Origin of the sequence: Pseudomonas sp. BF-RE-25, from assembly GCF_019956105.1 — a bacterium.
GTDB classification, from domain to species: Bacteria; Pseudomonadota; Gammaproteobacteria; order Pseudomonadales; family Pseudomonadaceae; genus Aquipseudomonas; species Aquipseudomonas migulae.
Genome location: NZ_JAHBDB010000009.1, coordinates 56,515 through 111,950, shown reverse-complemented (window position 1 = coordinate 111,950; position 55,436 = coordinate 56,515). Strand labels below are relative to the sequence as shown.

Sequence of the window (55,436 nt, the reverse complement as noted above, 5' to 3'; positions counted from 1 at the left end):
TCCTTGAGATAGCCATCGCCGGCAAGCCGGCTCCTACAAGGGGGGTGCGCAGGTTCGAAAGCTGCATCCTTCCCTAGCTACGACTCAAATACGCCTTCCCATAATGCCGCTCCATCCGCGCCTGAATCAGCTCCAACCCAATCGACATCACCCAGTAAATCACCGCCGCCGTCGTCAGCATCTCGATATAGCGATAGCTCGAGCGTCCATACGACTGCGCCAGAAACATCACCTCCCAAACACCCATCACCGAGATCAGTGACGAGTCTTTGAGCATAGAGATGAATTGATTGGTGGTCGGCGGGATGATGGTGCGCATGGCTTGCGGCAGGGTGACGCGCCAGAAGATCACGGTTTCGCGCATGCCCAGTGCCAGCGAGGCTTCGCGCTGGCCGTGGGGGACGCCGAGGATGCCGGCGCGGAAGATTTCGCTGAGGTAGGCGCCGTAGTTCAGCGACAGGGCGATGATGCCGGCGACGACGGCGCCCGGCACGATGCCGAGTTGCGGCAGGCCGAGGTAGATCAGCAGGATCTGGATCAGCAGCGGAGTGCCGCGAAAGAACGAAGCGTAGAAACTTGCGATGCCGAAGGCCACGGCGCTTTTCGACAGCCGTGCGAGGGCGGTGATGAAGCCCAGCAGCGACGACGCGACGATTGAGCACAGGCACAAAAACAGGGTCAGCGCCGCGCCTTGCAGAAAGCCGTTCGGCGCCAGGTGCAGGCCGATCAGGTTGGGCAGCTTGTCGAGGATGATCGAGAACTTCAGGTCGAAGCTCAGGAAGAAACTGGCGAACAGACTCAGCATTGCCGCCCAGGTCAGGTACAGCCGCGTGCGGAAACCGAAGATCCTTTGCAGCCGGGACTCAGCCACCGGTTGTGGCGGCTGAGGAGGGTTGGGAAAGGAAGTCATTTGCTGATGTCGGCGCCGATCCATTTTTGCGAGAGCTTGCTCAGGGTGCCGTCCTGTTTCAGTTGCGCGAAGACGTCACGCACCTTGGCGTCCCACTGCGCATCGCCTTTTTCGATGGCCACCGAGTTCGGCTCCGAGTACAGCGGTTCGCCGGCAAGCTTGAAGCGTTTGTCTTCGGTCAGGCGCGGCTGCGCGGTGACCAGGTTGGTGAGGACCGCATCCAGTCGCACGCCAGCGCCCAGTCCCAAGTCCTGGAACGCCACGTTGTCGGTGTCGTACGGGGCGATCTGCACGTTTTCAAATGGGTACTGCAACTGCGTGTCTTCGGCGCCTTCGATCACCAGGTTTTTGTTCAGGTAGCTTTCGTAGCTGGAAGCACTGGTGAGGCCGACTTTCTTGCCGCTCAGGTCCTTGGCGCTGTGGATGCTGTCGTCCTTGGCGTTGACCACGATCACCGCGGGTGAGGCGTAGTACTCGACCGGGAAATCAAAGACTTCGGCGCGGGCCTTGCTCGGGGTCATGGAGCAGATGCAAATGTCGTAGCGTCCGCTCCAGCGGCCGGCAGCGATCACATCCCAGGAAGGTGTTTCGAGGCGCAGTTTGACCCCGAGTTTATTGGCCACGGCTTTGGCCACATCAACGTCGAAACCGTCGAGCTGGTTCTGGTCATTGAGGAACGAGAAGGGCGGATAGCTTTCCATCAGCACGCCGACCAGTTCTTTCTTTTGCTCGATGCGGTCCAGCGTGGCGCCGCCGAAGGCTTGGGTGGAGGCAGCCAGAATCGTCAGGCCCAGGGCCAGTAGTGGTTGAAGTTTCACAGTCGACCCCTGATAAAAAAATGGTTGTTATTAACCGGATGGTGCGTATTAAATAGTTATAAGAACGACTCTGGTAGTGAGTTATTTTCATAAGCATATGAGTAAAAAGCATATGAGCGCAGCAAGCACAGTGATTCTGGATGGCGGCATGGGTCGTGAGTTGCAACGCCGGGGTGCGCCATTCAGACAGCCTGAATGGTCGGCGCTGGCCTTGAGCGAAGCGCCGCAGGCCGTGGAGGCGGTGCATGCGGCTTATATCGAAAGCGGCGCGAACGTGATCACCAGCAACAGCTATGCGGTGGTGCCTTTTCACATTGGCGAAGAACGTTTTGCGGCTGAGGGTCGAGCCCTCGCGGCGTTGGCCGGGGAGTTGGCCAGGCGTGCGGTGGACGCTGCGGGCAAACCGGTGCGTGTGGCGGGTTCATTGCCGCCGTTGTTCGGTTCCTATCGTCCGGATTTGTTCGATGCAGCTCGGGTAACGGAATTGCTCGCGCCGCTGGTCGAGGGGCTGGCCCCGCATGTCGACCTGTGGCTGGCGGAAACCCAAAGCTCGATCGTGGAAGCGCGAGCGATTCACGCCGGTCTGCCGAAGGACGGCAAGCCGTTCTGGCTGTCGTTTACCTTGAAGGATGAGGACACGGACGAAGTCCCGCGTTTGCGTTCCGGCGAACCTGTGGCCGAAGCGGCTGCGGTGGCTGCGCAGCTGGGCGTCGAGACGTTGCTGTTCAACTGCAGCCAGCCGGAAGTGATCGGTGCGGCGATTGATGCGGCGCGGGCAACGTTCGAGCGTCTGGGCGTGAAGATTCACATCGGCGCGTACGCCAATGCCTTCCCGCCGCAACCGAAAGAGGCGACGGCCAATGACGGTCTGGACCCGTTGCGCGACGATCTGGACCCGCCGGGCTACCTGCATTGGGCGGCGGACTGGAAAGAGCGCGGTGCCAGCCATTTGGGTGGGTGCTGCGGGATTGGGCCGGAGCATATTGCGGTGCTTGCCCAGAAATTGGTGTGATGCCATTCGCGGGCAAGCCTCGCTCCTACATTGGATCGGGTTGATCACAAATATTGTGGTCGACCTAAAACCCTGTAGGAGCGGGGCTTGCCCGCGAAGGCGTCCGTCGAGGCGCCGCTGATTTACCCGCGACACTCCGCCAGAGTTTTCACCTGCCCCGACCCCGTCTGATTCTCATCACTCAACCATCGCTCAAACCCCGCCCCAACCACCGGCCATTCCGAATCCAGAATCGAATACCAGGCCGTATCCCGGTTCTGCCCCTTCACCACCATGTGCTGGCGGAACACCCCTTCAAAACTGAACCCCAACCGCTCCGCCGCGTACTTGGAACGCGCGTTGCCGTTATTGCACTTCCACTCCAGACGCCTGTAGCCCAGCGCGAACGACTCTTTAGCCAGCAGATACACCGCCTCGGTACTTTTCGGCGAACGCTGCATCGGCGCGCCGAAGGTAACGTGGCCGATTTCAATACGGCCCTGAGACGGAACGATCGACATCAAACTGAGAATGCCTTGCACATCGCCGCTGGCACGGTCGATCACGCTGAAGAAATACGGGTCGCTGTTGGCCGCGTGATTGTTCAGCCAGTCGTTGAAAACGCTGCGCTCCGGGAAAGGACCGTATGGCAAATAATCCCAGAGTTTCGGGTCGGCGCCCGGACCTTGCAGGGCTTTGAACAAACCGTCGCCATGGCGCGCCGGGTCGAGTTTTTCCAGGCGGATGAAGCGCCCTTCGATGGTTTGCACCGTTGGCGCCGGGACGCCTTTCCAGTCTGCGAGTGAAGTCGTCATGTCGTTCTCCTTGAACCTTAAAGGGCTTTGCGGAACTGGATGAAACCAGGGCGCTCGGCGATGCGCTCGTAGAGCTGGATCGCGGTGGCGTTGGTTTCGTGGGTCAACCAGTGGACCTTGCAGCAACCGTCCGCTTTGGCGGTCGCGTAGACAAATTCGATCAGTTTGCGGCCGACGCCGGTGCCGCGGGTTTCGGGTGTTACCAACAGGTCTTGCAGGTAGCAGGAGTTTTCGATGCTCCAGTTCGACCGATGGTAGATGAAGTTCACCATGCCGACCGCTTTGCCGTCGCGCCACGCCAATGCCGAATGAGTCGGTTCATTCGAGTCGAGCAGGCGTTGCCACGTGCTGTCAGTGACAGCCTCAGGCAGTTCGGTGTTGTAGAAGCGCAGGTAGGCTTGCCACAACGGCAGCCACGCAGCGTGATCAGCAGCGGTGACCTGGCGGATTTCAATCTGACTCATGTTCAATCCTTAGCGCATCAAGTGGGCGAGGGCCTGGTCGTGCACGTCGGGGCTGGCGGCGAGCCCCTCGCGCACACCGGCGATGTCTGCGGTGCTGCGGTTCTGGCTGAGTTTGCGTTTGCCTTCCAGGCGCTGGATCGGCAGGGCAAACCCGACGATGGCCTTGAGCATGCCGTCGATGTAGTCGGCGGGTGCGTCAGCGACTGTCCATGGTTGGGCGCGACCGGCTTCATGGCGATCGGTCAACGCACTGACCAGGTTAAGCAGGCGGTCGGCGTCGGTGAAAACCTCTGCGGTGCCGTAAGCGTGCACGGCGACGTAGTTCCAGGTCGGTACGACTTTGCCGTGCTCGGCTTTGCTCGGATAAAAGCCCGGGCTGATGTACGCGTCGGCACCGGCGAAAATGACCAGCGCTTCGGCACCGTTTTGCAGTGCCTTCCATTGCGGGTTGGCCCGGGCGAAATGACCGTACAGGGTGCCATTCGGACCTTGGTCAGGGCTGAACAACAACGGCAGGTGACTGGCTTGCAAGCCTTGCTCGTCGTGGGTGATCACCACGGCCAGGCGCGTGTCGAGTATCTGCTGCTGCAGTTCATGCAAATCTTTGATGGCAAAGCCGCTGGGGTTGTACATGGAAAAATTCCTTGGCGAATGCGTCCATCCTAGGCAGGCTATTGGTCTGTTGTAAGAGCCATTAACGACCAATTTCATAGGTCCATTGCCATGAGCGAAGCGCCGCTTTCCCTGTCGTTCAACCCCGCCGGTATCGAACTTGACCGCCGTCAGGGGCTTAGTCGTCAGCTCTATCAGGCCTTGCGCCTGCGGGTGCTCGACGGGCGATTGGCCAGTGGCACTCGATTGCCGGCCAGCCGGGACTTGGCGGCGGCGTTGGCGATTTCCCGCAACAGCGTGGTTCGCGCCTACGATCAGCTCTACGCAGAAGGCTTCATCGAGGGACGTGTCGGGGACGGGACTTACGTCGCGCAATTGCCTCAAGCGGCGTTGCCCACGAAAAAACTATCCACAAAAGTATCCACAGGGTTGTCAACAGGGTTACCCACAGCCTTATCCACAAATTGGCTGGATTTACCTGTGGTTTCATCCAGTAAAGTTATCCACAGCGGAGCGCTGGGGCGCGTTGAAAAGAACCATTTGGCCACGCCGCCCAGCGGTCCGCCTCGGGCTTTTCGGGTGGGCGTTCCGGCGTTCGACCTGTTTCCCTTCGAGGTGTGGGCCAAGCTGAATGCGGCTTTCTGGCGTAAACCGGATTTGCAGCAGCTGTGTTATGGCGATCCGGCGGGCGATGCGCGCTTGCGCGGCCTGATCGCCGCTTATTTGCGCAGTTCGCGGGGGATGCAGTGCACGGCTGAGCAAATAGTGATCACCAGCGGCGCACAGCAGGGGATTAGCCTTTGTGCACAGCTGCTGGTGGAGCCGGGCGACGGGGTGGCGATTGAAAATCCGGGGTATCGGGCGGCAGGTCATGCGTTCGCCGTGGCCGGGGCGAAATTGCATGGGGTGGCGGTGGACGGCGAGGGCATCGACTGCACCGAACTGGCCCGGCTCAGCGATTGTCGACTGGCCTATGTCACGCCTTCGCATCAATACCCGACCGGCGTGGTAATGAGCCTGGCGCGGCGTCTTGAATTACTCGCTTGGGCGGAGCGCAATCAAGGCTGGATCGTCGAGGACGACTACGATGGCGAATACCGTTACAGCGGCGCACCCCTGGCGCCGTTGGCGGCACTCGATCGGCAGGGCCGGGTCTTGTACGTCGGGACCTTTGGCAAAGTTGCATTCCCGGCGTTGCGCCTGGGTTATCTGGTGTTGCCGCCGGCTCTGGTGCAGGCGTTTTCTCAACGTCGAGCGGTGGACGTCCGGCATTCCGAAGTCAGCACCCAGGCAGTGATGGCCGAGTTCATGGCCACCGGGCATTTCCAGCGGCACATCCGCCGCATGCGCCGTGCTGCCCTGAGTCGACGCAATACGTTGCTGGCGGGCTGGCCGCAGAACATCCCCGGCATCGGCAGCCTGCCGAGTGTCGCCGCAGGGTTGCATCTGACAGTGGCGGTCAACTCACAGGTGCGCGAGTACGAACTGATAGAAAAAGCCGCCAGCGTCGATGTCGAGATCAATGCGCTGAGCAGCTATTGGTTGCCGGACTCGCAGAAACCGGTGGACCAGCGTGCCGGGCTGGTCCTGGGTTTCGCGGCGGTGCCCGAGGCGGCCATCAGCACCGCACTCGGGCGACTGGAAAAGGTCTGGCGCCGTTAAGCGGCCACGGCTCACCCCGACGCAAGACTTACGATTTTGAGGCCGACGGCAGCACCTTCGCGAAGAACAGTGCAGTCGCCAGTTGTGGGCTGATTTCGCTGCGATAAATCGCAATTGCGTGGAGATCGTCATTCGCACTGCGCGCTTCGGATGCGCCGCCCAGCAGCCGTTGCTGCACGGTTTTCAGATGCGCCGCCGTGAACGTCTGAACAGGCGACGCGGGCTGCGCATAGTGAAAGTGTGCATACCACAGAACATTTTTGCTGGTGTGGTCACGGACCTCATATTCCTCGAGGAAGTCTTTTTTTCGGCTTTTGAGCAAGCGTCGGCCGGGGTTCCTGACGATGTCGACCTGACCTTCGCTTTGCAGCCACTGGACCCGCTCGGCCGTCGGCGGCTGTAGTTTTGTCATGCCGATTCGCGTTGCGCGTCCCTGACTGTAGAGGCGGGTTGCTCCGTCATTCAGCTGCTTGACCAGTGTCACGGCAGACCCCGGACCGTCATCGGTGGCGTTGCTGGAAATCAGCGCTTCGTCGATTGCCTTGGCGGCCTCCTGCAGTCGATGGGCCTGCTGATGGAACATTTCCTCGATTTCCACGGGAATTCGCCGCGCTCCTTTCGAATGGGCGTCCGTTCGGCGGATGAATGCCTCCAGCCCGTCCAGCATTGCCTGACCTTGAACAACGCTTGTACCCAAATCGGGTCGGATGACAACAGGGGAAACCGGCTTCGCGGCCACTCGTTCAACCCAGACACCCGGGGTTTTCTCATGAAAGGTCGAGATGACTTTGCCTGTCAGTGTCGAGGTTACGTCGACCAGCTCTGATCCGTCCGCCACGGCATCGGCGCGTAGTTGGCCGACCACCGTGCCGTTGTAACGGGTCTTGATGATGCGTTTGGCAAGAGCGGTCGGCAGACGGGAAGGCCCAGGTTGCGGTTCGAGCGCCTGGCGCTCGCGCAGCAGGTTCGCCAGGTGCTTCACGGTGCGCTGTTGAAACGCGTCGATGCGTTTGCGCATCAGGTCGAGCGCGGATTGCAGGAACTGACCGGGGAACTCGCCGGGCAGGTCGATGATGCGCTGATCGGTGACCGTGAGTTGCTCCACCAGATCACTGAGCCCCTCTATTCGCCCCGGCAAGCGCAACACGCCTTCGTCAGCGGCCAGATCCAGTGAAGCCTGAATGGCGAGCGCTGCGTTTTCGACAACGCTCTCCAGCGCCGGGCGTGCTTCATGCGTGAGCGCAACCGAGGGTGCGAGGCACAATTCCTGGGCCAGTGTGATCTGGAACAGTTTGAGGTCCTGTAAATCGAACGTCGGCATGTTGGCCTTGACGTCACGGATCACTTCCACGGCTTCTTTGCCGAGCAGGTTCAGTTGCTCGAAGCGCGATTGCGCAAATTCGATTTTGTTGATGTAGCTCTCGGTCAGATCGCTCATGTGTTGAAAGGTCTGTCGGGCGGCCTGCGTGTTTTCCGTTGGTAGTGTGTCGAGAAGATTGAGAGAGAGACGCATTTGATTGTCGAAAACAGGGCGCTGGTGGTCGAACCATTTCTCCAGCAGCGATAGCTGGAAATCCAGACGACTGATCATCGCTTTTCGGAAATTGGGAATGGCTTCGCGAGCATTGAACGCTTTCATCTGTTCAATGTTGGCGCTGATGAATGACATCTGCGCGTCGAGCATTTCAAGGTACAAGCGGCGATGGGTGGTGGTGGCGTTCGGTGCCTTCGCGTTTTTTTCAGCGTCCTTGAGTTCTGTTTCCCGGCTTTTGACCTGGCTTTCGAACGCGATCATTTGCTGTTTCAGTTCCGCCTGGTGCTGCTTGTTTTGCTGCACCAGGCGTTGCTTTTCCTTGCCCCCGCCCCGCAGCCTCAACCGCGTATCGATAAACCATTCGCCGCTGGCGTTCTTGATCAGCAACGGCCCGGTGCGCGGGGGGGACTGGCGTGAGTCAATGATCTGCACGTCGTTATTGTCGTTGAGGGTGACTTCGAACCATCGCTGGCCGACCTTCGCATACCATTTTCCGTTAAGTGAATTGAGGTGTTGGTGAGGGCCGGCCGCGCTGGAGGCGACGGCCATTCCCTTGGGTTCGGCGATGGCCAGCTCATCCAGCAAGGTGCCCAACGCTACAGGCGGCAGCGTGGCGGCAGCGTGGCGGCAGCGTGCAAAGACGTCTCATGGGTGTGAGGCAGTTGATTAAGGTCGGGCAGGCGAGTGACCGTGATTTTCTGCGCAGGCTTGAGGGGCGGTGTGACCGGTGACGGCTCGAGTTTCTCGGCCAACCGCGAGACCGGTTTATGGCGAGCCGCAGCCCGATGAGCCAGTACCATGCCGAGCGTTAACAGCAAATCGGTCACGGCAGACCAGGCGAGCTGACTGTCTTCGCTTTCTGCGGCATCGGTGATTCCCTGCAAGTCGTCCATGATCTGCCAGATCCACGCGGCAACCCCGGCAGTGCGCCCGAGGAAGGGCAAGGCGACGTTGAACAGCATCCATGCACCGTGCTTGAGCGTTTCCCAGCGAGCTTGCGCATTGGACACCGATTGGCGGTCAGCCAAGGTGATCATGGCGTTGGCATTGGCTTTGAACAGCGGCGCCAGTGAATCATCATCAAGGGCTGCTGCACTGAGCGACACCGCGCCCATCTTGCCCAGCGCTGAAGTGGGATCGACCAGCAATTGGGTCAGGGTCCAGACCGAAGGCAACTCACCGGAAAACACGTACTGGGAATAGTTGAAGCGCACGTCGTCGGCCAGCCACGCCAGGACCGATTGGCGAAGGGGTTTTTCATGCTTGATCGCGTACAGCAGATTGGCTTCGTTCGGGTACTGCGTCAGTGAGGGCACGAGCAATGGCCGGTAGAGCAGGCACGGTCCCTGATCAGTGGAGCGCGGGCCGATGACGAACATATTGGCAACTTCGTCGCCCTTGCTGTCGGCGCTTTCACTGCTGATAAAAGCCAGCGGGCGAATGACAATCTCGTGCCCGTTCACTCGGCGGTCGGCCGCGCCTTGCTGCAGGGCTGCGTTGACGAATTGGTAGCCTTGTTCATCAATGCCGGCTTCGCCGCGCATCTTGTGTTGCAGCGCCTGCAAGGGCAACTGGGTGCGCAGATGACGCGTGTAGAGCGTTTGTCGGCGCAACGATTCTCGCGAGTCATCCAGCAACTTGCGCTTGATCAGCGCCGGGTAAACCGCGCCGATATCGACCTGGGTCACGAGTTTTTCCAGGTAAACGGCTGTCATCCAGACGGGCACAGGGTCGCCGTTTTTGTACTGCACCGTTTTGTTGCCCAACGGAACGGCAATCAGGTTTTGCAGTGCCAATTCGATCAGCGACAACGTAACGGTCTGCGTCTTGCCGGGGACCACGACAGCGCCCAGCACGATGACGCTGGTGATGCTGATTTGAATGTCCTTCAGATTCAGGTCCGCTGCCGTTGGATGATCCTTGATCATCTGCTCTCGCAGGGTTTGCAGGGTAAATTCCGGCAGTGAAGCGATGCCTTCGTCGAAGGTTTTTCCCGCGTCCTGCTCCCGCAACTGCGCTAGGTCCATCAGGTGTCGGCTGTAGCGGGTCAGGTCCGCTGACGATGCGTTGCTCAGCCAGCCTGTTAGTAATCCCTGAACCTGGTTGAAGCGCGACGAAGGCAGGGCTTCAAACTCAGTGAAGCTCTTCGCCGCCGCGCTGATTTGCGGTGAAAATCTGGTTGGCATAGCGCTCTGGAATGTATTGAAGGCACCGATGGCTTCGGCTTCGAGTGCGATCAGTGCACACGCCTGTTGATGAAAGAAATTGCCCTCGGGTTCATACAGGCGCCATTGCAGGGTCTGCCCGGTGCTTGACGCCCCAGGGTTTGCAAACAATGTTTCGCCCAGCGCCGCAACAGAGTCGTAACGCCTGAACCCTTCGGTAATCGAGTGGGTCAGCACCAGTGTTCGGGTGCCCAACGTGCCCACAAACACCGCGATATCCAGAACCCGCAGATGTTTGCTCTGCGCGCTTTCAACGTGTTCGGTGTCGATCAGGCAGGCCTTGGTCAGGTACTTGTCCTGCGCGCGCCGTGTGGCCCGGTCCGGATGAGTGAACACGGCAAGGGCCATTGCTTTTTGATCGGCATCCCAATCGGTGGCCTCGTCGAGGTTCCAGATGTCCTGCAGCGCCTGCGAGAGCTGATGCCAGCGCGGGGTCGAAGGGCTTGTCTGTTGATTCCAGTAATCCAGTTGCTGTTGCTGGTAGGCGATGAACAGCTGCGGTGCGAGCGTATTAATCAGTGAACCGATGGCCGTGATGTTCACGGGCAGTTGAGCCGGCGGTGCAACGCCCGGTTGCAGGGTCAGGAAATGCTCGCCATCGATGAACGTCACCGTCGAACCCGACAACCCGAGCCGCACCAACACATCGGTGAGCGATTCATACAGGTCATTGCCCGGCACGACCTCGCTGCCGGTATTGAGCCAGGTCGGAGTGACGACCGTGGCGAGCGTCGGATCAATCTTCAAGTGCGGGTAGAGCGCGTTGAGTGCAGGCGCCAATGCAGTCGCTGCAACCTCTCTGATCGAGGGGCCGGTGACCAGTTGGGTCAGTACATTTTCTGCACTCGGGGAAAGGGTATCGGACATGGTCGTCTCCTGATTGAGGGTGCGCTGTTGTTGATTGCGCAGCGCTGGATCAGGGGACGGTATCGGGCGGGCTCAGGTGTCTGGCGGTACATAAATATCGCAGGCAAAAAAAGACCCGCATCACGGCGGGTCTTCGTTTTTCAGGAAGGGCTTCAGGTCCCCGACTTGATTTTGGTCCAGGCCCGCGTGCGTGCACGTTCGGCATCACGCGGCAGCGGTTGCAGGGTGTAAAGCGTGGCCATGGCCGTTTCGGTCGGGTACAGGTTCGGGTTGTTGCGGATCGCCGGGTCGACCAGTTCCGTGGCGTCCTTGTTCGGGTTCGGGTAACCGACGAAGTCACTGACCGGCGCGATCACCTGCGGTTGCAGCAGGTAGTTGATGAAGGTGTAGGCGTCCTCGGTGTTCTTCGCGCCCTTCGGAATCGCGAGCATGTCGAACCAGATCGGCGCACCTTCTTTCGGCAGGCGCATGTCGACGGTCACCCCGTTCTTCGCTTCCTTGGCGCGGTTGGCCGCCTGGGAGAAGCTGCCGGAATAACCGACCGCGACGCAGATGTCACCGTTGGCGATGTCGGCCATGTATTTGGAGGAGTGGAAGTACGTGACGTAAGGCCGGATTTTCATCAGCAGCGCTTCAGCCTTTTCGTAGTCCGCCGGCTTCTTGCTGTTGGGGTCCAGGCCGAGGTGTTGCAGGGCCAGCGGCAGGATTTCCGACGGCGAATCGAGCAGGGCAACGCCGCACTGCTTGAGCTTGCTGATGTTCTCTTCCTTGAAGATCAGGTCCCAGCTATCAACCGGCGCGTCGGCGCCCAGCGCGGCTTTGACCTTGTCCGGGTTGAAGCCGATCAGGATGGTCCCGTACATGTACGGCACGGCGAATTTGTTGCCGGGGTCGTTGGCTTCGATCAGCTTCATCAGCTTCGGATCGAGGTGGTTCCAGTTCGGCAGTTTGCTGCGGTCCAGCGGTTGGAAAACACCGGCCTCGATCTGCTTGGCGAGGAACACGTTGGACGGCACCACCGCGTCGTAACCGGAGTTGCCGGTCAGCAGCTTGGCTTCCAGCGCTTCGTTGGTGTCGAAAATGTCGTAGATCAGCTTGGTCTGGGTGTTCTGCGCCTTGAAGTCTTCCAGCGCTTTGGGGGTGATGTAGTCGAACCAGTTGTAGACGCGCAACGTGCGCTCTTCGGCGTGAGCGGCCCCGCTGAGCACCGTGGCGCAGAGCGCGGGCACGATGAAACGCTTGAGTGTGTTCATTGTTGTTATTTCCCTTGGGCGCTTTCAAAACCTTCAAGAACGTTCACGGCATTGATGCCGATTTCTTCGACTGCGTAACCGCCTTCCATCACGAACAGGGTTGGCACGCCCAGCTTGGCGATGCGCTCGCCCATCGCCAGGTAATCCGGGCTGTCGAGCTTGAACTGGGAGATCGGATCGTCCTTGAACGTATCGACGCCCAGGGACACGACGACGATCTCGGCGCCGTACTTTTCGATCTCTTTGCAGGCTTGTTCCAGCGCTGCGCTCCAGACATCCCAACCGCTGCCGGCGGGCAACGGGTAGTTGAAGTTGAAGCCTTCGCCCGCGCCTTCGCCCAGCTCGTCTTCATAACCGAGGAAGAACGGAAACTCGGCTTCCGGATGGCCGTGGATCGAGGTGAACAGCACGTCGCTGCGCTCATAGAAAATCGATTGGGTGCCGTTGCCGTGGTGGTAATCGACGTCGAGGATCGCGACTTTCTTGTGGCCCTGATCGAGGAACGCCTGAGCGGCGATGGCGGCGTTGTTGAGGTAGCAATAACCGCCCATCAAGTCGCTGGCCGCATGGTGTCCCGGTGGGCGGCACAACGCGAAGGCACTGCGCGCGCCACGCTGGATTTCGGCCTGGGCGGTGAGCGCCACTTGGGCTGCGCTGTACGCGGCTTGCCAGGTGCCGGCGGTGATCGGGGCGCCGCCGTCGAAGCTGTAATAACCCAGTTCGCCGTGCAGGCTGGTGGGTTTGATGCGGCGCAAGGTACGAGCCGGCCAGGTGTAAGGCAGCAAGTCGCCGTCGGTGTTGAACTCGGTCCAGCGTGCCCAGGCGCCTTTGAAGAAGTCGAGGTAGTCGCGGCTGTGAATGCGTGCGATCGGGTCGAGGCCGAAATCCTTCGGCGCTTCTACCGGGCCGAGCTTCTGGTTTTGCACCCGTGACAGCACATGGTCGGCGCGCGAGGGCATTTCGAAGCAGGGCTTGAGTTGCCCGTCTATCAATTCACAACGGCCGTGGTGCAGGTGGTGATCGTCCGAGTAGATCGTCAGCATTTCTTGTTCTCCGCAGGCTGATTCGGTTGAACACAGTCTTGCGGCGGATGGCGATTCGGAGAACGGCAGGAAAGGCCAAAAGGGGATCGATGTGGCCAAAATAGTTGACCGAAATTCGCCCCTTGTTGGCATGAGGACGGTCCTGTAGGAGCCGGCTTGCTGGCGATCCAGTCGACGCGGTCTGACTGACAGACCGAGTTGTCTGGATCGCCAGCAAGCCGGCTCCTACAAGGTTTGTGTTACGGGCGGAACTGGCTGGGCGCCACGCCGCTCCAGCGCACAAAGGCATGGCGGAAGCTCGCGGTCTCGCTGAAACCCAGCACTTCGGCGATCCGGTAGATCGGCATCTGGTCTTCGCAGAGCAGTTGCTTGGCCTGCTCGAATCGCAGCTCATCCAGCAACTCCTGATAACTGCACCCCAGATCCTTGAGGTGCCGACGCAATGTCCGCGCCGAGCAATTCATCTGCTCGGCCAACCCTTCCAGCCCCGGAGCGGCATTCAATTGCGCGCTGAGCAACTGGCGAATCCGCCCCAGCCACGCCTGACGTCCGGTGAACTCAAGGTTCTGCTTGCGGCAGCGTTCGGCCATGGCCTGATGGGTGATGACATCCGCGAGCGGCAGGGGTTGGTCGAGCCAGCGCTTGTCGAAGGCAAAGGCGTTGTCCCGCGCTTCGAAGTGCAGCGGGCAGTTGAAGTGTGCGGCGTAGGTCGCTTGATAGTCCGGCGCGGCATGTTCGAAGCGCGCGGCGATCAACGGCAGCGGGTGACCGAGCAGGTCGTCGCAGGTGACTTTCAATGACACCAGGCAGAACTCGGCATTGAACACCGCCATCGACGGGCTCTCCCGGTAGTCGGCGGCGACGAACCAGATGCGTTCGCCGTCGTCCTCCAGGCTCAGCTCGAAAAGTGTTCCCAACAGCGCCGGAAAACGTATCGCCAGGCGCAAAGCGTCACCGAAGGTGGCACTGGTGAGCAGCGCATAACCGAGCATCCCGTAGCAGGAAACGTGCATGCGCCGACCCAGCTCCAGGCCGATGTCACGCTTGAGCGCGACCGCGTTGGCGCAGACCTGCATTTCCTGGTTGGTGGTGATGCGCGTGTCGGCACGGTTCAAGTCCGCTGCACTGATACCGCTGCCGGCGAGCAAGGCGTCGTTGGACAGGCCTTCGGCCTTGAAGGCGTTGAGCACCAGGGAGACTGCATTGAGAGTGGTGAGGTGGGAGTGCAGCATGGCGGCTTCCAGCCTTGGGATGGCTGGAACGCAGCAAATTACATGCCGAGCACTTGTAGGAGCCGGCTTGCTGGCGATTCATGCGACGCGGTCTGCCTGACACACCGCGTCGACTGGATCGCCAGCAAGCCGGCTCCTACAAGGTCAGGTGAGTTCGCCGCAGAGGTCGAGTTCGACGAGGCGGCGCACTTCAGTGGTGTCCAGACCAGCCCCCAGCAACCCATGCAACTTGCCGAACGCCGCCTCACGGGTCATGCCGCCACCGGACAATACACCGACACCACGCAAGCGGCTGCCGGCCTCGTAAACGTCCAGCTCAACGCCACCTTCATGGCACTGCGTCACCGCGACTACCACCACGCCGTTGTCCCGTGCCCGCGAAAGCGCGGCGAGAAACTCGGGGTTGTCGCTCGGCCCGGTGCCGCTGCCGTAGCACTCCAGCACCAGGCCCTGAATGCCGCTGTTCAGCACGCCATCCAGTTGCTCGGCGCCAATGCCGGGGAACAGCGGCAATACAGCGACTTTCGCCAGTTGCTTGCTCTGGTTGTAGTTCAACGCTGCTGGCAGTGACGGGGCCTTCGCTCCGCCGCCTTGGCGCTCCAGGCGCTTGAACGGATGCCGACCGAAACTGCGCACCTTGGCGCAGCGGGTTGGCGCCAGCAGCTCGCCGTGGAAGTACAGATGCACACCCGGCGCCAGACCTTGGCCCAAAGCAACCAGGGCACCACCGAGGTTTTCCCAGGCATCGCTGTCGGTCACGCCGGCCGGCAACATCGAGCCGGTGAAGCACACCCGCGCATTCAGGCCGAGCAATTGAAAGCTCATGGCCGCCGCGCTGTAGGCGAGGGTGTCGGTGCCGTGCAGGATCAGCACGCTGTCGCAGCCCTGAGCGTCGACGGCATCGACCACTGCTTCACGCAGTTGCTGCCAATAGGCCGGGGACATGTTGGCGCTGTCGATCAGCGGCGACATCTCGCGAAAGCGCCACTGCGGCACCACCAGCTCAGGCTGACTGTGCAGGTATTCACGCATCCGCGCTTCGAAACCGGAGGCCGGAGCCAGGCCGTGTTCGCTGGCTTGCATGCCGATGGTGCCGCCGGTGTAGAGCACCATGACGTGCTGGGCGGCAGGGTAGGTCGAGGAATTCATGGAGATGCTCCGAGAACGATGAGTTCCTCTGTGGGAGTGAGCCTGCTCGCGATAGCGGTCTATCAGCCAGCATTAATGTCGCCTGACACGCCCTCATCGCGAGCGGGCTCACTCCTACAGGGTTTTTCGCACTTTAACCGATCAGCGTTGCGCTGCGGGTATGCCTTGCGCTTCAGCTTCAGCCTTGGTGGCAGCAGCTGGCGGGTTGGCTGGCCAGGCGTTCAGGTCCAGGTCCAGGTCCGGGAACTTGCTCGAATCGAACACTGGGGTCTTGATGCCGGCAGCGCGCTGGTCATCGTAGTCACGCAGGATACGCATGCCGACCTTGAACAGCAGGAACAGCGCGATCAGGTTCACGAACGCGAGCAGGGTCATGGTGATGTCGGCAAACGCGAACACCGTGCCGAGATTCTCGATCGCCCCCCAGAAAATCAACACCAGTACCAGCGCGCGGTAGCCGATCAGCGCCTTGCGGTTTTCACCGATCAGGAAGCGCAGGTTGCTCTCGCCCAGGTAGTAGTTGTAGAGAATCGAGGTGAACACGAACAGCGCCAGTGCCACGGAGATGAACATCCGGCCCCAGTCACCGACCACGGCGGCCAGAGAGTTCTGGGTCAGGGCAATGCCGTCGCCTTCGAAGCCCGGAGTGTAGAAACCCGAAAGCAGGATCAGCAACGCGGTACAGGTGCAGATTACAAAGGTATCGAGGAACACGCTGAACGCCTGAACCACGCCTTGTGACACCGGGTGTTCAACCGACGCCACGGCCGCTACGTTCGGTGCACTGCCCAGGCCTGCTTCGTTGGCGAACACGCCACGCTTCACGCCCATGACGATGGCGCTGCCGATCAGGCCACCGAAGGCCTGGTCCAGACCGAACGCGCTTTTGACGATAGTCATCAGCATCGCCGGTACGTGGTCGAATTGCAGCACGATCACGTAGATGGTCACGCCGATGTACACCAGGGTTTTCACCGGCACCAACAGGTCAGCGACCTTGGCGATGCGCTTGATCCCGCCGATGAACACCAGGCCCAGCAACACCGCCAGGGCCAGACCGGTCCAGGTGGTGTCGAAGCCGAACGCGTTGTTCAGCGAGTGAGTCACGGCGTGGGATTGCAGGCCGTTGAAGGCAAACCCGAAGGTGATCAGCAGCAGGAACGCCATGATCATGCCCAACCAGCGTTTCTGCAGGCCGTGCTGGATGTAATAGGACGGGCCGCCACGGTAAGTGCCGTCGGCGTCGGCGCGTTTGTAGAGCTGGCCGAGGGAGCATTCGAAGAAGCTGCTGGACATGCCGACCAGTGCGGTCACCCACATCCAGAACACCGCACCTGGCCCGCCGAGGGTCACGGCAATGCCGACACCTGCGATGTTGCCCGCACCGACGCGGCCGGCGAGGCTGAGCATCAGGGCCTGGAAGGAGCTGAGTTGACCGGCGCTGCTTTTGAGGCTGTCGCGGAACACCGCGAACATGTGGAAGAAGTGACGCAATTGAACGAAACGCGAGCGGATCGTGAAGTAGCTACCGAGCCCGACAATGAGCACGATCAGTACTTTCCCTGAGAGGAAGTCGTTAATGACTTCGAGCATGGATTATTCCTCGCTGTTTTTTTTGTGTAGGCAAATGCTGGACGGTCGGAAACATCGCGTTACACCGCTGTGCGCACGGCACAACAGGCGAGGCGAAGGTTCGTCCCGATTTCATATTGCGGGTTTGTTATTAGTTCGGGTTTCGCATGGGTTTGGGCCTCGTTACCGACGACCGCTCACGCGAAGAGGGGCGGCACTATACCGATGACAGTGCCGTCCGTCTGCACGATTGTGGTGCATTCGGTGAAGCGAAGCCTTTGAAACACCCGACGTTACCGGCGTCGGGCTCTTGTAGGAGCGAGCCTGCTCGCGAAAAACGCAAGGACACCACAGGGCATCAGATGAACAGCGTTATCGTTAACGATCTTCGCGAGCAGGCTCGCTCCTACAGATTCTGAGTTGTTGCAAAAGAGTTAAAAAAAAGGGCCTGGGGAGTAAATCCCCAAGCCCTCAAAAGGTGAGAGGTGTCTAGTCCCTCGACCTGGTGAGCGGTGCTACAAGTAACGCGTCGGTTCAGGCTTTAAGCGGAACCAGACGCGGAGCAATCATGTTTTCCGGGCGCAGGATGTCGGCGAGCATTTCTTCGTCGAGCAAGCCTTCTTCGCGCACCAGTTCCAGCACGCCACGGCCGCTTTCAAGGGCGATACGGGCGATGCGGGTGGCGTTTTTGTAGCCGATGTACGGGTTCAGTGCGGTGACCAGACCGATCGAGTGCTCGACCAGTTCACGGCAGCGCGCTTCGTTGGCGGTGATGCCGACGATGCAGTGCTCGCGCAGCATGTCCATGGCGCGTTGCAGCAGGCGGATCGAGTCGAGGATCTTGAAAGCGATCAGCGGCTCCATCACGTTCAGTTGCAGTTGGCCGCCTTCGGCTGCCATGGTCAGCGCCAGATCGTTACCGATGACCTGGAACGCAACCTGGTTCACGGCTTCCGGGATCACCGGGTTGACCTTGCCTGGCATGATCGAGCTGCCTGGCTGACGCGCCGGCAGGTTGATCTCGTTGATGCCGGTGCGTGGGCCGCTGGACAGCAGGCGCAGGTCGTTGCAGATCTTCGACAGTTTGACCGCGGTACGCTTGAGCATGCCGGAGAACAGCACGAAGGCGCCCATGTCGGAGGTGGCTTCGATCAGGTCGGCGGCTGGAACCAGCGGTTGACCGCTGATCAGGGCCAGACGCTGTACGGCCAGGGCCTGATAACGCGGGTCGGCGTTGATGCCGGTGCCGATCGCGGTGCCGCCCAGGTTCACTTCGGTCAGCAGTTCCGGGGCCAGCGTCTTCAGACGGGCCAGGTCTTCGCCCATCGTGGTGGCGAAAGCACGGAACTCTTGACCCAGGGTCATCGGCACGGCGTCTTGCAACTGGGTACGACCCATCTTCAGGACGTGGTTGAACTCTTGACCCTTGGCCGCGAATGCCTGAATCAGGCTGTCGAGGCTGGCCAGCAGAGCGTCGTGACCCAGCAGCAGACCCAGGCGGATCGCGGTCGGGTAGGCGTCGTTGGTCGACTGCGCCATGTTCACGTCGTCGTTCGGGTGCAGGTACTGGTATTCGCCTTTCTGGTGACCCATGGCCTCCAGCGCGATGTTGGCGATGACTTCGTTGGCATTCATGTTGGTCGAAGTGCCAGCGCCGCCTTGAATCATGTCCACCACGAACTCTTCGTGGAAGTCGCCACGGATCAAACGTGCACAGGCTTCGCTGATGGCAGCGTGCTTGGCTTCGCTCAGGTGACCCAACTCACGGTTGGCGTCAGCAGCGGCCTGTTTAACCATGGCCAGGCCGACAACCAGTTTCGGGTAGTGCGAAATCGGAACGCCCGAAAGGCGGAAGTTATTCACCGCTCGCAGGGTCTGGATGCCGTAATACGCTTGAGCCGGTACTTCGAGAGCGCCAAGCAGGTCATTTTCTGTGCGGAATGATGCAGCGGAGGACATGATAGAAATCATCTCAATATGGACCCGGTCTGTGCCGGAACACCGCAAATGCTAGGCTTGTAGAGAATTTTCGGCCAATGCTGTTAAACACTGGCCTATGCATATTCGGCATAATGCCCGTGTGACGCCGTGTCTGCGGCGAACGTGTGACCTAAATTGGTGCGTGTCCGGGAGGACTTGATGAATCTGGAAAGCAAATGGCTTGAGGACTTTAGTGCTCTGGCCGCCACCCGCAGCTTCTCCCAGGCTGCCGAACGCCGCTTCGTGACGCAGCCGGCGTTCAGCCGACGGATCCGCAGCCTTGAGGCCGCGCTGGGGCTGCAACTGGTCAATCGTTCGCGCACGCCGATCGAGCTGACGGCGGCGGGGCAGTTGTTCCTCGTCACCGCGCGGACCGTGGTCGAACAGCTCGGCGAAGTGCTGCGCCACCTTCATCACCTGGAAGGCGGGCAGGGCGAAGTGATGCAGGTCGCTGCCGCACACTCCTTGGCTTTGGGTTTCTTTCCGCGCTGGATCGCGCAATTGCGCAACGAAGGGCTGAACATCGCCACGCGGTTGGTGGCGACCAACGTTGGCGACGCGGTGCATGCCTTGCGCGAAGGCGGTTGCGACTTGATGTTGGCCTTCTACGACCCGGACGCCGCGATGCAGATGGACCCGGAAATTTTCCCGTCGCTGCACCTTGGGCACACGGAAATGTTGCCGGTGTGCGCAGCAGATGCCGACGGCAAGCCGCTGTTCGATCTGGAAGGCGAAGCCAGCGTTCCGTTGCTCGCCTACAGCGCCGGCGCCTTTCTCGGGCGTTCGGTAAACGGCTTGCTGCGCCAGCGTGCACTGCGGTTTACCACGGTGTATGAAACCGCCATGGCCGACAGCCTGAAAAGCATGGCGCTGGAAGGGTTGGGCATCGCCTGGGTACCGCAACTCAGCGTGCGTGCCGAACTGGCCCGCGGTGAACTGGTGGTCTGCGGCGGCCCGCAATGGCATGTGCCGCTGGAAATTCGCCTGTATCGCTGCGCACTGGTGCGCAAGGCCAACGTGCGGTTGCTATGGCGCAAACTCGAAGGCGGCGCCGCCCAGCCCCCCACCGGACTGTAGGAGCCGGCTTGCCGGCGATCCAGGCAACGCGGTGTGTCAGTAAAAACCGCGTCGCATTGATCGCCAGCAAGCTGGCTCCTACAAGGGATTGGGGATTGACCTTCGAGTCAATAAAACCGGGGTTTTGCGCTGTATGACAGATGGTCGCATCGGGGGCTGTTTATCTGCTTCATTGAGGTATACTGCGCGGCCTTCGGCCGGTTACGACCGGCCATTTTTCGTACAATCAAGCCACGCATTTTGCGTGGCTTGTTGTTTTTTGACGCGCCTGCGGGCGCCCAGAGAGAAGAGGCACGACGATGAGTGCACTGGTTGGCGTGATCATGGGCTCCAAGTCCGATTGGTCCACCCTTAGCCACACCGCCGATATGCTGGAAAAGCTCGGCATCCCTTACGAGGTGAAAGTGGTCTCTGCCCACCGCACCCCGGACCTGCTGTTCCAGTACGCCGAAGAGGCCGAGGCGCGTGGCATCGAGGTGATCATCGCCGGTGCCGGTGGCGCGGCCCACTTGCCAGGCATGTGTGCGGCCAAGACCCACCTGCCGGTGCTGGGCGTGCCGGTGCAGTCGGCGATGCTCTCGGGCGTCGATTCGCTGCTGTCTATCGTGCAAATGCCAGCAGGCATTCCGGTTGCCACTTTGGCCATCGGCAAGGCCGGCGCGATCAACGCCGCGCTGCTGTCGGCGAGCATCCTCGGCGCCAAGCACCCGCAGTTCCACGAAGTGCTGAAGACTTTCCGCGCTGAGCAGACAGACAGCGTCCTGGACAATCCAGACCCACGCATCGCCTGAGGTTGTTGACGATGAAGATCGGTGTAATCGGTGGCGGCCAGTTGGGTCGCATGTTGGCGCTGGCGGGCACTCCGCTGGGCATGAACTTCGCTTTCCTGGACCCCGCGCCGGATGCTTGCGCAGCCGCGTTGGGCGAACACCTGCGGGCCGATTACGGCGATCAGGATCACCTGCGCCAACTGGCCGATGAAGTCGATCTGGTGACCTTCGAGTTCGAGAGCGTCCCGGCTGAAACCGTGGCGTTCCTGTCGCAATTCGTTCCGGTCTACCCGAGCGCCGAAGCCCTGCGCATCGCCCGTGACCGCTGGTTCGAGAAGAGCATGTTCAAGGACCTGGGGATTCCGACCCCGGCGTTCGCCGACATCCAGTCGCAAGCCGATCTGGACGCCGCCGTGGCCTCCATCGGTCTGCCGGCCGTGCTGAAAACCCGCACCCTGGGTTACGACGGCAAGGGCCAGAAAGTCCTGCGCACTGCTGAAGACGTGGTGGGCACCTTCGCTGAACTGGGCAGCGTTGCCTGCCTGCTGGAAGGCTTCGTGCCGTTCACCGGCGAAGTGTCGCTGATCGCCGTGCGCGCCCGCGATGGCGAAACGAAGTTCTACCCGCTGGTTCACAACACCCACGACAGCGGCATCCTCAAGCTGTCCGTGGCCAGCACCGACCACCCGCTGCAAGCCTTGGCCGAAGACTACTCCAGTCGTGTGCTCAAGCAGTTGAACTACGTTGGCGTGATGGCGTTCGAGTTCTTTGAAGTCGACGGTGGCCTCAAGGCCAACGAGATCGCCCCGCGCGTGCACAACTCCGGGCACTGGACCACTGAAGGCGCCGAGTGCAGCCAGTTCGAAAACCACCTGCGCGCCGTAGCCGGCCTGCCGTTGGGTTCGACCGCCAAGGTCGGCGAGAGCGCGATGCTCAACTTCATCGGTAAAGTGCCGGACACCGAGAAGGTCCTGGCCATCGCCGATTGCCATCTGCATCACTACGGCAAGGCGTTCAAGGTCGGCCGCAAGGTTGGTCACGCCAACCTGCGTTGCGCGGACCGCGAGACGCTGGCGGCACAGATCCTCAAGGTCGAAGCCCTCATCGCCGAATAAATAGTTTCATGTGGCAGCGGCGGAACCATTCAGGGGCCGCCGTTCTCTCATGGCAGGATGCCAAAGTCTGACTAGGCTTTGGCATAGCCATCCAATCAGAGGGAAATGCCATGGGAATTATCGGAACCATCTTTATCGGCTTGATCGTCGGCCTGCTCGCGCGGTTCCTGAAACCGGGCGATGACAGCATGGGCTGGATCATGACCATCCTGCTCGGTATCGGCGGTTCGCTGGCGGCCACTTACGGCGGTCAGGCCCTGGGCATCTACCAGGCCGGTCAAGGCGCGGGCTTCATCGGTGCGCTGGTCGGCGCCGTGGTGTTGCTGGTGATCTACGGCTTGATCAAAAAGAACTGATTCAGGCGACAAAGTCCTCTCGGCTGCGCAGTCCGAGAGGACTAGAATGCTCGGCGACTTATCGTCCTTCCTTTACCGAGCACCTCCATGCGCCGTCTTCTATTGACTGTCCTTTTACTGGGTTCGGGCCTTGCCCAAGCCGGCGAACTGCCGGAAACCGACTGGCTCGAACTGATGCCCAAGTCGGACCAGAAAGCCCTCGAGGCCATGCCCGAAATCGATCACAACTCCCCCGAAGCCAATGGCACCTTTACCGAAAAGGGTGGCATGAAGCAGAGCAAGGGCTTGCCGGCGGTGATGTACTCGACCAAGACCGTGCCGTCGATGAACGACAAGAACATCCGCATCGGTGGTTATCCGGTGCCGCTGGAGTCCGACGCCAAGGGCCGCAGCACGCTGTTCTTCCTCGTGCCGTATCCGGGCGCCTGCATCCACGTGCCGCCACCGCCGCCTAACCAGTTGGTGCTGGTGCGTTATCCGAAAGGGTTGAAGCTCAATGATATCTACACGCCGCTGTGGGTGACCGGCACGTTGAAGATCGAGAAGGTCAACAACGACCTGGCTGATGCGGCGTATGCGCTGGATGCGGCGCAAGTGCGGGTGGTGAAGGAATCGGATTTGTAAAAACATTGTAGGAGCCGGCTTGCCGGCGATAGCGATCTTGAGAACGCCATCGCCGGCAAGCCGGCTCCTACAGTTTTACAGCGGGGTGCTGGCGATGCTTACGCCGAGGGTATGACTCGCACCCGGCGCCAGCGTCACCACATCATCCATCACATTCGCCGTCTCGATGCACAGCATCCGTTGCCAGCCATCATCGGCCATGTCGCTGAACGCCACCGCGCGATCAATCCACGGGTTCCAGATCACTGCCGAGCGCGAACCACTGCTGGTCAGCTCGATGCGCCGTTCCCAGGCCGGGTCGACAATGCTCAGCTTCGCCGGGGTATTGAGGTAGATGCGATCGGTCTCGCCGGCAAAACGCAGGTCGCCGGTCTGAGTCTTGGTTTTCCAGTCTTCCAGCGTCTCGATGTACTTCAAGCCATCCAGCCCATCAACATGCACATTGCGCACATCGCTGACCGCGAAATAGCTGTGCAGCGCCTGGCTGATCGTGACTTTTTCCGAGCCCTGATTGTGGCTGGTCAGGCTGATGTGCAGTTGCTCATCCAGACGAATGCTCAACTTCAAGTCCACCTGATGCGGCCAGCCGGGGAAGCCGCCATCGGGGTAGGGCAGGACGAACTCAACCTTCAGGCTTTCACCTTCGGTTTCGATGCCGCCCAGTTCCCAGTCCATCGCCCGTACAAAACCGTGGGCACTCGGCGGTTCGTTGCCGACGCGCATCGCCTGAACGCTCTGCGGGTTGCGCGCAAGGTTGCCGAACCACGGCCAGCACACCGGCACGCCGGCGCGGATGTTCTTGCCGGTCTTGAACACAGCCTCGTCGTTGAGCCAGATCAGCGGCGGTTGGCCGGCCAATTGATAACTGAGGATGTGCGCACCTTGCTGGGCGACCAGCAATTCGGCCTGACCGTGGCGGATGCGCCAGCAGTTCAGTTCATCCAGCTTCACGGCTTCAACGTTGGGCGTGCTCATGGGGCAATTCTCGATCAGGAACAATGACTGCAATGGACCGCAAAACGCTCGCCGTGTTTAACGTGCGCGTGGCGGAACCGAACGGGTGCGACCGCTGCCGTCGATGGCCACGAACACAAACACGGCTTCAGTCACTTTACGCCACTCGCTGGACAGTGGATCGTCGCTCCAGACCTCGACCATCATCTGAATCGAGCTGCGGCCGATTTCTAGCGCCTGGGTATAGAAGGAGAGCTGAGCGCCCACCGCCACCGGAACCAGGAACGCCATACGGTCGATCGCCACGGTCGCCACGCGTCCGCCCGCGACTTTGCTGGCCATTGCGGTGCCGGCCAAATCCATCTGCGCCACCAGCCAGCCGCCGAAAATATCGCCGAAACCGTTGGTTTCACGCGGAAGCGCGGTGATTTGCAGGGCCAGGTCGCCTTGCGGGATTGGATCTTCTTGTTCGAGCTCTATCATTCCGGGGGTGCCTCTGACCCGTGACTCTTCATTGGTACTTCAGGTGAATAGCCGTCTCAGAAAAAACGATTCAGCCCCGAACATACTACGTTCGTCACGTTTTTCGTAAGGCGCCTAAAGGGAAACTCTGCGAAATCGACTGGTAGGCCAGCAGCGTCTTCGCACAGCAACCCTTTCAAACTGTTGCAAGATCCCGAGTATATCGGTCGGTAGACTCCGAGACGACCGTCCGGTTCTCATTTTGACCGTCAAATACGCACCTCTATGTGCTTTTTCGAACAATTTGCTATCGTGCCGGACCTGCCCAAGCCTCCGCCAGCGTTGTTGAGGTTGCAGATCCGACTATAAGAGAAGCCTTGCCATGACCACAGCGCCCTCGAGCATCGCGCAGCCGACCCAGCCCGCACGTCCGTTGACCCGCAATGACTACAAGACTTTATCGCTGTCCGCCCTTGGCGGCGCGCTGGAGTTCTACGACTTCATCATCTTCGTGTTTTTCGCCACGGTGGTCGGCAAGCTGTTCTTCCCGGCCGACATGCCCGAGTGGCTGCGCCTGATGCAGACCTTCGGCATCTTCGCCGCCGGTTACCTGGCGCGTCCGCTGGGCGGCATTGTGATGGCGCACTTCGGCGACCTGCTGGGTCGCAAGAAGATGTTCACCCTGAGTATTTTCATGATGGCGGTGCCGACCCTGATCATGGGTTTGCTGCCAACGTACGCGCAAATCGGCATGTGGGCACCGATCCTGTTGCTGCTGATGCGCGTGATTCAGGGCGCAGCGATTGGCGGTGAAGTGCCCGGCGCGTGGGTCTTCGTTTCCGAACACGTGCCACAACGGCATATCGGCTACGCCTGCGGCACCCTGACGAGCGGTCTGACGGCGGGGATCCTTCTGGGGTCGCTGGTCGCCACCGCGATCAACAGCATTTACACCCCGGTGGAAGTGTCGGATTACGCCTGGCGGATTCCGTTCCTGCTCGGTGGCGTGTTTGGCCTGTTCTCGGTTTACCTGCGCCGCTGGCTGCACGAAACCCCTGTTTTCGCTGAGCTGCAACTGCGCAAGGCCCTGGCCGAAGAAGTGCCGCTGCGTGCCGTATTGCGCGACCATCGTGGCGCGATCGCGATTTCCATGCTGCTGACCTGGTTGCTGTCCGCCGGCATCATCGTGGTCATCCTGATGACCCCGACCGTGCTGCAGACGGTTTACCACTTCGCACCGACCACCGCGCTGCAGGCCAACAGCCTGGCGATTGTGTTCCTGAGCCTGGGTTGTGTGGCTTCCGGCGCGTTGGCTGACCGCTTCGGCGCGGGCCGGGTGTTCGTGTTCGGCAGTGCCGCGCTGCTGATCAGTTCGTGGACCTTCTATCACAGCCTGTTCAACCACCCGGACTGGCTGTTCCCGATGTATGCCCTGACCGGTCTGTTGGTCGGCACCATTGGTGCGGTGCCGTACGTGATGGTCAAAGCCTTTCCAGCAGTGGTGCGCTTTAGCGGGTTGTCGTTCTCCTACAACCTGGCCTATGCGATTTTCGGTGGCCTGACGCCGATGGTGGTGACGTTGCTGCTGAAGGAGAGCCCGATGGGGCCTGCGTATTACGTGGCGATCATTTGTGGCGTCGGGATTGTGGTTGGCGGTTATCTCTGGAAGAAGGGTCGCTAGTACAGGCCCCTTCGCCAGCAAGCCGGCTCCTACAGTTGATCGTTGTCGTTACACAACCCTTGTAGGAGCCGGCTTGCCGGCGATGAACGATAACGCGGAATCACTTTGAAACACGGAATACTGGCCTTTCATCCAATTGTCATATTTCAGCCATAGAGTGTTCACACGGCCTGCTGATACTTGGCCCCGACTAACACACTCTATCTGCTAGGAGTAAGGCATGAAACTGAAGCGTTTGATGGCGGCAATGACTTTTGTCGCTGCTGGCGTTGCGACTGCCAACGCGTTCGCCGCTGTTGACCCTGCTATCCCGAGCTACACCAAGACCACTGGTGTGTCGGGCAACCTGTCCAGCGTCGGCTCCGATACCCTGGCCAACCTCATGACCCTGTGGGCTGAGAACTACAAAAAAGAATACCCGAACGTAAACATCCAGATTCAGGCCGCTGGCTCCGCCACTGCGCCACCTGCGCTGACTGAAGGCACCTCCAACCTGGGCCCGATGAGCCGCAAGATGAAGGACACCGAACTGGCTGCCTTCGAGCAGAAGTACGGCTACAAGCCAACCGCTATCCCGGTTGCCGTGGACGCCCTGGCCGTCTTCGTTCACAAAGACAACCCTATCCAGCACCTGACCATGGAACAAGTCGACGCGATCTTCTCGTCCACTCGTCTGTGCGGCGCTAAAACCGACGTGAAAACCTGGGGTGACCTGGGCGTGACCGGCGACCTGGCCAACAAGCCGGTTCAACTGTTCGGTCGTAACTCGGTATCCGGCACCTACGGCTACTTCAAAGAAGAAGCCCTGTGCAAAGGCGACTACAAGCCAAACGTCAACGAACAACCAGGTTCGGCTTCGGTCGTGCAGTCGATCAGCTCCTCGCTGAACGGCATCGGTTACTCGGGCATCGGCTACAAGACCGCTAGCGTGAAGACTGTGGCCCTGGCCAAGAAAGGCAGCCAGGACTTCATCGAAGACACCGAAGAAAACGCCCTGAACGGCAAATACCCGCTGTCGCGTTTCCTCTACGTTTACGTCAACAAAGCCCCGAACAAGCCTCTGGCCCCGCTGGAAGCCGAGTTCGTGAAACTGGTTCTGTCCAAACAGGGCCAGGAAGTTGTAGTGAAAGACGGCTACATCCCACTGCCGGCCAAAGTTGCTGCTAAAGCACTGGCTGACCTGGGTCTTGCGGAAGGCGGCGCTGAAGTCGCAAAAAAGTAAAACCCTAGGTCCGGGTTGATCCCGGACCTGTGTAGGAGCGAGCTTGCTCGCGATGGTTTTCCAGGCACAGAAGTTGTGTTGGATAAACGATTTTCGCGAGCAAGCTCGCTCCTGCACACCCCCCAAATTTTTGATCCACTGCCAGTTCCCGCTGGCGGCGGATTTGTTGCGTCACTGCATTGTCATCTTTCTGTCATACAGGATCGCTAGGGTGTGCGCATGAATGATCTGGCCAATTCCACCATGACTACAAATCCCCCCAAGCGAATTGATTTCAATACGCCTGAGTTGCAACGCAAGCGCCGCATCCGCGCGCTCAAAGATCGCCTGACCCGCTGGTACGTCCTCGTTGGCGGCCTTGCCGTTCTCGGCGCGATCACGCTGATCTTCTTCTTCCTTGCCTACGTCGTCCTGCCCCTGTTCCAGGGTGCCGACCTGACCGCCAAGGAATCCATCACGCCCGCCTGGATGCAGGACGCCGGCAAGCCGCTGATGATCTCCCTGGAAGAACAGAACCAGGTCGCCATGCGGGTTTCCGACAAAGGGCAGGCACTGTTTTTCGACATCGACAGTGGCGCCGAACTCAAGCGCGTCGATCTGCCGGTTCCGGCCGGCGCTACCGTGACCTCCATCGGCGAAGACCAACCGGGCCATCCATTGGTGGCGGTGGGCTTCTCCAATGGCCAGGCGCTGGTGTTCCGTCACACCTATAAAGTCAGCTACCCGGACGGCAAGAAGACCATCTCGCCGGCCGTCGAATATCCATACGGCGAAACCCCGATTGCGCTGAACGAGGCGGGCGGTGCGCTGGAGCATGTCAGCCTCAATGCCACCGATTCGACCCTGATGCTGGTCGGTTCCACCGGTTCGCAACTCAATGTTCTGTCGCTGACCAGCGAAGAGAACATGATGACCGGCGAAATCACCAACGAGCAGAAACGCATCGACCTGCCGCAGATGACCGAGCCGGTGAAGAACATCTTCGTCGACCCGCGCCAGCAGTGGCTGTATGTGATTAACGGTCGTGCGCAAGCCGACGTGTTCAGCCTGCGCGACAAGAGCCTCAACGGTCGCTACAAGCTGCTCGAAAACGGCGAAGCCGAGATCACCGCCAGCACCCAACTGGTGGGCGGTATCTCACTGATCCTCGGCGACTCCAAAGGTGGCCTGGCCCAGTGGTTCATGGCTCGCGACCCGGATGGCGAACTGCGCCTGAAGCAGATCCGCACCTTCCAGATGGGCACCACGCCAATCGTTGAAATCACTGCCGAAGAGCGTCGCAAAGGCTTCATCGCCCTGGACGCTTCCGGCAAGCTCGGCGTATTCCACAGCACCGCGCACCGCACCTTGCTGGTGGACCAGGTCGTGGAAGGCCAGGGCCTGTTCGGTCTGTCACCACGGGCCAACCGCGTGATCGTGGAAGCCGGCGGCAAGATTCAACCGCTGCTGCTCGACAACCCGCACCCGGAAGTGTCGTGGAGCGCGCTGTGGAGCAAGGTCTGGTACGAGAACTACGACGAGCCTAAATACGTCTGGCAATCGACCGCCGCCAACACCGATTTCGAACCGAAGCTGAGTTTGTCTCCGCTGACCTTCGGCACCCTGAAAGCCGCGTTCTACGCCATGCTGCTGGCCGCGCCACTGGCCGTCGCTGCGGCGATCTACACCGCGTACTTCATGGCCCCGGGCATGCGCCGCAAGGTCAAGCCGGTGATCGAGCTGATGGAAGCGATGCCGACGGTGATCCTCGGTTTCTTCGCCGGTCTGTTCCTCGCACCTTATGTAGAAGGGCATTTGCCGGGCATCTTCAGCCTGCTGATGCTCTTGCCGATTGGCATTCTGGTGGCCGGCTTCGTCTTCAGCCGCCTGCCTGAGTCCATCCGCCTGAAAGTGCCGGACGGTTGGGAAAGCGCGATTCTGATTCCAGTGATCCTGTTCGTGGGCTGGCTCTCGCTGTACATGAGCCCGTTCATGGAGAACTGGTTCTTCGGCGGCGACATGCGCATGTGGATCTCCCACGACCTGGGCATCACCTACGACCAGCGCAACGCACTGGTGGTCGGTCTGGCCATGGGCTTCGCGGTGATCCCGAACATTTACTCCATCGCCGAAGACGCCGTGTTCAGCGTGCCGCGTGGCCTGACCCTCGGTTCCCTGGCCCTCGGTGCCACGCCGTGGCAGACCATGACTCGCGTGGTGATCCTCACCGCCAGCCCGGGCATCTTCTCGGCGCTGATGATCGGCATGGGGCGCGCGGTCGGTGAAACCATGATCGTGCTGATGGCCACCGGTAACACCCCGGTCATGGAAATGAACCTGTTCGAAGGTCTGCGAACGCTGGCCGCAAACGTCGCGGTGGAAATGCCCGAATCGGAAGTCGGCGGCAGCCACTACCGCGTGCTGTTCCTCTCGGCGCTGGTGCTGCTGTTGTTCACCTTCGTCATGAACACCCTCGCAGAACTGATTCGTCAGCGTCTGCGCAAGAAATACTCGTCGCTTTAAGAAAGGTAGAAGTCTGTGAAACAGAACTCCCTGAATGGATGGTTCAAGAGCGGCGCCCCAGGCGTCTGGATCAGCGGTGGCGCGGTGTCCATCGCGGTCATCATGACCATTGGCCTGCTGGCGGTGATTGCCGTGCGCGGTCTGGGTCACTTCTGGCCGGCTGATTTGATTCACGCCAGCTACGACGTGCCGGGCCAGGCCAATCACCTGGTCATCGGCGAAGTGGTACAGAAAGAAGAAGTGCCGCGCGCGCGCCTGAAAAGCGCCGGGCTGCCGGTGCCTGACGAAGGCCCGGAGTTCATGACCCGCGAGCTGATCAAGGTCGGCAACCGTGACTTGAACGGCAACGACTTCACCTGGATCGTCGGCGAGTGGCTGACCAACCAGAAAACCCCGCCTGAGCTGATGGCCATCGAGCGTCGCGAGTGGGGCAATTTCTACGGCTACCTGGTCAACGTCAAACAGGACGGCAAGGTCATCGCTGAAGGCGAAGCTGCGTGGCCTGAGTTGCAGGCCCGTGTTGCCCGCGTCAACCAGCTCGCCTCTCAGCTCAAGACCCTGGAAAAAGTCGACATCGGCGCGATCAACTCAGGCCTCGAACGCATCCGTCTGCACGGTCGCAAACTGGAACTGGCCGGCAAGCTCGATGCCACCGCGCAAGCGGACATGGAATCCGAGCGCGCCGAGCTGAACGCACGTTATCAGGACATCGAAGCACGCCTGAACGACCTGCACGCCCAGTTCAATCGCGACAGCCTGACGGCCCGCGACGCCAACGGCAAAGAGATTGAAATCGGCATCGGCAAAGTGGTTCACGCCTATCAGCCGAACGCCATGGGTACGATGACCAAGATCGGTTTCTACTTCAGCAAGGTCTGGGAGTTCCTCAGCGACGACCCGCGTGAAGCGAACACCGAAGGCGGGATTTTCCCGGCCATCTTCGGCACCGTGATGATGACCCTGATCATGGCAATGATCGTGACCCCGTTCGGCGTACTGGCGGCGGTTTACCTGCGTGAATACGCCAAGCAGAACACGCTGACGCGGATTATCCGCATTGCCGTGAACAACCTGGCGGGCGTTCCGGCGATCGTTTACGGCGTGTTCGGTCTGGGCTTCTTCGTTTATGTGCTGGGCGGCTCGGTCGACCGCTTGTTCTTCCCAGAAGCGCTGCCGGCACCGACCTTCGGTACGCCGGGTCTGCTCTGGGCTTCGTTGACCCTGGCGCTGCTGGCGGTGCCGGTGGTGATCGTGGCCACCGAAGAAGGCCTGGCGCGGATTCCTCGCACCGTGCGTGAAGGCTCGTTGGCCCTCGGCGCGACCAAGGCGGAAACCTTGTGGAAGATCGTGCTGCCGATGGCCAGCCCGGCAATGATGACTGGCATGATCCTCGCCGTGGCTCGCGCCGCCGGTGAAGTGGCGCCGCTGATGCTGGTGGGTGTGGTGAAACTGGCGCCGTCGCTGCCGCTGGATGGCAACTACCCGTACCTGCACCTTGACCAGAAGATCATGCACCTGGGCTTCCATATTTATGACGTCGGCTTCCAGAGCCCGAACGTCGAAGCCGCACGACCGCTGGTGTACGCCACCGCGTTGCTGCTGGTGCTGGTGATCGCGACATTGAACCTGTCGGCCGTTTATATCCGTAACCACCTGCGCGAGAAATACAAAGCGCTGGATAGCTAATCAACTGTAGGAGCCGGCTTGCTGGCGATGGCATCACCGCGGTGAGACTGCGGGACCGAGTTGCCTGCATCGCCAGCAAGCCGGCTCCTACAAAAGAATTGTGTAACCGCAGGCCCGGCCTGCGGCCCCGAACCGAATTTGTCAGCACAGGGAGCTTCCCATGCAGCACGAAACACATACCCACGGCATCAACATGTCTGCCCTGGGCCGCGACAAACAGAGCCTGAGCCTTGCGCAGGAAACCGTGGCCATTGAAGTGCCGGGCCTGAGCCTGTTCTACGGCGACAAACAAGCGCTGTACGACGTCAGCATGAACATTCCGAAACAGCGCGTGACCGCCTTCATCGGCCCGTCCGGCTGCGGCAAGTCCACGCTGCTGCGCACCTTCAACCGCATGAACGACCTGGTTGACGGCTGCCGCGTAGAAGGTGAAATCAACCTCTACGGCAACAACATCTACCGCAAGGGCGAAGACGTGGCCGAGCTGCGTCGTCGTGTCGGCATGGTGTTCCAGAAGCCGAACCCGTTCCCGAAAACCATTTACGAAAACGTGGTTTACGGCCTGCGCATCCAGGGCATCAACAAAAAGCGCGTCCTCGACGAAGCTGTCGAGTGGGCGTTGAAAGGCGCGGCGCTGTGGGACGAAGTCAAAGACCGTCTGCATGAGTCGGCACTCGGCCTGTCCGGTGGTCAACAGCAACGTCTGGTGATCGCGCGCACCATCGCCGTGGAACCGGAAGTGCTGCTGCTCGACGAACCGTGCTCGGCACTCGACCCGATCTCGACGCTGAAAGTCGAAGAGCTGATCTACGAACTGAAATCGAAATTCACCATCGTCATCGTGACCCACAACATGCAACAGGCCGCTCGGGTTTCCGACTACACGGCGTTCATGTACATGGGCAAACTGGTGGAATTCGGCGACACCGACACCTTGTTCACCAATCCGGCGAAGAAGCAGACCGAAGACTACATCACTGGTCGCTACGGCTAGGAAGCTGTTGTTGCTCACTGAACTGACGCTGCGGTCCACCGCACCTTACCGGACGCTCCAAGGACGCCAACATGATTAGCAAAGAAGGCCTTACCCATCACATCTCCCAGCAGTTCAACGCTGAGCTCGAGGAAGTGCGCAGCCACCTCCTGGCCATGGGCGGGCTGGTCGAGAAACAGGTCAACGACGCGGTCACCGCGCTGATCGAGGCCGACTCCGGCCTGGCCCAGCAAGTGCGCGAGATCGACGACCAGATCAACCAGATGGAACGCAACATCGACGAAGAATGCCTGCGCATTCTGGCCCGTCGTCAGCCGGCCGCGTCCGACTTGCGTCTGATCATCAGCATCTCCAAGTCGGTGATCGACCTTGAGCGCATCGGTGACGAAGCAACCAAGATCGCCCGTCGCGCCATCCAGTTGTGTGAAGAAGGCGAAGCCCCGCGCGGCTACGTCGAGGTGCGCCACATCGGCGACCAGGTGCGCAACATGGTTCGCGATGCACTGGACGCGTTTGCCCGTTTCGACGCCGACCTGGCGTTGTCGGTGGCGCAGTACGACAAGATCATCGACCGCGAATACAAGACCGCCCTGCGTGAGCTCGCCACCTACATGATGGAAGACCCACGCTCTATCTCGCGGGTCTTGAGCATCATCTGGGTGCTGCGTTCGCTGGAGCGCATCGGCGACCACGCGCGCAATATTTCCGAGCTGGTGATTTATCTGGTGCGCGGCACCGACGTGCGTCACTTGGGCCTCAAGCGCATGAAAGAAGAAGTTGAAGGCACAAGTGGTGAAACCGCTAATGTTCCGGGCAAAGTTGACGATAAGTAAGATTGCCCAAGTAAAGCGCCCGGCCTTTTGGCCGGGCGTTTTTGTTTACGGGTTTGTGAATTTGAATGCAGCACCCGCGAACGAAAAGTCCCGGCGTGACTGAAGGTTTATGGCGATGCGCCATCAGTAAAGCGGTATGCTTGCCGGGATTTTTTAAAGGGGTGATGGATGAGTAAGGTCAGTGTATTGGTCGTGGATGATGCGTCATTCATTCGTGACCTGGTGAAGAAGTGCCTGCGCAACTACTTCCCGGGGATCCGGATCGAAGACGCGGTCAACGGCAAGAAGGCTCAGGCCTTGCTGGCGCGGGAAGCGTTCGACCTGGTCCTGTGCGACTGGGAAATGCCGGAAATGTCCGGCCTGGAACTGCTGACCTGGTGCCGCGAGCAGGACAACCTCAAGACTATGCCCTTTGTCATGGTGACCAGCCGTGGCGACAAAGAGAACGTCGTCCAGGCGATTCAGGCCGGTGTATCCGGCTACGTCAGCAAGCCGTTCACCAACGAACAACTGCTGACCAAGGTCAAGCAGGCGCTGAACAAGGTCGGCAAGCTCGACACCTTGATGAACAGCGCGCCGACCAAAATGAACTCGGCGTTCGGCAATGATTCCTTGAGCGCGTTGACCGGCGGCAAGCCTGCCATGGCCAGCGTTGCACCTGCTGCTGCACCGATTGCCCGACCTGCCGCCGCTGCACCCGCGGCGGCGGCCCCGTCCCGTGGCCTGCTCAACAGCCCGCCGGTAAAAGCACCGGCGGCGTCTGCAGCACCTACCGGTGGTCGCGGCCAAGGCCAATTGCGCCTGCCCAATGGCATTCAGCAATGCGTGATCAAGGCGTTGAGCCTCAAGGAAGCGCTGCTGGTGGTCAAACGCAGCGAAGCCCTGCCGCAAGTGCTCGACAGCGCCGTGCTCGATCTGGAGCAGGGCGACAACGCTGAAGTCGCCCGCCTGAACGGTTACCTGCACGCCATCGTCGCCCACGAGCAGAAACCCGACAGCGAATGGCTGCAACTGACGTTCCGCTTTGTCGACCAGGATGCGCAGAAGCTGGATTACATCTCCCGTTTGATAGCTCGTGGTACGGCGCAGAAGCATTTCGTTCCAGGCGCATAACCTTCGTCGCCTGACAGTCCGCTATCGCTAGCAGGCTAGCTCCCACATTGGAATGCATTCCCCTGTGGGAGCTAGCCTGCTAGCGATGGGGCCATCACATACACCGCACATCTGCGCAACAGTCCTTTTTGAAACATCTGCCGACTACCCGGGTCCATTGCAGCTGCTAGGCTCATCCCCAGGCCTTACTCGACAGAATCCTGCCCATGCTCGCGCGCCTGCTGTTTTGCTGTGGTCTGTTCATGGCGTCCTCTACGGCCATGGCCATGACCATTTACAAATCCACCGATGCCAATGGCGTGGTCTCCTACAGCGACCGCCCCACGAAAGGCTCCAAGGTGTTCACTTTTCGTGATCGCATGGTCGAGCACCTTGAGCGTCAGGTGTACCTCGTCATCACCAAGAAAAAAGGCGTGGACAGTGTGTACGTGCGCAACGACCTGTACGCGCCGGTACAGATCGAGTTGAGTTTCGCCGGGCTGCAGAACGTCAGCGGTGCGCCGAGCCGACCGATTCGGCGGGTCATGCCGGCGCGCAGCAGCATTCGTCTGGCGCTGCTCACGGCGACGCGGGCTGAAAGGCCGCTCGCGTACACCCCCAGATTTGAATACTTCCTGGGTGATCCCTCAGGCGCCGCCATGGCCTATCGATACCCGTTCCCCTGGCGCGGTGGACCGTTTCGGCTGAGCCAGGGCGCCAACGGTCAATACAGTCACTTCGGGCCGAAGAACCGCTACGCCATGGATATCGCGATGCCTGAGGGCACGCCGATCATTGCCGCGCGGGGCGGGGTAGTGGTGAAAACCGAGAATGCCCAGACCGGGCGCGGCAACGATCCGTCAGGCAATTTCGTGCGGGTGCTGCACGATGACGGGACGATGGGCGTGTACTTGCACCTCAAGCGGGGTTCGGTGAGTGTTCGCGAGGGGCAGCGGGTGTCGGTGGGCAGTCCGCTGGCGCTGTCGGGCAACACCGGCAACAGCAGCGGGCCGCACCTGCATTTCGTGGTACAGCGCAATACCGGGATGGGGCTGGTGTCGATTCCGTACCAGTTCAATCAACCGGTGGGGGCATTGCCCAACTTTGCGTTGGGCAAACAATGATGTGTGCCTGACCTGACGCCTTCGTTGTAGGAGCCGGCTTGCTGGCGATGAACGATAACGCGGTTTCACATAACACCGCGGCGCTGCCATCGCTAGCAAGCCGGCTCCTACAGGGGCAGGGCTCAATCCAGCATCAACACCTTGGCCAAAATAATCTTCGGCCCTTTCATCTTCTTGATGATGATCCGCAGGCCTTCAACTTCCAGCACCTCTTCCTCTTCCGGCACCCGTTTCAGGGATTCATACACCAGCCCGGCGAGGGTTTCGGCTTCGACGTGGTCCAGGTCAATGCCCAGCAGGCGCTCGACCTTGAACAACGGCGTATCACCGCGAACCAGCAACTTGCCCGGCTGGTACGCGAGAATCCCGCGCTCAGCCTTGCGGTGTTCGTCCTGAATGTCGCCGACCAGCACTTCCAGCACGTCTTCCATGGTCAGGTAACCGATGACGTTGCCATCGGCCTCTTCGACCAGTGCGAAGTGCGAGCCGCCTTTGCGGAACTGTTCCAGCAACTGCGACAGCGGCATATGGCGCGACACGCGTTCCAGCGGTCGGGTCAGCTCAGCCAGGTTGAACGACTCGGGAATGTGGTCCAGCGCGGCCAGTTCCAGCAGCAGGTCCTTGATGTGCAGCAGGCCGACGAACTCCTGGCGATCGCTGTCGTACACCGGATAACGGCTGAACTTGTGGCGACGGAACATCGCCAGGATTTCCTTGAGCGGCGCGTTGAACTCCAGCGTCACCAGGTCTTCGCGGGAGTTGGCCCAGTCGACCACTTCCAGTTCGCCCATTTCCACGGCCGAGGCCAATACGCGCATGCCTTGGTCGCTCGGGTCCTGGCCACGGCTGGAGTGCAGGATCAGTTTCAGTTCTTCGCGGCTGTAATGGTGCTCGTGATGGGGGCCGGGTTCACCCTGGCCAGCGATGCGCAGGATGGTGTTGGCGCTGGCGTTAAGCAGGTAAATCGCCGGGTACATCGCCCAATAGAACAGGTACAGCGGCACGGCGGTCCACAGCGACAGCAATTCGGGTTTGCGGATGGCCCAGGATTTCGGCGCCAGTTCACCCACCACGATGTGCAGGTACGAGATGACAAAGAACGCGGCGAAGAACGACACGGCCTTGATCACTTCGGCCGACTGCACGCCGACGGCTTCCAGCAGCGGTTCGAGGATGTGCGCGAACGCAGGTTCACCAACCCAGCCAAGGCCCAGGGAGGCGAGGGTGATACCCAATTGGCAAGCCGACAGGTAGGCATCGAGCTGACTGTGAACGGTGCGCAGGATGTGCCCGCGCCAGCCGTTTTTATCAGCGATGGCCTCGACCCGGGTCGAGCGCAGTTTGACCATGGCAAATTCCGCCGCAACGAAAAATCCGTTGAGCAACACCAGGATCAGAGCAAAAAGAATCATGCCGAAGTCGGCAAAGAGTGTTGCGAGGGTCAAGCCAGGGGAAGGGTCCATGATGGAGTTTTGCGGGTTCCGTGTATTCGAAAAGGGGGTCAATGCGGTGCCTGAAGGGCAGGCACAAGTCAGCCAATGTAGCGGCTGACCGGGTGCTTGCCTAGTGGCGAATGCTGGCCGGAATCAGTCGGCCGTGCTGATGACCCGGGATTTGGTGACCTGGGCTGGCGCGAAATGGCAGGTAAACGTACTGCCGTGGCCCGGCACGCTGCTGATTTCCATCCGTGCGCGGTGGCGCAGCAGCACATGTTTGACGATTGCCAGCCCAAGCCCGGTGCCGCCGGTGTTGGAGTTGCGGCTGGAATCGACGCGGTAGAACCGTTCGGTCAGGCGCGGCAGGTGTTTGCTGTCGATACCGATGCCGGAGTCCTGCACGCTCAGGTGCGCGCCTTGCTCGTCAGCCCACCAGCGAATGCGGATATTGCCTTCGGCCGGGGTGTATTTCACCGCGTTGAACACCAGGTTGGAAAACGCACTGCGCAATTCGGCTTCGCTGCCCTTGAGCAGAATCGTCGGATCGGCTTCCAGGGTGATGCGCTGGTTTTTCTGCCCGGACAGTTGCTGAGCGTCGCCCTTGATCGATTGCAGCAAGCCATCGATGGCCACGGGCTGGTTGTCCGACGGGTAATCGGTGGCTTCCAGCTTGGCCAGCAGCAGCAAGTCGTTGAGCAACGTCTGCATGCGCCCGCCTTGCTGCTGCATTTGCTGCAGGGCACGGGTCCAGCGCGGGTTCACGTCATCGACGTTGTCCAGCAGGGTTTCCAGATACCCGCAGATCACCGTCAGCGGCGTGCGCAGTTCGTGGGAAACGTTGGCGATAAAGTCTTTGCGCATCTGTTCCAGCTGATGGATGCGCGTCACGTCGCGCACCAGCATCAAGTGTTCGTTGTTGCCGTAGCGGGTGATGTACAGCTGAATGCGCAGTCGATCGTTGATCGGCGAGGGGATTTCCAGCGGCTCGGCGTAGCTGTCCTGCTCGAAGTATTCCTTGAAGCGCGGATGGCGCACCAGGTTGGTCACCGGCTGGCCACTGTCCTGCGGCGTCTTGAGACCGAGCAGGGTTTCCGCGGCGCGGTTCCACCATTCGAGGTTGCCGTCGGTGTCGAGCATGATCACCGCGTCTTTCAACGCGGCGGTGGATTCCTGGACCCGGTCGATCACCGCTTGCAGGCGTCCGCGCACGCGTTGGTCGCGGCGTTGCAGGTGATAGATGCTGTCGAACACTTCGCCCCACAGGCCATAGCCATCGGGCGGCGCTTCATCGGGTTTGTGCAGGCGCAGCCACTCGTGCAGACGCAGCAATTGCTTGAGGGTCCAGGCCAGGTAAAGGCCCAGGCCCGCAGCGAGGCTCCAGCCGTAGTAGCCGGTAATCAGGCCGATCACCAGGCAGGCGGTGACCAGTAGCAGCATGTGGCGAATCAGGGTGCCATGCCAGTTTTGGTTCACTTGAACGCGCGTCCTTGTCAGCTTGTCGGGCGGGAAAGGGCTGAATCAGGCTTTGGTGGAAAACCGGTAGCCGGTACCGCGCACGGTTTGTACCAGATTTTCGTAGGCATCACCGAGGGCTTTGCGCAGGCGACGGATGTGCACGTCGACGGTGCGTTCCTCTACATACACATTGCCGCCCCAGACCTGATCCAGCAACTGACCACGGGTGTAGGCGCGTTCCTGGTGGGTCATGAAGAATTGCAGCAAGCGGTATTCGGTCGGGCCCATCTCGGCGGGTTTGCCGTCGATGGTCACGCGGTGGCTGATCGGGTCCAGCAGCAGGCCGCCGACTTCAATCGGCGCTTCGCCATCGGTAGGGCCGGCGCGGCGCAGCACGGCTTTGAGGCGCGCAACCAGCTCGCGCGGGGAAAACGGTTTGGTGATGTAGTCGTCGGCGCCGACTTCCAGGCCCTGGATCTTGTTGTCCTCTTCGCCCTTGGCGGTGAGCATGATGATCGGGATGTCCCCGGTCAGCTCATCGCGCTTGAGGCGGCGGGCCAACTCGATGCCGGAGGTGCCGGGCAGCATCCAGTCGAGCAGGATCAGGTCCGGTTTGCGGTCGACGATGATCGCGTGGGCCTGTTGCGAGTTTTCGGCCTCCAGGCAGTCATAGCCGGCCATTTCCAACGCAACGGCGATCATTTCGCGAATGGGCGCTTCGTCGTCGACGATCAGAATGCTCCTGCCAACCATGCCTTTAATCCTCTTGTCATTTAACTGTCTTGCGCCGCATTAGATAACGGAATTATTGCAGTCGTGTGACAGTATTTTAGTCGCCCGGCGATTGTCATGATCCTGATCTATTCTCTAAGTCCGAACCCTGACAACCACCAAAGAAGGTTTCCATGACTCAATACACGCAATCCCTTAAAGCCCTGATGCTGGCAGCTGCCCTGTCTTTGCCGGCAATGGCCTTCGCGGCTGAGCCTGTGATGATGAAAGACGGTGTGATGGCGGACCACAAGGGCATGACGTTGTACACGTTCGACAAGGACACCACCGCCGGCAAGTCTGTGTGCACTGGTGAGTGTGCGGAATACTGGCCAGCGTTCAAGGCGCCAGCGGATGCCAAGGCCGAAGGTGACTGGACAATCGTCAAGCGTGACGACGGCACGATGCAGTGGGCCTACAAGGGCAAACCGCTGTACTACTTCAAGAAGGACGCGAAACCGGGTGACAAGGCCGGTGACAAAATGAAGGACGTCTGGCACGTCATCACCAACTCCGGACCGAAGATGTAACCCCCTCTGTAGGAGCTGGCTTGCCAGCGATGGACGTAAACGTTGATGCGAGTTGTCTGGATAAACGCGTCGCCTTCACGTTCATCGCGAGCAGGCTCGCTCCCACAGTTTCATGTGTGGTTCACCGCACCGCGTAATCCAAAACAATCCCCACAAAAATCGCCAACCCCGCCCAATGGTTGTGCAAGAACGCCTTGAAGCAGCGCATCCTGTCCTTGCCACGGGTGTACCAGAATTCCCACGCAAAACAGCCCGCCGCCGCCAGCAATCCCAGGTGGAACCAGCCGCCGAGTTCGAACTTCGACCCGGCCAGCAACAGGCAACCCAACGCCAACCCTTGCAAGGTCAGGATGATCACCCGGTCCGCCTCGCCAAACAGAATCGCCGTGGATTTCACACCGATCTTCAAGTCGTCGTCGCGATCAGTCATCGCGTAATAGGTGTCATAACCCACCGTCCACAGCAGGTTGGCGATCCACAGCAACCACGCCGCCGCCGGCAGTTCGCCGGTTTCGGCGGTGAACGCCATCGGCATCCCCCAGGAAAACGCCGCGCCCAGCACCACTTGCGGGTAATAGGTGTAGCGCTTCATGAACGGGTAAGTGAAGGCCAGCGCCAAACCACCAAACGATAACCACACCGTCGCCGCATTGGTGCACAGTACCAGCAGGAAACTCACGCCCATCAGCAATGCAAAGAACACCAGCGCTTCTTTGGAGCTGATCTTTCCGCTCGGCAGCGGGCGCTGTTCGGTGCGTTTCACATGGCCATCGACCTTGCGGTCCGCCCAGTCGTTGATCACGCAACCGCCGGCGCGGGTCAGTACCACGCCGAGCACGAAAATCACCACGTTGGCCAGCGACGGCGAACCTTTACCGGCAATCCACAGCGCCCACAGCGTCGGCCACAGCAGCAGATAAATGCCGATCGGCTTGTCCATACGCGTCAACTGAATGAAATCCCAGGCCCGAGGGTTCAAGCGGTTCAGGGACTTGAGCAGGCTCTGGTACATCAGCAGTTCTCCGGATGGGCGCGGGTGGCGTGCCACAAGGTCGGCAGGAAAATCTCGGCCACCAGCACGCTCAAGGCGCCACGGTCGAAGCGCGAGCGACGGCCCCACAATTCAGGTGCCCGGCACTCCACCGGCAGCCACTCCTGAGGATAGTGACAAACCTCGATGGCGCGACGCTGAAACGCCTGGTCGCAAAACAGCAACTCGCCCAGCGAGCGGCTGCCCAACTCGTCCATGTGCAACCCGTCGCCCTGCAACGCGCTGCGTGCCGCCACGCTGCGGGCGAACACCCAGGCTTCACCGTGGCCGCGCAGATACACCTCGCGCACCCAGCCTTCACTGTCTTCGGCCAGGTCCAGTGCCGCGCATTCGTCCGCGCGCAGCGGTTGCCAGCCTTCGAAAAGCGGCGTGACGCTGAAGCTGTCATTCGACAGACGGGTCAGCCGTCGGGTCAGCGAACCTTCGTCGAACAACCAGTCGAGGGTAGACGTGTCGGGGAGCGGCGAAAGTCGGCTTTGGGGAAGCCAGAAAGGAGGTTTTGAGTGCGGCACAGTGAGTCATTATTGGCAGCAAATGAGGCGGCGAGCTTACCATGTCGGTCGGTGATTTTGATTGATCCGGCGCCCCATTGCGTCGAACAGGCTTGCATCTGCCGGGCCCGATCAGTACAAAACGCCCTGAGCCGGACGGCAGCGCTGCAACCATCGACCGTTCGCGCCGGCAATAAGCCTGAATCCTGAGGATGTACCTGAATGAAAAAGTGGCAATGTGTGGTCTGCGGCCTGATCTACAACGAAGCCGACGGCTGGCCGGATGACGGCATTGCGCCGGGCACCCTGTGGCAAGACGTGCCGGAAGACTGGCTGTGCCCGGACTGCGGCGTCGGCAAGATGGATTTCGAAATGATCGAAATCAACTAAGACATTTAGAGGAGTAAGGAATGAACGCACCTGTCGTGATCGTCGGCACCGGGCTGGCTGGCTACAACCTCGCCCGGGAGTTTCGCAAACTCGATAGCGAAACCCCGCTGCTGCTGATTACCGCCGATGACGGGCGCTCCTACTCCAAGCCGATGCTCTCCACGGGCTTCGGCAAGAACAAAGACGCCGACGGCCTGAGCATGGCCGAACCCGGCGCCATGGCCGAACAGCTGAAGGCCGAAGTGCGCACCCACACGCGCATCAGCGGTATCGATCCTGGCCACAAGCGCCTGTGGATCGGCGAAGAATCGGTGATCTACCGCGACCTGATCCTGGCCTGGGGCGCCGAAACCGTGCGCGTGCCAATCGAAGGTGATGCGGCGGACGCCGTGTTCCCGATCAACGACCTCGAAGACTACGCGCGCTTTCGTGCGGCAGCGGCCGGCAAACGCCGGGTGCTGTTGCTCGGTGCCGGCCTGATCGGCTGTGAATTCGCCAACGACCTGATCCTTGGCGGTTACGAGGTGCAACTGGTTGCACCGTGCGAACAGGTCATGCCGACCCTGTTGCACCCGGCGGCAGCCGCTGCGGTCCAGGCCGGACTGGAAAGCCTCGGCGCACGTTTCCACCTCGGGCCGGTGCTCAACCGCTTGCAGCGTGTTGAAGAGGGTTTGGAAGCGCATCTGTCGGACGGTCAGGTGATCCCGTGCGACGTGGTGGTCTCCGCCATCGGCCTGCGTCCGCGCATCGACCTGGCGGCCGCCGCCGGTGTGCAGGTCAATCGCGGCGTGGTGGTCGATCGCCACCTGAAAACTTCTCACGCCAACATCTACGCCCTGGGCGACTGCGCTGAAGTCGACGGGCTGAATCTGCTGTACGTGATGCCCCTCATGAGCTGTGCGAGAGCGCTGGCACAAACCCTCGCCGGCAACCCGACAGCCGTGAGCTACGGCGCGATGCCGATCACCGTCAAAACGCCGGTTTGCCCGTTGGTGGTTTCGCCGCCGCCACGGGGTTTGGAGGGCGTCTGGACCGTCGAAGGGCAGGGCGCTGACATCAAGGTTTTATGCCGCGATGCCGCCGGAAAACTGCTCGGTTATGCCCTGACAGGTGCGGCGGTGATGGAAAAACTCGCACTGAACAAAGAACTTCCACCGCTGCTGGCGTAAATACCGGTCGTTCTGTCGGAATCACCCCGCTTTTGCCCCCACAAACGTCGCGCCGAGACTGGCGCGGCTCTTCCGTGCGTGCCATTCTCACTCCCGTCTGCCGCAGAGTAGAGCACCTGCGGCGCTTTGGGCGCTGTTCCAACGAGAACAGCACGGACATAACAACAAAAAACCGTCAAAGGGGCTTCACTAATGCGTAAACCAGAACTCGCCGCCGCCATCGCGGAAAAAGCAGATCTCACCAAAGAACAGGCCAACCGCGTTCTCAACGCCGTTCTCGAAGAAATCACCGGCGCCCTGCACCGCAAGGACAGCGTGACGCTGGTCGGCTTCGGCACTTTCCTGCAACGCCACCGCGGCGCCCGCACCGGCAAAAACCCGCAAACCGGTGAGCCAGTGAAAATCAAGGCCAGCAACACCGTTGCGTTCAAACCGGGCAAATCGTTGAAAGACAGTGTTAATCCGTAACACGCACCGACGCCCGCCTAGCGGGTGAGCGGAACAAAAAATGGGCACGCCAACCAGGTTGGGTGCCCATTTTTTATGGCTGACGGGGTGCCCTTTGTAGGAGCCGGCTTGCTGGCGATAGCGCCCGATCAACCAACATCAACGTCGCCTGACACACCGCCATCGCCAGCAAGCTGGCTCCTACAGTCCTATGTACCAGCGAATTCCCCACTCCCCCCGCAGCAATTCAGTGACAAGGGCCTCCCCATCTTTTCAGCTGACAACAATCACTGTAGGAGCCGGCTTGCCGGCGATAGCGCCCGATCAATCAACATCAATGTCGCCTGACACACCACCATCGCCAGCAAGCCGGCTCCTACAGATATACGTGCCTGACGGATCAAACGGTCCGACTTTGTTGCTTGGCAAAAATCGCCGCCATCTCCGGTTCATCCAAATGATCCAGCGCACGCTCCACCAACAAATGCACCCCGTCGGCCATGCGGCTGAGCGCCAGGGCTACGGAGCGGCGTGAGCCGTCCACATCGTCGGCAAGGTCGGCGGCGATGGCGCTGATGGACAGCAGGTCTTCCGAGGCGTTGGCGAGGAGGGCTTCGGTGTTGATGCCGGGGCAGACGCTAAAGAGTTGGCCGTTACGCTTTGGTGGTTTGGGTTCGGTTGGCGGGAAGTGATGGTCGAGGGCGCGTTCGGCGGCTTCGTTGAGTTTGTTTGAGTCGGGGCTTTCGTATGGGGAAACCGGATCGGTTTCCGGTGGGTTTGGTGTGACCTTGAACATGGTTACTTTCCTTTAGTAGGGCCGTGACCATTTCGCGACTAAACGAAAAGGAGGCGGCTGTGCGCAAGTTAGTCGACCGGTAAAGTCACCAAAACCCGGCGCGCCCAATGGCGCCATGCGCACAGCCACCATCAAGTGCAGGCAAACACCTGACTGGATGACACTTGTGCAACCGTAGATGACTAGCCGGGCGACTAAACCCGATCACTGATGAGCAGTGACACGAATCAAGTTACCGACCGCCCCCAAGGCGCACAAGCCGGCGGATTCTGGCGTAGCCGTAGGCAACGACGCAAGGTGTTGTAGCTTGCAGGACGTAACCTTGAGGCGTTTTAAACAAGCGCTCTCTGGCGATGTTTAATCATTGCGATCTTGATGTTCCTTACCAACTTCCATAGGGGATTCCGAACTTTTCGATATAGGCTTTTGACTCTTCTGAAAGCGGCCGATGTTTTCCATTGGACGTTCCCCCGTAGGGGCCTTTGGGACTGATCGTGCCTTGGACTCGAGTGACTTCGGTCGATTTAAGACAAGGCCCACCTAACCACACCTTGGCGATTCCTCCCGGCGCCAGGCCGATAGTCAAAAACTTTCGGTAATCGGTTTTCCATTTGCCTACCGCGCCGCAATAAGCTCTTTCACCCTTGAGCATGGTGTTCCGCGCAGATTCGGGGATTTCGATGTAGGCCCCGTAGGTCTGCGGTTCTGCCATGGACTGCCAGCGCACATAGACCAAACGAGGCAGGTCAGCCCCGGTAACATACCGGCCTTTTCCTCCAGGATCTTCTCGCCATCCCGCTGGCTTACCTCTGAACTCGGACGGTACGCCTTTGCTCATGGCCCGTGGATACCCCATAGCCGGTATACCGCTGCCCGCGCGAAGGAACACGCGCTCATTGATATCAACGACACCGGCCGTTTCGATCCAGACTTCCATATAGTCAGGCGAAAAAAAATCTAGGCTCCATGCGTCATAAGGTAATGATCTGCTCTCGACAGAGGCACATCCTCCCAACAACACAAATAGCAACGCAAAGCCGGACTTAAGCAAGGGTGAGCACCTATGCATTGGGATGCACCACGCGTTTATAGTTTTCGGCGGGGCGATCGATAAACACGATGTTCAGGTCACTATTGTTCCAGCCTTTGGCTGCGTTCCATTTCGCAGACAGATGGATATAGCGGCGGTACAGCAGCTCCTCTTCGTCGAGGCTCAGGCTCGTGCGGCGAGTTTCGCCTAACGCATAAGCCATCAATTTTTCGGCAATCGGTTTCAGCTCTGTTGGTAATGCGTACGTCTGATCCTCTTCGTCAATGACCTTGAACGGGACGTCGTGCCTGGCCCCCAACTCGCGCATGATTCGCAGGTAAACCAACGCCAAATCGTTGCGCACAATCCGCTCGCTGTGGACCGCCGCATAGACATTCTTCGAATTGGATCTGTCGCCTTTTGCGTTGCTGATCATCTCCACCGCCCAAGTTTTCACCTCCAATGTCAGCCCATACAGATTGAGTTGATCCTGAAGGCGACCTAGCTCTTGCTGAGCCCAACGATAGGCGGTTGACGCTGTGGAAGGCACGTAAAGTTCCATGTCGCGGCTGCAGCGCGGCTTACTAAGCAAAACTCGCTCAATGACGTTGGGTATATACCCTCCACCCAAGTCGGAGTGGACGCCGGGCAGCTCGATATCAGCAGCGCCGGCGCTGTTGAGTGAAAAGTTATGGCGGCGCTCGTCCCGCGACACTAAATGCACGACCTTTTTTGCCACATCGGGTGCCAAGTACAAATTGACCCCGGGGTTATTGGCGTCGTGGACGCTAAAGTCGCCGTCAGCCACGCTGCCTACTGCAGCAGCGGTGTCGAAAATGCCGATAAAGTTGATGGAGGCATCGGTGTTGGCGCGCCAGGAAAACTCCTCGGTAAACAACGTAGCATTGGCGGGTAGCTGCGCCGCCAATGGACTCTTCTCTCCTTTCTGTACTTCATTGGCAAAATGCCGCGCAGCTGCGGCACCGCGACTGAAACCGAAGATATCGAACTCGACACGTTCAACCTTTCGATCAGGATTGGATCGCTTGAACTGTTCAACCCTTTCGAGAATAAGCGTTGGACTCTGCGCAACCCGCGCTGATACACCGTGTTCACCCACGCCGGTTGCTAGTGAAAAAAGTGAATCCTGTTCGCCACTGCTAGTACCGATGCCATCCAGATAAACGGGGATGTACCCGATGGTTTCTTCAACAGCCAATAACCGCTTACTGTCATCGGTGTACAGCTCATGCAACTTCGCCACATTACTCGTGTCATTCCCATAGCTGTTATCCGGTGTATTCCCCTTGCCGTCATAACCCCTCGCCTGACAAAACTGCAGAATATCCTCAGCCTCCTCCAGCAGATTCACATCCCGCGCATAACACCCGGCAACCATTTCACTGTTGGACCGATTATTCCCAGTCCCATCAAAAAACACCCCAATACGTAAAGTAATTCCTTCTTCTTCAACCTCTTCTTCCTCCTCCTCCAGCTCATCCGACTCATTCTCTTCCGACGACGGGGGCTCAGGCACAACCGCCGCCAACAACCCCGCCACCGTCCCAGGCAACAACGCATGCGCCGCCATCCCCGTTCCCGGCGAACCACCGACCTCAATCTCGCTACTGCTGAACACCCCACCCGCATCGATCACGACATGGTGACCGCCCGCCTTCAACGTAATGCTGGCGCCCGCGTCCAGCACCAGATGAGCGCCAGCCTTGATATGAACGTGCTCACCGGCCTCAACCACCCACGCTTCGCCAATCTGGTTGTGGCTACTTCCGGCAATTTGCAGATAGTCATTGGCCTTGAGCTGAACCTTTCTATCCGCCGTAACCGTGCGATGTTCTTCCGCGCCAAGCACCGCGATGCTGTTGCCCTTGATCGCTTCCCGACGCTCATTCCCCACGTCCAGTCGGCTGTCGCTCCCGACCTTCTGCTCCATGTCCCGCTGCGCTCGCAGGTAGATCAACTCCAGCCCGGCGCGGTCTTCGATCGACAGTTCGTTATAGCCACCGGTATGCGGCGAGCTGTGGCTGCGCAGCACGGTTCTGGTTTTGTTCTCGGGCAAGGGGTAGGGTGCCGGTGTGACCTTGTTGATCAGGCAACCGGTTATGAGTGGGTTATCTGGATTGCCTTCGAGGTAGGTGACGAGGACTTCCATGCCGATGCGCGGAATGGTCACCGCACCGAAATGATCCCCCGCCCAACTGGACGTCACCCGCAGCCAGCAACTGCTTTGTTCGCTGTTGCGCTCCGCGCGGTCCCAATGGAATTCGACTTTGACGCGACCGTCTTCATCGCAGTAGATCTCTTCTCCGACAGGCCCGGTGACGCGGGCGGTCTGGCAGACGAGCACGGGGCGTTGTGCGGGCATCGGCGGCCGATAAAACACGTCCCAGGGAATCGCGCTGAAGCTGTTTTGGTAGCCCTGGGTAAAACTGCCCTCGGCGTCGGTGATTGACTCTTCCAGCACCTGCGGCTGTTTGCCGATATGAGTAACGCTGAGCAGCAGCCACAGATCGTTGTACGTGGCGCGTGGGTGATCCGTCAGGCTGAAAAAGTGGCCGCTGCGCAGGCACGGCTGATCACTTTTGCCCTCGGCCAATTGATAGTCGGTGCGGTGCCGCTCCAGTGCTTGTCGGGCGAGCTGTTTGCCGTGCTTTTCGGTCTCGAAAAACAGCGGATAACGATAGTCTTCAAGCTCGGGGCTGAACTCGGCGATGAAGCGACTTTCCAGCAGCAGGCTCGGGTGTTTCGGGTCGTAGTTTCGGCGGGTGACTTTGCTGGGGCGAGTGCTGTAACCCATGGAAAACTGGCTGACGACCGGATGCTCCGCCACCATGCCGGCGCCTTGCAGATAGGGCGTTTCGCCCAATTTCGCAAAGGCGGTCTGGTCATCGCTGAACACCAGCACATGGCCTTCCCGGGAGTGCTGGTGATGCCACGCAATGCCGTCCTCGGCGCACAGTCGCCGGACGAACTCAAAACAACTTTCCCCATATTGGGTGCAGTATTCGCGCTCGGGACTCGTTCTGACATGGAAGGTAAATGCGTCGGCTTGAATGCCGTGCCCCTTGAGTACCTGAGCGATGATTTGCGGTGCCGTCAGGCCCTGGAAAATCCGCTGATCGTGACTGAACTGCAAGTCATGCAGCGCCGGCACCAGGTGCATGCGATAGCGGGTCAGGCGCTTGCCGACTTCGCCCACGGACACCCTGGTGACATGGCCATGAATGCCTTCGCCGTTGAGGCCGAACTGTAGAAAGGCGGGTTGGTTGAGCAAGCTTTCCAGATCGAAATCTGGATGCTCGCTGACCAGGTCAACCTGAATCGAATACAAGGCGCTGATGGTTTCCGTGCCTTCGAAGGCCAGCACTTTGAAGTCGTTGCGAATCGTCGGGATAAGGAGGGTGAAGTGGGCAACGTTGGCCGATGCAAGCATGCGCTTATCCTTTTGCTACGTAGTCGCTCGTCCTTAAGCTGAAAGAAAAAATCGGCGAAACCGAGCCATACGTGCCCGGATTAAGTCGCCAAAATGCCGGGCACGCTAACAAGGCATGCAAAGTATTGATGTAGGAAGGATCTTGAAGAATGGTGTGATATTTCCCAGATACCCGAAGTTCCATTTTGGAACTTTGTTTTAAATTCAAAGTGGCCATCATAGTGATGGCACTTTTCTTATCGGCAGTTGTCACTCGTCGCTTTATTCATCGATGTCGTAACATTTCGGAATGCTCCTACATTTATATTTTTTAGTTTTTGGCATGCTGCGCGCCTGCCAAAGGGAGCAATCGGCAATGAATATGCGATTTATTCAGGTGAAAGAGGCGGAGGCCTCTAGCTCAACGGTTTCAGGGCGTTGGGTCGAGCGCTGAATTATTAAACTTACATCAGGGATCCCCTTGCTACATATAGGGAGATCTCCTACGAGAGATAAACGCGCTTCGTCTTATTGTTTAATCGGGTGCTTGCTAGTGGCCATCATCGTGAGTACGATGCGCCCACTTTGAAAGAGCACGATCTCAATTGGATGAGACATTTCGCAGCTCTTTGATTCTGTCTCACGCCGTTGGAACTCCAATGAGCGTATGACCGTAATCCAAACTAAAGGCCATGGATGTCCTACTCAAGCAAACTTTCTGCTCATTACCTCGATCTCGCAAAAGCCTCTGTTTCCAAAGAGAATTTCGCGGGCGAGGATGTTCGCTTTTCGAGCGAATATGAGTCATTGGAAAGCGAGCTGGCCAAAGCCTCGTCCATGCACGAAAGCGGTCAGATCGACTGGCTGAAAATCCGTGAAAACAGCGAAAACCTGCTGCGCACCCAGTCCAAGGATTTGCGCGTCGGCGCCTGGCTGACCTGGGCCCTGTACCAGCGCGAATCCTTCCAAGGCCTGCTCGCCGGCCTCGGTTTGCTGCACTACTTGTGCGAAAGCCACTGGGCCGAAGTCCACCCGAACAAGGCACGTACGCGCTCCGCTGCGATCAGTTGGCTGGTGCCGCGTCTTGAGCAGGTGCTGACCGAAAACGTCGCGATCAAAGAGCAGTTGCCGATGTTCCGCCGTCTGGTGGAACACCTGGAAGGCCTCGACGCCGCGTGCACCGAGCACCTGGGCGATGACGCGCCGCTGTTGTTGCCGATTTCCCGCCGCCTGAAAAACATGGTGCAACGGGCCGCCGACAACCAGCCTGAACCAGGCGTGGTCGGTGCGGCCGTGGCTCAGGTCAAACAAGTCGCTACGCAACTGTTGACGCCCGGCGCGCCGATCGACAACGAAAAAGAAGCCCACAAAGCCCTGCGCGCCCAGCAAGAAAGCGCCCGGCCATTGTGCGCCTGGTGGCTCAAGCAGAAAGCCACCGACCTGCGTGCCCTGCGTCTCAATCGCACGCTGTTGTGGTTGCCCATCGACGCTGTCCCCGAACGTAACGCCGAGCAGATCACCGTGCTGCGCGGTTTGCCGGCGGACAAGCTCAAGGCCTATCAGGACCGTTACGACCAGGGCAAATACGCCGACCTGTTGGTGGAACTGGAGGCGAGCCTGGCGAAGGCGCCGTTCTGGTTCGATGGCCAGCGAATGGTCTGGGAATGCCTCCAGGCCCTCAACGCAGAAATGGCGATGCGCGAAGTGGAAATCCACTTCGCGCTTTTGGTTCAGCGCCTGCCCGGCATCGTCGAATTGCGCTTCCATGACGGCGCGCCGTTCGCCGATCCGTCCACTCGCGCCTGGATCAGCGCCAACGTCATGCCGCACCTGCAAAGCGCCAGTGCGCCGCGCAAAGTCGAAGTCGCCGACACCCAGCCCGCCTGGGAACTGGCCCTCGAAGAGGTCCTGCCGATTCTGCGCAAGGACGGCCTCAAGGCTGCCGTGCAAATCCTCAAGCAGGGCCTGCAAAGCGCCAACGGCGGGCGCGTGCGGTTCTTCTGGCAGTTCGCCCTCGCGCGACTGTGCTTCATGGCCAAAAAGTACGAACTGGCCAAGACCCAACTCGAAACCCTCGACCAAACATTACAGGACTCAGGCCTGCACGCCTGGGAGCCCGATCTTGCGCTGGAAGTGCTGCATTTACTGCATAGCTGCTGCGAGTTGTTGCCGCAGAACCATGCCGTACGTGAACGCAAGGAAGAGATTTATCGCAGGCTGTGCCACCTCGATCTCGAAGTGGTACTCGAATAGGCCCCAGGGCCACAACCGCAAGGAGAAAAGCCATGGCCAAAGAAGGCTCGGTAGCCCCCAAGGAACGCATCAACGTCACGTTCAAACCTGCCACCGGTGGTGCCCAGGAAGAGATCGAACTGCCGTTGAAACTACTGGCAATCGGTGACTACACCCACCGCAAGGACGAACGCAAAGTCGAAGATCGCAAGCCGATCAGCATCGACAAGATGACCTTCGACGAGGTGCTGGCCAAGCAAGAGCTGCAGCTGACACTGAGCGTACCGAACCGTCTTCAGGAAGAAAGCGACACTGAAGAACTGGCCGTGAAACTGCGCGTCAACTCGATGAAGGACTTCAACCCGGCCAGCCTGGTCGAGCAAGTGCCTGAGCTGAAAAAACTGATGGAACTGCGCGACGCGCTGGTGGCCCTCAAAGGCCCGCTGGGTAACGCGCCTGCGTTCCGCAAAGCCATCGAAGGCGTTCTCGCCGACGACGAATCCCGCGGTCGCGTACTGGGTGAGCTGGGCCTGAACGCCGCAGCCCAGGACGCCTGAGTCTCCATCAGCCAAGGAAGCCAACATGAGCACGAGTGCAGCGCAGCAAAAGAGTAACGAGAACGGCGAATACAGCATTCTCGACAGCATCATCGCCGAAACCCGCCTGACCCCGGACGACGAAGCCTACGACATCGCCAAGCGCGGTGTGTCGGCCTTCATCGAAGAGCTGCTCAAGCCGCAGAACAACGGTGAGCCGGTCAAGAAAGCCATGGTTGACCGCATGATCGCCGAGATCGATGCCAAGCTCAGCCGTCAGATGGACGAGATCCTCCACCACCCGGACTTCCAGTCCCTGGAATCGTCGTGGCGTGGCCTGCAGTTGCTGGTCGACCGCACCAACTTCCGCGAAAACATCAAGATCGAAATCCTCAACGTCTCCAAAGAAGACCTGCTGGACGATTTCGAAGATTCGCCGGAAGTGATGCAGGCTGGCCTGTACAAGCACATCTACACCGCTGAATACGGCCAGTTCGGTGGTCAGCCGGTAGGCGCGATCATCGCTAACTACTTCATGTCCCCAAGCTCGCCGGACGTGAAACTGATGCAGTACGTGTCCAGCGTTGCGTGCATGTCCCACGCGCCGTTCATTGCCGCCGCCGGCCCGAAATTCTTCGGCCTGGAAAGCTTCACCGGCCTGCCGGACCTGAAGGATCTGAAAGATCACTTCGAAGGCCCGCAATTCGCCAAATGGCAGAGCTTCCGCCAGTCGGAAGACTCCCGTTACATTGGCCTGACCGTGCCGCGTTTCCTGCTGCGCAACCCGTACGATCCGGAAGAAAACCCGGTCAAATCGTTCGTATACAAAGAAACCGTCGCCAACAGCCACGAGCACTACCTGTGGGGCAACACCGCCTACGCGTTCGGCACCAAGCTGACCGACAGCTTCGCCAAATTCCGCTGGTGCCCGAACATCATCGGCCCGCAGAGCGGTGGCGCGGTTGAAGACCTGCCGTTGCACCACTTCGAAAGCATGGGCGAAATCGAAACCAAGATCCCTACCGAGGTATTGGTCAGCGACCGTCGTGAATACGAACTGGCCGAGGAAGGCTTCATCTCCCTGACCATGCGCAAAGGCTCCGACAACGCGGCGTTCTTCTCCGCAAGCTCGGTGCAGAAGCCGAAGTTCTTCGGCATCAGCGCAGAAGGCAAGGCAGCAGAGCTGAACTACAAGCTCGGCACCCAACTGCCGTACATGATGATCGTCAACCGCCTGGCTCACTACTTGAAAGTGCTGCAGCGCGAGCAACTCGGTTCGTGGAAAGAGCGCACCGACCTCGAGCTGGAACTGAACAAGTGGATCCGCCAGTACGTGGCCGACCAGGAAAACCCGAGCGCCGAAGTTCGTGGCCGTCGTCCACTGCGCGCTGCCCAGATCATCGTCAGCGATGTCGAAGGCGAGCCTGGTTGGTACCGCGTCAGCCTGAACGTGCGCCCGCACTTCAAGTACATGGGTGCCGATTTCACCCTGTCGCTGGTTGGCAAGCTGGACAAAGAGTAAGCGGAGCTAACTCATGACTGGATACGGCAGCCTTTTCGAACGCCTGGGTGGCGACGCGGACAAACGCGTCGGCTGGAGCCGCGAGGTCTCCGCCATGGCGTCCGTGGCTGCCCATCTGGCCAAGATGCTCAGCACCCGTGCGGGCAGCGTGCAAACGCTGTCCGATTACGGGCTACCCGATCTCAATGACATGCGCCTGAGCCTGCACGACTCCCTGAGTCAGGCCCGCCTGGCCATCGAAAGCTTCATCGAAGCCTACGAACCGCGCCTGAGCAACGTGCGTGTCATCTCCCTGCCGCGTGACAACGATCAGCTTCGCCTGTCCTTCAGCATCGAAGGCCTGCTGGAAGTTGATGGTTTCAAGCGCCAGGTCAGTTTCGCCGCGCGCCTGGATGGCAGCGGTCAAGTCAAGGTCACTTAAGGAGATTCGTATGTCCGGCAAACCAGCAGCACGCGTATCCGACCCCACCGCTTGTCCGCTCCCCGGCCACGGCACCAACCCGATCGCCGCCGGTTCCGGCGACGTCTTCTTCGACGGCCTCGCGGCCGCCCGCCAAGGCGATGCCTCGGCGTGTGGTGGTGCGATGTCGGGCGGGTTGGCGACGACGGTTTTGATTAACGGGAAACCGGCTGCGACGGTGGATTCCGTTGGGACGCATGGCAACAAGGTTACGGCCGGTTCCGGGACGGTGATTATCGGGAATTCGCATTCGGCGGTGCCGTTTGTTCCTCCTGTTCCAATGCCAGGTTACTTCAACGATTTTTTTGTCTTGCGGGACGATGAAGGTAACCCGATTGCAAATTATGGTTATCGAATAGAGACAGCAGATGGCGAAGTTCACGAAGGCGTGACTGACGCAACGGGCCATACCAAGTGCGTTACGACAGGGAAGTCATCTCAAATGCTCAAGATTTCGTTAGTTACGCCTGGAGGTGTGGCTCATGCCTAATCAAGCGTTATTGGCCCAAGCTCCATCTACACCCTCTCATAGTAATGAAGGGCAAGTTGTAACTGTAAAGTTGGCGAAACTGGCCACTTATGAAATCAATATTCGGTCTTTTCACCCGGGTAAAAATTTCGGGTTGTGGGGCATGTTTTTTGAAGGTGATGCGAGAAGCTACTCTTTAAAGCCAAGTGGTCTGTCGGGTGTGGCAGGTACTGAAGTTACCTCGCGTATCTGGCATAAATTTTTTATAAACTCGGCTATAAACGAAGTTCTTTTTACCCAAACTGAATCTAATGATTCCGGTATGGCGAATGGTGAACATGTACGTTATGACGGAGAACTAAAACCTAGAGGAGGCGGTCCGCCCTCCGCTAAAACGGAGAAAGGCGCTGTCACTACGATAGTTATTGAAGGTAAGTATGCAGGGGAGAACCATGCTTTTTTTGGGTCAAAAACTGCAAAAGCTCTGACTGGTAAGACTTTTGTTCCGAGTCTCGATGTCAGCTATAAGATCACGCTGACGATCGACCGCGTTTCTAAATACATTGATATTGCTACTCACATTAAAGGTGATGGTTTCCCAAACTGCGAAGCGTTCATTTCTGACGCCTCTGGCAAAGCAGTGTTTCTCGGTGTTCATGTTCGAAAAGGGGGGGCTGCTTGGTCCTTGCCCGGTGAGGGCACGTACCCGATGATTGAATCGGCGATTCGCTTGGAGATCGACGATAGCGGTAATTTCAGCGGTAACTTAGGCAATGAATTGCGTAGAAAAAAGTTGAACAAAGACCGTTTAGACATGCGACCAATAACGGAATGGAACGACTTTTTCTTGAAGTTGAATCCGAACGACGAACGATGGAAATACATCTACTTCGAGTCATTGCCAGATGCCCAAAACGAGCCTGCTGTAAAATGACCTATTCAAGCTATTTCAAGTGGGCAGTATGGATGCCTGCAATTTTGTTGCCGCTGTTATTTGTTGTGGACACTCTATTGCCTCCTGTAACACCCTTCGGAGGGTGGAAGCAGTTTTTCCATATATTCATATTGGCTTTTGGCGTGGGTGCCTATTTCATATTTGCATTTTGGGCATCGCGAGTCATTGATCGAAAAACCGAACGTGAAGTGGTCCGGCTCGTGTGTTGGGCTCCGGTTGTTTTTATACCCTTCTATGCCGCGCCGTGGTTTTTGTATGGCGTGATTTATTTAGTCACTGGCCACTTGGCTGGCCTTAGGCTAATGGTTGAATGGGTGGCATATATACCTTATTTGTTGGTTGCGGGGTATTTCTGTTCGATTGTCACCCTAGTTATTTATCAAGTTGTCAAAAGATTCTTCCGCAAAAAACTGTAGTCAGAGATCAGCAGTAGCCGTCGGCTCACGAATTTAGCGAATTCACACGAATCCAAAATCAGGCAGTTAGAAATGTCCTTTAACCACTACTACCAAAGCGAACTCACCGCACTTCGCCAGTTAGGTCGTCGATTCGCCGAGCGTAGCCCGGCGTTGGCGCCTTTCCTTGGCCAGGCCGGCCGAGATCCAGACGTGGAGCGGTTGCTGGAGGGCTTCGCGTTCCTGACCGGT

General features: G+C 59.5%; 48 protein-coding genes and 1 pseudogene (1 of these 49 running past the window's edge). 27 read left to right on the top strand and 22 right to left on the bottom strand.

The window, feature by feature from the left end:
- Positions 1 to 73: 73 nt before the first annotated feature.
- Both KGB24_RS05195 and KGB24_RS05190 read right to left on the bottom strand, forming a co-directional pair.
- The gene (locus tag KGB24_RS05195) at positions 74 to 910 is read right to left on the bottom strand and encodes an amino acid ABC transporter permease (RefSeq protein WP_223416510.1); all 837 of its coding nucleotides are present in this window, start codon (positions 908 to 910) and stop codon (positions 74 to 76) included.
- A complete protein-coding gene (locus KGB24_RS05190) occupies positions 907 to 1,728 on the bottom strand; it encodes an ABC transporter substrate-binding protein (protein WP_008038142.1) in 822 nt (273 codons plus the stop codon). Before KGB24_RS05190 ends, KGB24_RS05195 begins: the two co-directional genes overlap by 4 nt.
- A gap of 112 nt (positions 1,729 to 1,840) precedes the next feature.
- Here KGB24_RS05190 and KGB24_RS05185 point away from each other — a divergent pair, with 112 nt between their 5' ends.
- Entirely contained in the window at positions 1,841 to 2,740 is a 900-nt protein-coding gene (locus KGB24_RS05185) for a homocysteine S-methyltransferase family protein (RefSeq protein ID WP_223416509.1), read from the top strand.
- A 122-nt stretch (positions 2,741 to 2,862) separates the two neighbouring features.
- Here the strand turns inward: KGB24_RS05185 and KGB24_RS05180 are convergent, their stop codons facing one another.
- Genes KGB24_RS05180 through KGB24_RS05170 form a run of 3 tightly spaced genes read right to left on the bottom strand, consistent with a single transcriptional unit; the run spans position 2,863 to position 4,631 of the window.
- Positions 2,863 to 3,534 (bottom strand): GNAT family N-acetyltransferase, encoded by a 672-nt coding sequence (locus KGB24_RS05180; protein ID WP_008030727.1) that lies wholly within the window; start codon positions 3,532 to 3,534, stop codon positions 2,863 to 2,865.
- 17 nt (positions 3,535 to 3,551) lie between these two features.
- Positions 3,552 to 3,998 carry a GNAT family N-acetyltransferase gene (locus KGB24_RS05175; protein WP_223416508.1) on the bottom strand — a complete coding sequence of 149 codons (447 nt, stop codon included), beginning with the start codon at positions 3,996 to 3,998 and terminating at the stop codon, positions 3,552 to 3,554.
- 9 nt (positions 3,999 to 4,007) lie between these two features.
- Positions 4,008 to 4,631: an FMN-binding negative transcriptional regulator gene (locus tag KGB24_RS05170; RefSeq protein WP_223416507.1), complete on the bottom strand. Its 624-nt coding sequence runs from the start codon at positions 4,629 to 4,631 to the stop codon at positions 4,008 to 4,010.
- 90 nt (positions 4,632 to 4,721) lie between these two features.
- Between KGB24_RS05170 and KGB24_RS05165 the strand changes: the two genes are divergently transcribed.
- Positions 4,722 to 6,272, top strand: coding sequence for a PLP-dependent aminotransferase family protein (locus tag KGB24_RS05165; RefSeq protein ID WP_223416506.1), 1,551 nt, complete (start codon positions 4,722 to 4,724; stop codon positions 6,270 to 6,272).
- Between the two features lie 28 nt (positions 6,273 to 6,300).
- Here the strand turns inward: KGB24_RS05165 and KGB24_RS05160 are convergent.
- From KGB24_RS05160 to aspA, 7 genes and pseudogenes are all read right to left on the bottom strand, one after another.
- A pseudogene (locus tag KGB24_RS05160) lies at positions 6,301 to 10,898 on the bottom strand (dermonecrotic toxin domain-containing protein).
- A gap of 152 nt (positions 10,899 to 11,050) precedes the next feature.
- Positions 11,051 to 12,151, bottom strand: coding sequence for a polyamine ABC transporter substrate-binding protein (locus KGB24_RS05155; protein WP_008038136.1), 1,101 nt, complete (start codon positions 12,149 to 12,151; stop codon positions 11,051 to 11,053).
- Between the two features lie 5 nt (positions 12,152 to 12,156).
- On the bottom strand, positions 12,157 to 13,194 hold the full coding sequence (locus KGB24_RS05150; RefSeq protein WP_223416505.1) for a histone deacetylase family protein: 1,038 nt from the start codon (positions 13,192 to 13,194) through the stop codon (positions 12,157 to 12,159).
- A gap of 239 nt (positions 13,195 to 13,433) precedes the next feature.
- On the bottom strand, positions 13,434 to 14,426 hold the full coding sequence (locus KGB24_RS05145; RefSeq protein WP_223416504.1) for an AraC family transcriptional regulator: 993 nt from the start codon (positions 14,424 to 14,426) through the stop codon (positions 13,434 to 13,436).
- Between the two features lie 144 nt (positions 14,427 to 14,570).
- Positions 14,571 to 15,575 carry an asparaginase gene (locus KGB24_RS05140; protein ID WP_223416503.1) on the bottom strand — a complete coding sequence of 335 codons (1,005 nt, stop codon included), beginning with the start codon at positions 15,573 to 15,575 and terminating at the stop codon, positions 14,571 to 14,573.
- Between the two features lie 141 nt (positions 15,576 to 15,716).
- Positions 15,717 to 17,168, bottom strand: a complete 1,452-nt coding sequence (locus KGB24_RS05135; RefSeq protein WP_008030716.1) for an alanine/glycine:cation symporter family protein — start codon at positions 17,166 to 17,168, stop codon at positions 15,717 to 15,719.
- A gap of 513 nt (positions 17,169 to 17,681) precedes the next feature.
- Complete coding sequence (aspA, locus tag KGB24_RS05130; protein WP_008030715.1) at positions 17,682 to 19,106, bottom strand: aspartate ammonia-lyase; 1,425 nt, start codon at positions 19,104 to 19,106, stop codon at positions 17,682 to 17,684.
- 180 nt (positions 19,107 to 19,286) lie between these two features.
- On the opposite strand from aspA, the gene KGB24_RS05125 reads away from it, so the two are divergent.
- The 5 genes from KGB24_RS05125 (at position 19,287) to KGB24_RS05105 (ending at position 23,069) form a co-directional block, all read left to right on the top strand.
- Positions 19,287 to 20,204 (top strand): LysR substrate-binding domain-containing protein, encoded by a 918-nt coding sequence (locus KGB24_RS05125; protein WP_223416502.1) that lies wholly within the window; start codon positions 19,287 to 19,289, stop codon positions 20,202 to 20,204.
- A gap of 299 nt (positions 20,205 to 20,503) precedes the next feature.
- Positions 20,504 to 20,995: a 5-(carboxyamino)imidazole ribonucleotide mutase gene (purE, locus tag KGB24_RS05120; RefSeq protein ID WP_008030713.1), complete on the top strand. Its 492-nt coding sequence runs from the start codon at positions 20,504 to 20,506 to the stop codon at positions 20,993 to 20,995.
- A gap of 11 nt (positions 20,996 to 21,006) precedes the next feature.
- Entirely contained in the window at positions 21,007 to 22,089 is a 1,083-nt protein-coding gene (locus tag KGB24_RS05115; RefSeq protein ID WP_008030711.1) for a 5-(carboxyamino)imidazole ribonucleotide synthase, read from the top strand.
- A gap of 110 nt (positions 22,090 to 22,199) precedes the next feature.
- Positions 22,200 to 22,445, top strand: a complete 246-nt coding sequence (locus KGB24_RS05110; RefSeq protein ID WP_008030708.1) for a GlsB/YeaQ/YmgE family stress response membrane protein — start codon at positions 22,200 to 22,202, stop codon at positions 22,443 to 22,445.
- Between the two features lie 87 nt (positions 22,446 to 22,532).
- The gene (locus tag KGB24_RS05105; protein WP_223416501.1) at positions 22,533 to 23,069 is read left to right on the top strand and encodes a DUF3299 domain-containing protein; all 537 of its coding nucleotides are present in this window, start codon (positions 22,533 to 22,535) and stop codon (positions 23,067 to 23,069) included.
- 75 nt (positions 23,070 to 23,144) lie between these two features.
- Here KGB24_RS05105 and KGB24_RS05100 read toward each other — a convergent pair whose 3' ends face one another.
- Together KGB24_RS05100 and KGB24_RS05095 are read right to left on the bottom strand one after the other, a co-directional pair.
- Positions 23,145 to 24,044 (bottom strand): D-hexose-6-phosphate mutarotase, encoded by a 900-nt coding sequence (locus tag KGB24_RS05100; protein WP_223416438.1) that lies wholly within the window; start codon positions 24,042 to 24,044, stop codon positions 23,145 to 23,147.
- Positions 24,045 to 24,101: 57 nt separating this feature from the next.
- Complete coding sequence (locus KGB24_RS05095; RefSeq protein WP_007896491.1) at positions 24,102 to 24,506, bottom strand: acyl-CoA thioesterase; 405 nt, start codon at positions 24,504 to 24,506, stop codon at positions 24,102 to 24,104.
- Between the two features lie 361 nt (positions 24,507 to 24,867).
- On the opposite strand from KGB24_RS05095, the gene KGB24_RS05090 reads away from it, so the two are divergent.
- The 8 genes from KGB24_RS05090 (at position 24,868) to KGB24_RS05055 (ending at position 35,619) form a co-directional block, all read left to right on the top strand.
- Positions 24,868 to 26,166, top strand: a complete 1,299-nt coding sequence (locus KGB24_RS05090; protein WP_223416439.1) for an MFS transporter — start codon at positions 24,868 to 24,870, stop codon at positions 26,164 to 26,166.
- Between the two features lie 220 nt (positions 26,167 to 26,386).
- The gene (locus KGB24_RS05085; protein WP_008030701.1) at positions 26,387 to 27,388 is read left to right on the top strand and encodes a phosphate ABC transporter substrate-binding protein PstS; all 1,002 of its coding nucleotides are present in this window, start codon (positions 26,387 to 26,389) and stop codon (positions 27,386 to 27,388) included.
- Positions 27,389 to 27,607: 219 nt separating this feature from the next.
- Positions 27,608 to 29,890: an ABC transporter permease subunit gene (locus KGB24_RS05080; protein WP_008030700.1), complete on the top strand. Its 2,283-nt coding sequence runs from the start codon at positions 27,608 to 27,610 to the stop codon at positions 29,888 to 29,890.
- 15 nt (positions 29,891 to 29,905) lie between these two features.
- Positions 29,906 to 31,576 carry a phosphate ABC transporter permease PstA gene (pstA, locus tag KGB24_RS05075; protein WP_008030699.1) on the top strand — a complete coding sequence of 557 codons (1,671 nt, stop codon included), beginning with the start codon at positions 29,906 to 29,908 and terminating at the stop codon, positions 31,574 to 31,576.
- A gap of 160 nt (positions 31,577 to 31,736) precedes the next feature.
- Complete coding sequence (gene pstB, locus KGB24_RS05070; protein ID WP_008030698.1) at positions 31,737 to 32,570, top strand: phosphate ABC transporter ATP-binding protein PstB; 834 nt, start codon at positions 31,737 to 31,739, stop codon at positions 32,568 to 32,570.
- Positions 32,571 to 32,641: 71 nt separating this feature from the next.
- Complete coding sequence (gene phoU, locus KGB24_RS05065) at positions 32,642 to 33,403, top strand: phosphate signaling complex protein PhoU (RefSeq protein WP_008030696.1); 762 nt, start codon at positions 32,642 to 32,644, stop codon at positions 33,401 to 33,403.
- 168 nt (positions 33,404 to 33,571) lie between these two features.
- A complete protein-coding gene (locus KGB24_RS05060) occupies positions 33,572 to 34,516 on the top strand; it encodes a response regulator (protein ID WP_223416440.1) in 945 nt (314 codons plus the stop codon).
- A gap of 206 nt (positions 34,517 to 34,722) precedes the next feature.
- Positions 34,723 to 35,619 (top strand): peptidoglycan DD-metalloendopeptidase family protein, encoded by an 897-nt coding sequence (locus KGB24_RS05055; RefSeq protein WP_192417719.1) that lies wholly within the window; start codon positions 34,723 to 34,725, stop codon positions 35,617 to 35,619.
- Positions 35,620 to 35,741: 122 nt separating this feature from the next.
- On the opposite strand, the gene KGB24_RS05050 is transcribed toward KGB24_RS05055, so the two are convergent.
- The 3 genes from KGB24_RS05050 to phoB form a co-directional block, all read right to left on the bottom strand.
- Positions 35,742 to 37,082: a hemolysin family protein gene (locus tag KGB24_RS05050; protein WP_008030693.1), complete on the bottom strand. Its 1,341-nt coding sequence runs from the start codon at positions 37,080 to 37,082 to the stop codon at positions 35,742 to 35,744.
- 123 nt (positions 37,083 to 37,205) lie between these two features.
- A complete protein-coding gene (gene phoR, locus KGB24_RS05045; protein WP_230427582.1) occupies positions 37,206 to 38,492 on the bottom strand; it encodes a phosphate regulon sensor histidine kinase PhoR in 1,287 nt (428 codons plus the stop codon).
- 81 nt (positions 38,493 to 38,573) lie between these two features.
- Positions 38,574 to 39,263, bottom strand: coding sequence for a phosphate regulon transcriptional regulator PhoB (gene phoB / locus KGB24_RS05040; RefSeq protein WP_007896474.1), 690 nt, complete (start codon positions 39,261 to 39,263; stop codon positions 38,574 to 38,576).
- Between the two features lie 152 nt (positions 39,264 to 39,415).
- On the opposite strand from phoB, the gene KGB24_RS05035 reads away from it, so the two are divergent.
- Positions 39,416 to 39,811 (top strand): hypothetical protein, encoded by a 396-nt coding sequence (locus KGB24_RS05035; protein WP_223416441.1) that lies wholly within the window; start codon positions 39,416 to 39,418, stop codon positions 39,809 to 39,811.
- A 121-nt stretch (positions 39,812 to 39,932) separates the two neighbouring features.
- Here the strand turns inward: KGB24_RS05035 and ubiA are convergent, their stop codons facing one another.
- Together ubiA and KGB24_RS05025 are read right to left on the bottom strand one after the other, a co-directional pair.
- Positions 39,933 to 40,823, bottom strand: coding sequence for a 4-hydroxybenzoate octaprenyltransferase (gene ubiA, locus KGB24_RS05030; RefSeq protein ID WP_192417713.1), 891 nt, complete (start codon positions 40,821 to 40,823; stop codon positions 39,933 to 39,935).
- Positions 40,823 to 41,374, bottom strand: a complete 552-nt coding sequence (locus KGB24_RS05025; protein WP_008038114.1) for a chorismate--pyruvate lyase family protein — start codon at positions 41,372 to 41,374, stop codon at positions 40,823 to 40,825. The genes ubiA and KGB24_RS05025 overlap by 1 nt, the downstream gene beginning before the upstream one ends.
- A gap of 201 nt (positions 41,375 to 41,575) precedes the next feature.
- Between KGB24_RS05025 and KGB24_RS05020 the strand changes: the two genes are divergently transcribed.
- The 3 genes from KGB24_RS05020 (at position 41,576) to KGB24_RS05010 (ending at position 43,380) form a co-directional block, all read left to right on the top strand.
- Positions 41,576 to 41,743: a rubredoxin gene (locus tag KGB24_RS05020; protein WP_007954349.1), complete on the top strand. Its 168-nt coding sequence runs from the start codon at positions 41,576 to 41,578 to the stop codon at positions 41,741 to 41,743.
- A 20-nt stretch (positions 41,744 to 41,763) separates the two neighbouring features.
- The gene (locus KGB24_RS05015) at positions 41,764 to 42,912 is read left to right on the top strand and encodes an NAD(P)/FAD-dependent oxidoreductase (RefSeq protein WP_207284973.1); all 1,149 of its coding nucleotides are present in this window, start codon (positions 41,764 to 41,766) and stop codon (positions 42,910 to 42,912) included.
- Between the two features lie 192 nt (positions 42,913 to 43,104).
- Entirely contained in the window at positions 43,105 to 43,380 is a 276-nt protein-coding gene (locus tag KGB24_RS05010) for an HU family DNA-binding protein (protein WP_003213368.1), read from the top strand.
- A 379-nt stretch (positions 43,381 to 43,759) separates the two neighbouring features.
- Here the strand turns inward: KGB24_RS05010 and KGB24_RS05005 are convergent, their stop codons facing one another.
- The 3 genes from KGB24_RS05005 to tssI form a co-directional block, all read right to left on the bottom strand.
- A complete protein-coding gene (locus KGB24_RS05005; RefSeq protein WP_223416442.1) occupies positions 43,760 to 44,155 on the bottom strand; it encodes a DUF6124 family protein in 396 nt (131 codons plus the stop codon).
- 382 nt (positions 44,156 to 44,537) lie between these two features.
- Complete coding sequence (locus tag KGB24_RS05000; RefSeq protein WP_008030682.1) at positions 44,538 to 45,224, bottom strand: DUF2931 family protein; 687 nt, start codon at positions 45,222 to 45,224, stop codon at positions 44,538 to 44,540.
- The gene (gene tssI, locus KGB24_RS04995) at positions 45,217 to 48,636 is read right to left on the bottom strand and encodes a type VI secretion system tip protein TssI/VgrG (protein WP_223474743.1); all 3,420 of its coding nucleotides are present in this window, start codon (positions 48,634 to 48,636) and stop codon (positions 45,217 to 45,219) included. Before tssI ends, KGB24_RS05000 begins: the two co-directional genes overlap by 8 nt.
- A 675-nt stretch (positions 48,637 to 49,311) precedes the next feature.
- Here tssI and tssA point away from each other — a divergent pair.
- The 8 genes from tssA to tssF form a co-directional block, all read left to right on the top strand.
- Entirely contained in the window at positions 49,312 to 50,868 is a 1,557-nt protein-coding gene (gene tssA, locus KGB24_RS04990) for a type VI secretion system protein TssA (protein WP_008030680.1), read from the top strand.
- Positions 50,869 to 50,900: 32 nt separating this feature from the next.
- Entirely contained in the window at positions 50,901 to 51,404 is a 504-nt protein-coding gene (tssB, locus tag KGB24_RS04985) for a type VI secretion system contractile sheath small subunit (protein WP_223415127.1), read from the top strand.
- A 25-nt stretch (positions 51,405 to 51,429) separates the two neighbouring features.
- Positions 51,430 to 52,905: a type VI secretion system contractile sheath large subunit gene (gene tssC / locus KGB24_RS04980; RefSeq protein WP_008030678.1), complete on the top strand. Its 1,476-nt coding sequence runs from the start codon at positions 51,430 to 51,432 to the stop codon at positions 52,903 to 52,905.
- Between the two features lie 13 nt (positions 52,906 to 52,918).
- The gene (tssE, locus tag KGB24_RS04975; RefSeq protein WP_008038101.1) at positions 52,919 to 53,326 is read left to right on the top strand and encodes a type VI secretion system baseplate subunit TssE; all 408 of its coding nucleotides are present in this window, start codon (positions 52,919 to 52,921) and stop codon (positions 53,324 to 53,326) included.
- 10 nt (positions 53,327 to 53,336) lie between these two features.
- A complete protein-coding gene (locus tag KGB24_RS04970; RefSeq protein WP_223415126.1) occupies positions 53,337 to 53,855 on the top strand; it encodes a PAAR domain-containing protein in 519 nt (172 codons plus the stop codon).
- On the top strand, positions 53,848 to 54,768 hold the full coding sequence (locus KGB24_RS04965; protein WP_223415125.1) for a hypothetical protein: 921 nt from the start codon (positions 53,848 to 53,850) through the stop codon (positions 54,766 to 54,768). The genes KGB24_RS04970 and KGB24_RS04965 overlap by 8 nt, the downstream gene beginning before the upstream one ends.
- Complete coding sequence (locus KGB24_RS04960) at positions 54,765 to 55,205, top strand: hypothetical protein (protein WP_223415124.1); 441 nt, start codon at positions 54,765 to 54,767, stop codon at positions 55,203 to 55,205. The genes KGB24_RS04965 and KGB24_RS04960 overlap by 4 nt, the downstream gene beginning before the upstream one ends.
- Positions 55,206 to 55,277: 72 nt before the next feature.
- Positions 55,278 to 55,436: the beginning of a type VI secretion system baseplate subunit TssF gene (gene tssF, locus KGB24_RS04955; RefSeq protein WP_223415123.1), read on the top strand. Its footprint extends 1,629 nt past the window's final position; the window shows 159 of its 1,788 coding nt (coding positions 1-159); the start codon lies at positions 55,278 to 55,280; its stop codon lies off the right edge, out of view.

Bases quoted from the DNA above. Each gene is read 5' to 3' on its own strand.
- KGB24_RS05195 (WP_223416510.1), bottom strand. From the start codon at position 910: ATGACTTCCTTTCCCAACCCTCCTCAGCCGCCACAACCGGTGGCTGAG.
- KGB24_RS05185 (WP_223416509.1), top strand. From the start codon at position 1,841: ATGAGCGCAGCAAGCACAGTGATTCTGGATGGCGGCATGGGTCGTGAG.
- KGB24_RS05180 (WP_008030727.1), bottom strand. From the start codon at position 3,534: ATGACGACTTCACTCGCAGACTGGAAAGGCGTCCCGGCGCCAACGGTG.
- KGB24_RS05175 (WP_223416508.1), bottom strand. From the start codon at position 3,998: ATGAGTCAGATTGAAATCCGCCAGGTCACCGCTGCTGATCACGCTGCG.
- KGB24_RS05170 (WP_223416507.1), bottom strand. From the start codon at position 4,631: ATGTACAACCCCAGCGGCTTTGCCATCAAAGATTTGCATGAACTGCAG.
- KGB24_RS05165 (WP_223416506.1), top strand. From the start codon at position 4,722: ATGAGCGAAGCGCCGCTTTCCCTGTCGTTCAACCCCGCCGGTATCGAA.
- KGB24_RS05155 (WP_008038136.1), bottom strand. From the start codon at position 12,151: ATGAACACACTCAAGCGTTTCATCGTGCCCGCGCTCTGCGCCACGGTG.
- KGB24_RS05150 (WP_223416505.1), bottom strand. From the start codon at position 13,194: ATGCTGACGATCTACTCGGACGATCACCACCTGCACCACGGCCGTTGT.
- KGB24_RS05145 (WP_223416504.1), bottom strand. From the start codon at position 14,426: ATGCTGCACTCCCACCTCACCACTCTCAATGCAGTCTCCCTGGTGCTC.
- KGB24_RS05140 (WP_223416503.1), bottom strand. From the start codon at position 15,575: ATGAATTCCTCGACCTACCCTGCCGCCCAGCACGTCATGGTGCTCTAC.
- KGB24_RS05135 (WP_008030716.1), bottom strand. From the start codon at position 17,168: ATGCTCGAAGTCATTAACGACTTCCTCTCAGGGAAAGTACTGATCGTG.
- aspA (WP_008030715.1), bottom strand. From the start codon at position 19,106: ATGTCCTCCGCTGCATCATTCCGCACAGAAAATGACCTGCTTGGCGCT.
- KGB24_RS05125 (WP_223416502.1), top strand. From the start codon at position 19,287: ATGAATCTGGAAAGCAAATGGCTTGAGGACTTTAGTGCTCTGGCCGCC.
- purE (WP_008030713.1), top strand. From the start codon at position 20,504: ATGAGTGCACTGGTTGGCGTGATCATGGGCTCCAAGTCCGATTGGTCC.
- KGB24_RS05115 (WP_008030711.1), top strand. From the start codon at position 21,007: ATGAAGATCGGTGTAATCGGTGGCGGCCAGTTGGGTCGCATGTTGGCG.
- KGB24_RS05110 (WP_008030708.1), top strand. From the start codon at position 22,200: ATGGGAATTATCGGAACCATCTTTATCGGCTTGATCGTCGGCCTGCTC.
- KGB24_RS05105 (WP_223416501.1), top strand. From the start codon at position 22,533: ATGCGCCGTCTTCTATTGACTGTCCTTTTACTGGGTTCGGGCCTTGCC.
- KGB24_RS05100 (WP_223416438.1), bottom strand. From the start codon at position 24,044: ATGAGCACGCCCAACGTTGAAGCCGTGAAGCTGGATGAACTGAACTGC.
- KGB24_RS05095 (WP_007896491.1), bottom strand. From the start codon at position 24,506: ATGATAGAGCTCGAACAAGAAGATCCAATCCCGCAAGGCGACCTGGCC.
- KGB24_RS05090 (WP_223416439.1), top strand. From the start codon at position 24,868: ATGACCACAGCGCCCTCGAGCATCGCGCAGCCGACCCAGCCCGCACGT.
- KGB24_RS05085 (WP_008030701.1), top strand. From the start codon at position 26,387: ATGAAACTGAAGCGTTTGATGGCGGCAATGACTTTTGTCGCTGCTGGC.
- KGB24_RS05080 (WP_008030700.1), top strand. From the start codon at position 27,608: ATGAATGATCTGGCCAATTCCACCATGACTACAAATCCCCCCAAGCGA.
- pstB (WP_008030698.1), top strand. From the start codon at position 31,737: ATGCAGCACGAAACACATACCCACGGCATCAACATGTCTGCCCTGGGC.
- phoU (WP_008030696.1), top strand. From the start codon at position 32,642: ATGATTAGCAAAGAAGGCCTTACCCATCACATCTCCCAGCAGTTCAAC.
- KGB24_RS05060 (WP_223416440.1), top strand. From the start codon at position 33,572: ATGAGTAAGGTCAGTGTATTGGTCGTGGATGATGCGTCATTCATTCGT.
- KGB24_RS05055 (WP_192417719.1), top strand. From the start codon at position 34,723: ATGCTCGCGCGCCTGCTGTTTTGCTGTGGTCTGTTCATGGCGTCCTCT.
- KGB24_RS05050 (WP_008030693.1), bottom strand. From the start codon at position 37,082: ATGGACCCTTCCCCTGGCTTGACCCTCGCAACACTCTTTGCCGACTTC.
- phoR (WP_230427582.1), bottom strand. From the start codon at position 38,492: ATGCTGCTACTGGTCACCGCCTGCCTGGTGATCGGCCTGATTACCGGC.
- phoB (WP_007896474.1), bottom strand. From the start codon at position 39,263: ATGGTTGGCAGGAGCATTCTGATCGTCGACGACGAAGCGCCCATTCGC.
- KGB24_RS05035 (WP_223416441.1), top strand. From the start codon at position 39,416: ATGACTCAATACACGCAATCCCTTAAAGCCCTGATGCTGGCAGCTGCC.
- ubiA (WP_192417713.1), bottom strand. From the start codon at position 40,823: ATGTACCAGAGCCTGCTCAAGTCCCTGAACCGCTTGAACCCTCGGGCC.
- KGB24_RS05020 (WP_007954349.1), top strand. From the start codon at position 41,576: ATGAAAAAGTGGCAATGTGTGGTCTGCGGCCTGATCTACAACGAAGCC.
- KGB24_RS05015 (WP_207284973.1), top strand. From the start codon at position 41,764: ATGAACGCACCTGTCGTGATCGTCGGCACCGGGCTGGCTGGCTACAAC.
- KGB24_RS05010 (WP_003213368.1), top strand. From the start codon at position 43,105: ATGCGTAAACCAGAACTCGCCGCCGCCATCGCGGAAAAAGCAGATCTC.
- KGB24_RS05005 (WP_223416442.1), bottom strand. From the start codon at position 44,155: ATGTTCAAGGTCACACCAAACCCACCGGAAACCGATCCGGTTTCCCCA.
- KGB24_RS05000 (WP_008030682.1), bottom strand. From the start codon at position 45,224: ATGCATAGGTGCTCACCCTTGCTTAAGTCCGGCTTTGCGTTGCTATTT.
- tssI (WP_223474743.1), bottom strand. From the start codon at position 48,636: ATGCTTGCATCGGCCAACGTTGCCCACTTCACCCTCCTTATCCCGACG.
- tssA (WP_008030680.1), top strand. From the start codon at position 49,312: ATGTCCTACTCAAGCAAACTTTCTGCTCATTACCTCGATCTCGCAAAA.
- tssB (WP_223415127.1), top strand. From the start codon at position 50,901: ATGGCCAAAGAAGGCTCGGTAGCCCCCAAGGAACGCATCAACGTCACG.
- tssC (WP_008030678.1), top strand. From the start codon at position 51,430: ATGAGCACGAGTGCAGCGCAGCAAAAGAGTAACGAGAACGGCGAATAC.
- tssE (WP_008038101.1), top strand. From the start codon at position 52,919: ATGACTGGATACGGCAGCCTTTTCGAACGCCTGGGTGGCGACGCGGAC.
- KGB24_RS04970 (WP_223415126.1), top strand. From the start codon at position 53,337: ATGTCCGGCAAACCAGCAGCACGCGTATCCGACCCCACCGCTTGTCCG.
- KGB24_RS04965 (WP_223415125.1), top strand. From the start codon at position 53,848: ATGCCTAATCAAGCGTTATTGGCCCAAGCTCCATCTACACCCTCTCAT.
- KGB24_RS04960 (WP_223415124.1), top strand. From the start codon at position 54,765: ATGACCTATTCAAGCTATTTCAAGTGGGCAGTATGGATGCCTGCAATT.